The organism is Paenirhizobium cremeum, from assembly GCF_047553425.1.
Classification (GTDB): Bacteria; Pseudomonadota; Alphaproteobacteria; order Rhizobiales; family Rhizobiaceae; genus Allorhizobium; species Allorhizobium cremeum.
Genome location: NZ_CP180218.1, coordinates 227,272 through 283,419, shown reverse-complemented (window position 1 = coordinate 283,419; position 56,148 = coordinate 227,272). Strand labels below are relative to the sequence as shown.

Annotated in this window: 41 protein-coding genes (1 of these 41 only partly in view); 9 read left to right on the top strand and 32 right to left on the bottom strand. The window is 64.8% G+C overall.

Annotated features, from left to right (window positions below; translation table 11 throughout):
* Positions 1-162 precede the first annotated feature (162 nt).
* From ACLBKR_RS21525 to repA, 6 genes are all read right to left on the bottom strand, one after another.
* Positions 163-696 (bottom strand): invasion associated locus B family protein, encoded by a 534-nt coding sequence (locus ACLBKR_RS21525; RefSeq protein WP_113439221.1) that lies wholly within the window; start codon positions 694-696, stop codon positions 163-165.
* Positions 697-738: 42 nt separating this feature from the next.
* On the bottom strand, positions 739-2,523 hold the full coding sequence (locus ACLBKR_RS21520) for a ShlB/FhaC/HecB family hemolysin secretion/activation protein (protein ID WP_414901961.1): 1,785 nt from the start codon (positions 2,521-2,523) through the stop codon (positions 739-741).
* A complete protein-coding gene (locus tag ACLBKR_RS21515) occupies positions 2,523-9,305 on the bottom strand; it encodes a GLUG motif-containing protein (RefSeq protein ID WP_113487672.1) in 6,783 nt (2,260 codons plus the stop codon). The genes ACLBKR_RS21520 and ACLBKR_RS21515 overlap by 1 nt, the downstream gene beginning before the upstream one ends.
* A gap of 241 nt (positions 9,306-9,546) precedes the next feature.
* Positions 9,547-10,761, bottom strand: coding sequence for a plasmid replication protein RepC (gene repC / locus ACLBKR_RS21510; protein WP_113487671.1), 1,215 nt, complete (start codon positions 10,759-10,761; stop codon positions 9,547-9,549).
* Between the two features lie 261 nt (positions 10,762-11,022).
* On the bottom strand, positions 11,023-12,147 hold the full coding sequence (gene repB, locus ACLBKR_RS21505; RefSeq protein ID WP_113339778.1) for a plasmid partitioning protein RepB: 1,125 nt from the start codon (positions 12,145-12,147) through the stop codon (positions 11,023-11,025).
* Between the two features lie 2 nt (positions 12,148-12,149).
* Positions 12,150-13,400, bottom strand: coding sequence for a plasmid partitioning protein RepA (gene repA, locus ACLBKR_RS21500; protein WP_113339777.1), 1,251 nt, complete (start codon positions 13,398-13,400; stop codon positions 12,150-12,152).
* 454 nt (positions 13,401-13,854) lie between these two features.
* Between repA and ACLBKR_RS21495 the strand changes: the two genes are divergently transcribed.
* Entirely contained in the window at positions 13,855-14,142 is a 288-nt protein-coding gene (locus ACLBKR_RS21495; RefSeq protein WP_414901958.1) for a WGR domain-containing protein, read from the top strand.
* Positions 14,143-14,957: 815 nt separating this feature from the next.
* Here the strand turns inward: ACLBKR_RS21495 and ACLBKR_RS21490 are convergent.
* The 5 genes from ACLBKR_RS21490 to bcsN are packed head-to-tail and all read right to left on the bottom strand — an operon-like array spanning position 14,958 to position 23,802.
* Entirely contained in the window at positions 14,958-17,207 is a 2,250-nt protein-coding gene (locus tag ACLBKR_RS21490; RefSeq protein ID WP_414902077.1) for a cellulose synthase, read from the bottom strand.
* On the bottom strand, positions 17,204-18,244 hold the full coding sequence (locus ACLBKR_RS21485) for a glycosyl hydrolase family 8 (protein WP_113439151.1): 1,041 nt from the start codon (positions 18,242-18,244) through the stop codon (positions 17,204-17,206). Before ACLBKR_RS21485 ends, ACLBKR_RS21490 begins: the two co-directional genes overlap by 4 nt.
* On the bottom strand, positions 18,241-20,610 hold the full coding sequence (locus ACLBKR_RS21480) for a cellulose biosynthesis cyclic di-GMP-binding regulatory protein BcsB (RefSeq protein ID WP_113448106.1): 2,370 nt from the start codon (positions 20,608-20,610) through the stop codon (positions 18,241-18,243). Before ACLBKR_RS21480 ends, ACLBKR_RS21485 begins: the two co-directional genes overlap by 4 nt.
* Entirely contained in the window at positions 20,607-22,766 is a 2,160-nt protein-coding gene (bcsA, locus tag ACLBKR_RS21475) for a UDP-forming cellulose synthase catalytic subunit (protein ID WP_113448122.1), read from the bottom strand. Before bcsA ends, ACLBKR_RS21480 begins: the two co-directional genes overlap by 4 nt.
* Positions 22,767-22,806: 40 nt before the next feature.
* Positions 22,807-23,802, bottom strand: a complete 996-nt coding sequence (gene bcsN / locus ACLBKR_RS21470) for a cellulose biosynthesis protein BcsN (RefSeq protein ID WP_414901954.1) — start codon at positions 23,800-23,802, stop codon at positions 22,807-22,809.
* A 263-nt stretch (positions 23,803-24,065) separates the two neighbouring features.
* Here bcsN and ACLBKR_RS21465 point away from each other — a divergent pair, with 263 nt between their 5' ends.
* On the top strand, positions 24,066-24,770 hold the full coding sequence (locus ACLBKR_RS21465) for a L,D-transpeptidase (RefSeq protein WP_113426399.1): 705 nt from the start codon (positions 24,066-24,068) through the stop codon (positions 24,768-24,770).
* 38 nt (positions 24,771-24,808) lie between these two features.
* On the opposite strand, the gene ACLBKR_RS21460 is transcribed toward ACLBKR_RS21465, so the two are convergent.
* The 9 genes from ACLBKR_RS21460 to ACLBKR_RS21420 form a co-directional block, all read right to left on the bottom strand.
* On the bottom strand, positions 24,809-25,996 hold the full coding sequence (locus ACLBKR_RS21460) for a saccharopine dehydrogenase NADP-binding domain-containing protein (protein ID WP_113448105.1): 1,188 nt from the start codon (positions 25,994-25,996) through the stop codon (positions 24,809-24,811).
* A 24-nt stretch (positions 25,997-26,020) separates the two neighbouring features.
* Positions 26,021-27,535 (bottom strand): aldehyde dehydrogenase family protein, encoded by a 1,515-nt coding sequence (locus ACLBKR_RS21455; protein WP_113448104.1) that lies wholly within the window; start codon positions 27,533-27,535, stop codon positions 26,021-26,023.
* 97 nt (positions 27,536-27,632) lie between these two features.
* Positions 27,633-27,980, bottom strand: coding sequence for a cupin domain-containing protein (locus tag ACLBKR_RS21450; protein WP_112829622.1), 348 nt, complete (start codon positions 27,978-27,980; stop codon positions 27,633-27,635).
* A 29-nt stretch (positions 27,981-28,009) separates the two neighbouring features.
* Positions 28,010-28,372: a cupin domain-containing protein gene (locus ACLBKR_RS21445; RefSeq protein WP_112829621.1), complete on the bottom strand. Its 363-nt coding sequence runs from the start codon at positions 28,370-28,372 to the stop codon at positions 28,010-28,012.
* Entirely contained in the window at positions 28,365-29,657 is a 1,293-nt protein-coding gene (locus tag ACLBKR_RS21440) for a glycosyltransferase (protein ID WP_113448103.1), read from the bottom strand. Before ACLBKR_RS21440 ends, ACLBKR_RS21445 begins: the two co-directional genes overlap by 8 nt.
* A 19-nt stretch (positions 29,658-29,676) precedes the next feature.
* A complete protein-coding gene (locus tag ACLBKR_RS21435) occupies positions 29,677-30,747 on the bottom strand; it encodes an ABC transporter ATP-binding protein (protein WP_414901950.1) in 1,071 nt (356 codons plus the stop codon).
* A complete protein-coding gene (locus ACLBKR_RS21430) occupies positions 30,717-31,508 on the bottom strand; it encodes an ABC transporter permease (protein ID WP_113448101.1) in 792 nt (263 codons plus the stop codon). The genes ACLBKR_RS21435 and ACLBKR_RS21430 overlap by 31 nt, the downstream gene beginning before the upstream one ends.
* Positions 31,505-32,377 (bottom strand): ABC transporter permease, encoded by an 873-nt coding sequence (locus tag ACLBKR_RS21425; protein WP_113448120.1) that lies wholly within the window; start codon positions 32,375-32,377, stop codon positions 31,505-31,507. Before ACLBKR_RS21425 ends, ACLBKR_RS21430 begins: the two co-directional genes overlap by 4 nt.
* Positions 32,378-32,480: 103 nt before the next feature.
* Complete coding sequence (locus ACLBKR_RS21420; RefSeq protein ID WP_414901947.1) at positions 32,481-33,539, bottom strand: spermidine/putrescine ABC transporter substrate-binding protein; 1,059 nt, start codon at positions 33,537-33,539, stop codon at positions 32,481-32,483.
* 214 nt (positions 33,540-33,753) lie between these two features.
* Here ACLBKR_RS21420 and ACLBKR_RS21415 point away from each other — a divergent pair, with 214 nt between their 5' ends.
* Genes ACLBKR_RS21415 through ACLBKR_RS21405 form a run of 3 tightly spaced genes read left to right on the top strand, consistent with a single transcriptional unit; the run spans position 33,754 to position 37,492 of the window.
* Complete coding sequence (locus ACLBKR_RS21415; protein WP_414901945.1) at positions 33,754-34,686, top strand: GntR family transcriptional regulator; 933 nt, start codon at positions 33,754-33,756, stop codon at positions 34,684-34,686.
* Between the two features lie 6 nt (positions 34,687-34,692).
* Positions 34,693-35,997, top strand: coding sequence for a glycosyltransferase (locus tag ACLBKR_RS21410; RefSeq protein WP_414901943.1), 1,305 nt, complete (start codon positions 34,693-34,695; stop codon positions 35,995-35,997).
* A gap of 13 nt (positions 35,998-36,010) precedes the next feature.
* A complete protein-coding gene (locus ACLBKR_RS21405) occupies positions 36,011-37,492 on the top strand; it encodes an aldehyde dehydrogenase family protein (RefSeq protein WP_414901941.1) in 1,482 nt (493 codons plus the stop codon).
* A 43-nt stretch (positions 37,493-37,535) separates the two neighbouring features.
* Here ACLBKR_RS21405 and ACLBKR_RS21400 read toward each other — a convergent pair whose 3' ends face one another.
* The 6 genes from ACLBKR_RS21400 to ACLBKR_RS21375 form a co-directional block, all read right to left on the bottom strand.
* On the bottom strand, positions 37,536-38,603 hold the full coding sequence (locus ACLBKR_RS21400; protein ID WP_113426391.1) for an ABC transporter ATP-binding protein: 1,068 nt from the start codon (positions 38,601-38,603) through the stop codon (positions 37,536-37,538).
* Positions 38,600-39,427, bottom strand: a complete 828-nt coding sequence (locus ACLBKR_RS21395) for a carbohydrate ABC transporter permease (RefSeq protein WP_112829613.1) — start codon at positions 39,425-39,427, stop codon at positions 38,600-38,602. The genes ACLBKR_RS21400 and ACLBKR_RS21395 overlap by 4 nt, the downstream gene beginning before the upstream one ends.
* The gene (locus ACLBKR_RS21390; RefSeq protein WP_113426390.1) at positions 39,424-40,326 is read right to left on the bottom strand and encodes a carbohydrate ABC transporter permease; all 903 of its coding nucleotides are present in this window, start codon (positions 40,324-40,326) and stop codon (positions 39,424-39,426) included. The genes ACLBKR_RS21395 and ACLBKR_RS21390 overlap by 4 nt, the downstream gene beginning before the upstream one ends.
* A 177-nt stretch (positions 40,327-40,503) precedes the next feature.
* Positions 40,504-41,736, bottom strand: a complete 1,233-nt coding sequence (locus ACLBKR_RS21385) for an ABC transporter substrate-binding protein (protein WP_414901938.1) — start codon at positions 41,734-41,736, stop codon at positions 40,504-40,506.
* Between the two features lie 69 nt (positions 41,737-41,805).
* Positions 41,806-42,708 (bottom strand): sugar phosphate isomerase/epimerase family protein, encoded by a 903-nt coding sequence (locus tag ACLBKR_RS21380; RefSeq protein ID WP_414901936.1) that lies wholly within the window; start codon positions 42,706-42,708, stop codon positions 41,806-41,808.
* Between the two features lie 10 nt (positions 42,709-42,718).
* Positions 42,719-43,753 carry a Gfo/Idh/MocA family protein gene (locus tag ACLBKR_RS21375; protein WP_414901934.1) on the bottom strand — a complete coding sequence of 345 codons (1,035 nt, stop codon included), beginning with the start codon at positions 43,751-43,753 and terminating at the stop codon, positions 42,719-42,721.
* Between the two features lie 137 nt (positions 43,754-43,890).
* Here ACLBKR_RS21375 and ACLBKR_RS21370 point away from each other — a divergent pair, with 137 nt between their 5' ends.
* Positions 43,891-44,925: a LacI family DNA-binding transcriptional regulator gene (locus ACLBKR_RS21370; RefSeq protein WP_113466253.1), complete on the top strand. Its 1,035-nt coding sequence runs from the start codon at positions 43,891-43,893 to the stop codon at positions 44,923-44,925.
* A gap of 177 nt (positions 44,926-45,102) precedes the next feature.
* A complete protein-coding gene (locus ACLBKR_RS21365; RefSeq protein ID WP_113426388.1) occupies positions 45,103-46,203 on the top strand; it encodes a Fic family protein in 1,101 nt (366 codons plus the stop codon).
* A gap of 24 nt (positions 46,204-46,227) precedes the next feature.
* Here ACLBKR_RS21365 and cydX read toward each other — a convergent pair whose 3' ends face one another.
* The 6 genes from cydX to cydD form a co-directional block, all read right to left on the bottom strand.
* Positions 46,228-46,347, bottom strand: a complete 120-nt coding sequence (gene cydX / locus ACLBKR_RS21360; RefSeq protein WP_112829606.1) for a cytochrome bd-I oxidase subunit CydX — start codon at positions 46,345-46,347, stop codon at positions 46,228-46,230.
* Between the two features lie 15 nt (positions 46,348-46,362).
* Entirely contained in the window at positions 46,363-47,517 is a 1,155-nt protein-coding gene (gene cydB / locus ACLBKR_RS21355) for a cytochrome d ubiquinol oxidase subunit II (protein ID WP_113448097.1), read from the bottom strand.
* Positions 47,518-47,521: 4 nt separating this feature from the next.
* A complete protein-coding gene (locus ACLBKR_RS21350) occupies positions 47,522-49,111 on the bottom strand; it encodes a cytochrome ubiquinol oxidase subunit I (RefSeq protein ID WP_113438729.1) in 1,590 nt (529 codons plus the stop codon).
* Positions 49,112-49,188: 77 nt separating this feature from the next.
* Positions 49,189-49,566 carry a hypothetical protein gene (locus ACLBKR_RS21345; protein WP_112829603.1) on the bottom strand — a complete coding sequence of 126 codons (378 nt, stop codon included), beginning with the start codon at positions 49,564-49,566 and terminating at the stop codon, positions 49,189-49,191.
* Between the two features lie 84 nt (positions 49,567-49,650).
* Positions 49,651-51,330: a thiol reductant ABC exporter subunit CydC gene (gene cydC, locus ACLBKR_RS21340; RefSeq protein WP_414901929.1), complete on the bottom strand. Its 1,680-nt coding sequence runs from the start codon at positions 51,328-51,330 to the stop codon at positions 49,651-49,653.
* Entirely contained in the window at positions 51,327-52,997 is a 1,671-nt protein-coding gene (gene cydD, locus ACLBKR_RS21335) for a thiol reductant ABC exporter subunit CydD (RefSeq protein ID WP_113439164.1), read from the bottom strand. The genes cydC and cydD overlap by 4 nt, the downstream gene beginning before the upstream one ends.
* Before the next feature lie 220 nt (positions 52,998-53,217).
* Here cydD and ACLBKR_RS21330 point away from each other — a divergent pair, with 220 nt between their 5' ends.
* Both ACLBKR_RS21330 and ACLBKR_RS21325 read left to right on the top strand, forming a co-directional pair.
* The gene (locus tag ACLBKR_RS21330) at positions 53,218-54,666 is read left to right on the top strand and encodes an aldehyde dehydrogenase family protein (protein WP_414902074.1); all 1,449 of its coding nucleotides are present in this window, start codon (positions 53,218-53,220) and stop codon (positions 54,664-54,666) included.
* Between the two features lie 323 nt (positions 54,667-54,989).
* A protein-coding gene (locus tag ACLBKR_RS21325) for an ABC transporter substrate-binding protein (RefSeq protein WP_414901926.1) crosses the window boundary here: on the top strand, positions 54,990-56,148 show its 5' portion. Its footprint extends 101 nt past the window's final position; 1,159 of the gene's 1,260 nt are visible here — the first part of the coding sequence; it begins with the start codon at positions 54,990-54,992; its stop codon lies beyond the right edge, outside the window.

Here is a 56,148-nt window from a genome sequence, read left to right as displayed (position 1 = left end):
TTCCTTGTTCTCTTTTATGGAAAACACGCGCGCAGGCGCGGCAAAACGGCCGCTGTCGTGGCGGAGACAGCCGTCAGCGATGCGGCGATGCTGCCGCCGAAAGATGGAAAGACGTTATTCGAATGCGATGCCGCGGAGTTTCCGCAGGCCGGAACCGGACACTCAGCCCTTCTGGAGCTCTGCCAGGCGGTCGAGGGCGGCGGCGAAGCCTTTCAGCGAGATGGAAAGGGCAAGAGGCTGCGAGTTGTCGATCGGGGTGGCGGAAACCTTGATCGCCGTGCCGCTCTTCAGCGCCGCCAGGTTTTCGGACGAGAACGTCAACGGCACGAGGCATCCGACAGGCAGGCAGGTAGAGAAGCGCAGTTGCGGAAGAGCCGGCTTGTCGTCGATCTGCAGGCCGGCGCCCGCCTCGAGCTTGAGGCCGAACGGTAGAGCGACGACACCGTTGACGCTGCTGCCCTTGGCAAGCTGCAGCTCGATCGCCATCACCCTCTGGCCGTTCTGCTGGGTCTGCAACTGGGACATCGAACAGATCTTGCCGCCCTGGACGACGTTACAGGCGACGCGCCAGTCCTGATAGGTCTCCTGCAGGGCGTTCGCGCCGCCGGGAAGCGTCGCGGCGGCGTCCTGCGCCTTCGCCGGAACGACGGCGGCAAGTGGCAGGAAAAGGGCGGCGGCCTTGGCGAGTGTCTTCATGTCGATCGTGCTCTTTGTTCTGGAACCGGAAGGGAGACCGCGTCAGTAGCGCGCGGTGATCCTGATCTTGAAATCGAAGTCGCCCGCCTCCCGCTCTCCCTGGTCCGCGAGGGCGAAGGCGGCCGTCATGTTGAGACTGAAATTGTCGGCAATGCCGTAGTCGAGGCCGGCGCCGGCGCTGGCGAGTGAAATGCCATCGTCCGAAACCTTGTTACGGCCAAAGCCGAGATCGACGAAGGCGAAGGGCGAAAGCCGGTCGTTCCCCATCGGCGACAGCACCGGCGCGCGCAGTTCGTTGCGCAGGATGACGCCCGTATCGGCCACCCCGTCGTCCAGGTCGTAACCGCGCACGCCGTCCAGCCCGCCGAGGGAGAGCCGCTCGGTATCGGGAAGCGCCTGGCCGGCCAGCTGGAACTGGATGTCGTTGCCGAGTTCGAAACCGCCGCCGAGTTCGGTGCGCCGGCCGAGGCGACCGGCGAGATAGGCATAGCTGACATCGGTGATCGCGCCGTTCGAAAAGCTGTTCCAGGCGCTGTCGCTGTTGTCGGAAACGATCCCGCCCGGATTGGCCTTGACGTGGATATCGAGATCCGTCGCGCCGTGGGTATCGTCGAATGTCTGGCTCCAGCCGAGGCCGAACTGGAAAAGCGCGGCTTCCGCGCCGCCGATCCCGATGTCCGAGAAGAAGGCATCGCGCGAAAGATGCTTGTATTCCACGCCGGCATAAACCTCGCCACCATAGACGCCGGGCAATATGTTGGACAGCGCGCTGCGATAGTAGAGCGGAAGCTCGACGATGGTGTCGTAGAAAGTGAAGAGATCGCTTTCCTGTCGCGTGGCGATAAAGGCCGGGCTGAATTCGATCGCCTGCCGGCCGGCAAGCGGCACGACGAAACGGCCGGAATGGCTGAGATATCTGGCCCGGCTGCCGTCGTGATCGGGAAAGACGCCCTGAAGATCCTCGAGGAGATCGGGAGATCCCGTCAGCTGATAGGAGCCGAAGGCACCGTCGATGCCGGGAATGGCAAAACCCGCGCCGAGGAAGAAACGGTTGCGATCCGTGCCTTCCGCGCCGGTATTGGCATAGCCGGCATAGACCTGCCAGGGCTTGGCCTTCGTGACGTCCAGCACGAGATCGGAACGGCCGAGTTCGGTGCCTGGAGAAAAAAGGCCCTGCACCCGGCGGAAGGGAGAGCGGTTGAGCCAGGCCAGATCCTCGTTGACGCCGGCAGACGAAATGCGGCTCCCCTCGCCTGCCCGGACCTGCGCGACAAGCCGGCGGGCGCGCTCGCCTTCCACACCCCGCGCGGAAACCGTGCCGAAGCCGAATTCCATCACCCTCAGATTGAGAACGCCGCCGGTGATTTCCTGCGGCGGTATGGTCACCGAAACGAAGGGGTAGCCGGCCTTGCGATAGACGCCGGCGACGGCGGCCTGGCTGTCGGCGATCAGCGATATGGAAAGCGGCTTGCCGAGGAAGGGTTGCAGCGCCCGGTCGAGTTCGGGGCGGAGATCCCGGCCCGCCCCGATATCGCCGACGGCCACGCCGCTGCCCCTGCCGATAGCCGGCTCCTCCCGCGGTCCGATCAGCCGGATACCGGCAAGCGTCGCGCCAAGCGGCCGGTCATCCGCTGCGACGCCTGCCTCCTCGGGCAGCCGGATGGCCGGGGCCGGTCCCGTCGCGTCGGGGGGAAGGTTGCGCTCGACCGCGGACTGCGCAGCCGCAGGGCCGGCGACGGCGAGCGCCACGACCGCCGCGATGCAGCCGAGCCCGCCGCAGGAGACCGGCCGCAGCCGGCCGGAGGTATCGTGTCGATCGATAGGCATTACAGCGATCCGATAATGATGAAGGGACCCACCGACCGGTTGGCGGGATGGGGAACCGGAGCGCAGGCCGCGCCCATGACCGCGCCGGCCCCGCAGGGACCCGACGTATCGACGGTCTGCTCGGCGGGAATACCCCTCAGGCCCAAGCTGAACGGCGCTTCGAAGGCCGCCTGCGGCAACACCGCGTCGGGTTCCGGCTCCGGCTCGGCCGCAGCGACCACCGTCAGCACGCCGCCCACATAGGTGAGCACATAATTGGACGAGGCCGTGAGCGTGCCCTGGCTGATCGCGTAAGTCCCGGCCGGCGAGCCGGAGGTCGCGAGCGTCGCCAGTGCACCCGAAAGCGTATCGCCGCCCGCAAGGCCCATGCCGCCAACCGTATAGCTCAGGGTCGGCACGGCCCCGCCCGCGGCCATGGACTGATTGTCCGCCGTCACCGTCAGGGAACGCGGCGTGACCGTCAGCGCGCCGGCAAGCAAGGAAATGTCATAGCCGAACTGGCCGGAATAGAGCCCATGAAGGGCAAGCGCCCCGCCCGAATAGCTGCCGACATCAGCGCCGGCGGCCGTATAGGCGGCCGTTCCGAAGACCTGCGCCGTATCGTAACCCGGCAGGCTATAGGTCAGCGTGCCGACATTCGTGGTGGTCGTCGTGCCGTCATAGACCTTGGCGCCGCCGCCGCCCGTTATCGTCAGGCTCGTCATGAAGCCGCGCAGCAGCGGCGCCGTATAGCCGTCATAGATGCGCCAGACGGAGCCGGTTCCGCCGGCATCGTCGATATCCCAGCCGGCGGCGGCGAAGGTGGAAAGCGAGGTGAGTTGGGCCGTGGTCAAGCCGGTCACGCCACCTGCCGAGCCTATCCCGACGCCGAGGCTCGTGCCGGAGGTCGTCGTGTTCCAGAAGCCTGCCGTGACAGTGCCGGAATTGTTGCCGATCAGTCCGCCGTAAGGTGCCGCAGCGGATGGCAGCGCGCCGGTGGCGTAGCTGTTCGTCACGCTGCCGCTGTTCACCCCGACGAGACCGCCGGCAACATTGCCGCCGCTGACATTGCCGGTTGCGTAAGCGTTGGCGATACCGCCGGCATTGCTACCGACGAGCCCGCCCGCCGTTGCGGTGGCGCCGCTGCCTGCGGTCACCGTGCCGGTGGCGAACGACGTGGCGACGGAGCCGGTGGTGCCCGCCGCACCATCCACCGTGTTGATGCCTACGAGGCCGCCCACATGGCTATCGGTGCCGCCAGTCACCGCGCCCGTGGCATAGCTTGCCGAAATGCCGGTGGCATTCGCGCCGGCAAGGCCGCCTGCGGCGCTGTTCGCGCCGACGTCGACGGTGCCGCTGGCCCAGCTACCGGTGATCGTGCCGGTGCTGATGACGACCCCGCCGGATGTGGCGGCGGCGTTGTACGCCACAAGGCCGCCCGCATAGGCATAGTCGCCGGCCGTGACCGTCACGGCCGCATGGCTGTTGGTTATGGTGCCGGCGTTCATGCCGATCAGGCCGCCGACATAATGACTGTTGCCGGCCGAGGCCGTGCCCGATACCGAGACATTGCTGACCGTGCCGAAGTTGTAGCTCCCCAGCAGGCCGGCTACGGAGCCCGTGACGGAGCCCGACAGGGCAAGATCGGAGACGGTGCCGTCGATTCTGCCGAACAGCCCGCCAAGGCCTGCCGACTGATTGACGAGGAGGCCGCTTATCGTGTGGCCGGCGCCATCGAGGCTGCCGGTAAAACCGGTCGCGAAGTCACCGATCGACGCAAAACCCGCGCCCGAGTTCCAGCCGGAGGTCCCGCTTGCGTCGATATCCGCCGCCAGCACGAAGTCGTCCGAAAGCAGGTTTGCGGAGGCCATGCCCTGCAGGCCGTAGACGTCGACGATCTGGTAGGGTGTCGCCGCCGAGCCATCGCCGCCCGTGGCGCGCAGGAAGGTGGTGCCGCCGCCGAGGCGGAAGTCGGTGGCGTTGAACGAGGCGAGCGTACCGGCGATCTGGCTCCATGTGCCTGACGTCAGCGAGAAGAGGCCCACATCGATGGCGCTCGACGTGGTGGCCGTACCGGCCGCGGAGATGACGAGCGTGCCGTTGGCGGCGGTAACGGCGCCGCCCAGCGTGATGTCACCGCTGGTGACCGTGGTCAGCGTCAGGCTGGACGTATCCGACCAGGAAATGGCGTCCGCGACGGTGAGATTGCCCCAGGCCGTCAGCCCGACGGTGCCGCTGACGCCGAATGTGCCGCCGCTGTCGAGCGACAGCAGGCCTGCCGAACCGAGATTGGTGTCGAGCGTGTAGTTGCCGGAGGCGTTGAGGTAGACGCCATAACCGCCCGACGTGGTGAGCGACGCGAAGGAGGACGGGGAGAGAAAACCGAGATCGGTGTCGCTGTAGCTGCCAAGCGTTGCAAAATAGCCTGTCTGCGTTGCCGAAAGCGACGTCTCGCCGGTAATCAGATGCGCCGCCGTGCCGTAGATCGAAACGTTCTGCGCGCCGTTGGTGCCGCCGATATCGGAGAAGGCGATCCCCTTTGTCGCTCCGTTGTCGAGATAGGTCAGCACCCCGGTCGAAGCGAGAGAGGAGCCAGGGGCGAGCACGATGTAATAATAGCCGTTGGCGCCGGTGACGGCGCTGCCCATGCCGCTGCCGCCGGAAATGGCGGTCACATTCGCGCCCGCCAGCGCCGTCGTGCCGGCATCGCTATAGGCGGTGCCCGAAACGGCGACCGGTGTCGTTGAATATTGCCATTTGAAATAGGGATAGAGGTTCGTTCCGGTTCCCCAGATGGACGAGGAGAAGCCGGCAGGCAGGCTGCCCTGGAGCTGGGCGGTGGTGCGGGCGGTAGCGCTGCCGGCTCCGCCATAGATGCCGATCGACTGTCCGCTGGTCTGGGTGTCCCAGTAGGCGTTGGTGATTGCCGAGGCGCTATTGTTGTTATAGCCGGCGAAGCCGCCGACCTGGGCGCTACCGGTCACGTAGCCGGTCGAATAGGCATTGGTGATGGTGCCGTGGACGAAATTCACGCCGACGAAACCGCCGATGTTTGCCGCCGATCCCAGGCCGATCACACGGCCGGTTGCGTAGGAATCGGTGATCGTCCCCTCGTTATGCCCGACGAAGCCGCCGATCGGTCCCGCGCTGCCGGTAACCGTGCCGGTGGCATAAGACTGGGAAATCGTTCCACCATCGCCGGTATAGCCGTTGCCGCCGACAAGACCGCCGATATAGCCGTCGCTGCCCCCGGTGCCGGTGACATTGCCCGTGGCGTAGGATTGCGTGATCGTGCCGCCGTTGAAGAGGTAGCCGACAAGGCCGCCGACCTGATAGCCGGCGCCGGTGACGCTGCCGCTTGCCGAGGAACCGCTCACAACACCGCCGTCGACCGCCCCGATGAGGCCGCCGGTATTGGCCTCCCCGGTGCTCACACCCGAGATGGTCGCACTCGCCGATGCACCCGATACCGAGCCGCCGACCATGTAGCCGATGAGCGCGCCGACGTCGTCATTGCCGGTGATGCTGCCGCCGGAGAGCGTCACGTTGCTGATCGTGGCGCCGTTCGTATAGCCGAACAGGCCGACATAATTGGTGCCGGCGCGGTTGATCGTCAGGCCAGTGAGGGTGTGGCCCTGGCCGTCGAAGCTGCCGGTGAAGTTCGAAGTGTCGCTGCCGATGGAAACGAAGCCCGACGAACCCCACAGGCCGCTGTAATACCCGCCGACGGCGGTGAACGCGCCGGTCAGATCGATATCGGCTCCCAGCGTGTAGCTGGCGGTGAGATCGAGCGACATCAGTTGCAGCGCCGCCGCGGTATAGATAACGGTCGAATATTCGCTGCGCAGCATGGGCCGCGTCTCGCCGGCGATCATCACCCAGGTATTGGTGAAATCGAAGCCGGCATAGGTCGCCTGCGTGTAGGCCGAGGCGTTGGAGATGCCGGTGCCGGCGAAGCTGGTGGCCTGCCCGGTGGAATTTATGTCCCAATAGGCGTTGGTCAATGTGAGCGTGCCCGCCACCATTTCCCCGCCGATCAGACCACCAGTATTGGACGGGCCCGTCACCCTGCCGCTGGCATAGACATTGGTGAGAGTGCCGCCCTGGTAGACACTGCCCGCAAATCCGCCGGCGTAGTCGCCGGTTGCGGTGACCGAACCCGTCGCATAGGAATCGGAAACCGAGCCGGCGCGCAGACGGCCGATCAGGCCGCCGACCTCATCTCCGCCGCTGACTGTCGCAGTCGAGGAGGAGCCGGAGATCGTCCCCTGGTCGAACCAGCCGACCAGTCCGCCGATCTGGCCAGCCGTGCCCGTCACGCTGCCGGTCGCGTGCACGTTGACGACCGATCCCAAGGAGACATTGCCGGCGACCGTGCCAACTCTTCCGGCGCCGATGACCGACATGTTCGACAGGGTCAGATCCCTGACGGTTCCCCACAAGACGCCGATCAGTCCGACGGTCGATTGCCCGGGACGGTTGATCGTCAAGCCGTCCACCGTGTGCCCAAGGCCGGTCAGCGTCGTGGTAAAGGATGAAATCGGGTTGAAACCCGCACCGCTGTTCCAGCTTGCCGTGGCCGAGGCGTCGATATCGTTGCCCAGCGCGTAATTCGTGCCGTCGACCATGGCCTGCAGGCCGGCCACATCGTGGATCAGGGTGTAGGCCGTGCCGTTGACGGAAAGCGATGCGCCGCTGCCGGGCAGAGACACGCGGGCGCCGTTGAGCAGCGAATAAGCCGTGCCATAGCCGAGGCTCAGCGCCGCATTCGTGCCGCTCAGCGTCAGATCCTTGGCGATCTTCAGCGTACCGGCGGCAGACAGGCTGACGTTTGCATTCACATGGCTGTCGGCGAGCGCCGCATTGATCGTCAGGTCGCCCGACGTCGTGGTCAGACTGAGCGTTCCGTTCGCCGTGATCGGCCCGGAAACGGTCAGCGCCTGGCTGTTGGTGAAGGCAAAAGACCCCGCAGCGCTTGATGCACCGAGCGTGGAGACGGCATTCCCGGTATTGGTAAGAGCCACCGAGCCGCCGTTGGCGGCGGTCGCTGTGACAGTGCCGGCCGTGATGGCCGCCGTCTGGCTGATGCCGCCGGCGCCGGCGCTGAGGACGAGTGCGCTGCCGGCATTCGATCCCGTGATGGCGGCATTGATGAAGACGCCGCCCGTGCTCGCATCCGCTAGCAGCGACAATGTCGTGGCGGCTGACCATGATACCGCAGCGTCCACGGTGATGTTGCCGGCTTCCGAGCCTCCGCCGTTTGTGGTGATCGCGACGTTGCTGCTCGAAAGGTAGGAGCTCAGGGTCGTGTTGTTGATGTTCGCGCCGCTGGTGGTGGGCTGCACGTTCCACGGGTCCGACGACATGGTCACCGAGACGTTGCTGGAGCCGGACGACGAAATGGTGATGTTGTAGGGATCGATGAGCCAGGTGCCCATGGCCCCCTGTTCGGAGAGTGTGGAAATGGAGACATTATCGCCGAGCAGCAGGTTGTGCCCCGAGGTTTCCACGAGGCCGCCAGCCGCGGTACCGGCGCCGGTCGCCGAGATCGTGCCGTCGAAGACCGTGGTGTCGTCCGACCATACGACAGCCCGCCCCCCCGCGCCGGCGGTGCCGTCAACGCGGATCACCGCACCCGCGGCAACCGCCACCTTGTCGGCCGTCGCCACGTCTTCGTCGAGGAATTTCGTCGCGGCATTGTACCCGCCCTGGTAATCGCCGCCGATCAGCACGGTACCGCCGGTTGCGCCGGAGGCATCCACCGTCGCTGCCGAGCCAAGCGCGATCCTGTCGCCGGTCACGACGACCGTGCCGCCTGCGCCGGTGGTGCCGGTTGCCTCGACCGTGCCGTTGATGATGACATCGCCGCCGGAAATACGGATATCGCCGCCGCTGTCCGGCCGCGCCTGCGGAACCGGCACCCGCGTCGGCAGGCTGGCGGACGCCGTTTGCTGGCGGGTCGCGCTGAGCTTGCCGGTGACCTCGACCTTGCCCCCCTCCCCCGCCGTCAGGAAGATGCGGCCGTCCTTGCTGGTGACGCCGGTCGCCTTGACGACACCGCCGGTATTGCCGGCGAGCGCATAGACATTGCCGCCATTGGCGCGCAATTCCGCATTGGCGGCCGCAATCGTGCCTGAGTTCGTCGCCTCGGTGTCCGAACCGCCAACCACCACGGCAAAGAGGCCGTTTTCGTCAGCCTCGTCCTTCGCCAGGATCTCGTAGCCAGCGAGAAGCCCGACCGTGCCGTTCTCGGCGGTGATCGTGCCGGAATTATCAACGGCCCGAGCGATCAGCGCCACGTCGCCGGAAGCCGAACTGATGGTGCCGAGATTGACGACGCTTGCCTTCGACTGGCCGGCAAAGGTCATGGCCCCGCCGGCGAGGAAATCCGCGTCGGAGACATCATGGCTGGAGCCGTAAAAGCTGCCGCCCGTCGAAATCGTCCCCTGCCGCCCGACCACAATGCCGGCGGGATTGATAAGGTAGAGCGAGCCCGTCGCGGTCAGGGAACCGTCGATCTGCGAGGCGATATTGCCGTTGACCCGGTTCAGCGTCGCGCCCGCGCCGTTGTCGAAATGGACGGAAGCTCCCGATCCGATCGAGAACCCGCCCCATTCGATGATGCCGGTCAGACTCGTCTGGTTAATCAGGAGGCCCGAGGGAAGGCTCTCGATCGAACCGGAACCCTGGGTGAAGTCACCGCCCGAGGGCAGGACCTGCTGCGACAGCGCATAGCCCGGCATGGCCACTGTCGCAAGGAGAGCCGCAAGATGGCGTCGAAAAGACCGTGTCCTTGTCCCCATCCCGAAGCAACCTCCCCCTGAAAGCTTTGAATGAAAAAGAAAAATATAGTTCCGCCATAACACGACGAAGCGGCAGTAATTACCGTTGCAACGACGGTTAGGAACGGACTTGCTTCCTGTCAAGAACTACATTTGGGCCCAACAGCCGCGCGTGATCTTTTCCTTATACTTGTGCAGGACGAACACACCGATCGCTGCGGCAGCAACGAAGAGGCCGGCGAGCGGACACTCCCGCTAGCCGTCACTCCCGCGTCCTTTCCAGCGCCTGCAGCATCGGATAGACGCTGAACGCCGACTTTTCGGCCTTTGTCGTGAGATCCCGCAGATAGCCGCCCGGCGAGCGGATGGTTTCCGCCCGTTCCAGCATGACGGCGATCACCACCGCCGCCGCCTGCTCGCCCATGGCCGCCTTCGCCTTGCGCCAGGCATCCGGCGAAACGCCGAGCATGGAGCGCACCAGATCCGCGGTTTTCACGAGATCCGACCAGTTGCGGATGCCGTCTCGGGCATAATCGGCGATCTGCGGGCACAATCGCCGCAGCCGGTCGAGGCTGACCGCCATTTTCCGCTCGGGTGCGGCCTCCATCGTCGACCGGGCTCCCGCCGTATTATGTTCATCGCCGCTTATTTCAAATGATTGGTCGGTGTTTGAATTCTGAATATGGCGCTCAGTTTGAAGATCATTGGCGCTCATTTCTTCTTCCGAGAGGCTTGAAAGATAAGCGTTTTCCACTTCAGCCCTGAGCCGCAGGAGTTCCGTGCGGCGCGCCTCCAGCGCATCGAGCCGGGCATTGCGTCCAAGACGCCCCGAGATTGCCGCAAGGCGCTCCGCCATGGAGAGCCAGTCGCCTGCCCTTGCCTCTTCCAGCGCACAGGCGACGATCCTCGAAATATCCCGCTGGTGCAGCGTCACTTCGCTGCGCAATGTCCTTGCGGCCCGCTCTTCCTGACGGGCAGCTTCCGCCGCCGCATGGATTTCGCCGGCGCGCAGCGCCAGCGGCGCGAGGTCGAAGCCGAAGGCCTCCTCCACCAGCCCGCGTTCGTCCCGCAGGCAGTAGCGCTTGCCGTTGGCGCTGTCGCGGCGAATGACAAGGCCGGCCTCCACCAGAACCGCCAGATGCCTGCGGATCGTCGCCGGCGCCATGCCGCGGGCACGGACCGAAAGTTCGCGATTGGACGGAAAGACGATGATCGGCGCACTGCCGTCGAGTTCCCGATCGTTGTTGAAGGAGACCAGGGCTTCCAGCACGCAGATCGTGCGGTCGCCAAGGCCAAGCGTGCGGCGCGCTTCGGTTACCGCGCGCAGCAATTGCCATTTGTCGGCGCGGCCGCTGTCGTTGCCGCCCTCGCCCGCCCTGAGCTTTTCCTGGCGCTTCGCCGTCTTTGCCTGGTTGGCAAAAATGCGCGCACTTACCCTGCCGCCGCCGAAAGGCGTCGTCACTATCCGTTCCATCATCGTCAGGTCCCTTGTCTGGAGACAAGCCGGACCCGTCGACGTCGCCATTCAGACGGACGCAGTTCCACATTTCGCAGGACGGTTCGTCCGCGACTCTTGACTTTGACCTTCGGAAGTGATTCTCTCGAATTGCTACATAGAAGAGGGCTTCCGGAATGGTGACGTTTTGGGGGCCTTTTTTCTTGTCTCTGCGCTTCCTTTCCTGGTCTTGCAATCGTCGTCGGCCGGGCTATCCGCCGGCCGAATCGCTGTTATCCGGGTTCACGTCCCGCCATTTCCCTCGGCGGAGTGCTCCTCGATGAATGCCGCGTAGTCTTCGTTCAGCCGCGCGCTCAGCCGGTCGATGAAGGCCGGGGCGACATCCGCCGCGAAATCGATCTTCACCGCCCTGCCCCGCCGTTCGATGCGTGCGAAGAGCCGGCCGTCGGGCGTCTTCAGCTCCAGCGGCGCTTCTTTTGCCTTGGGACGCAGATGCACGGGCAGCGCCCGGTCGAACAGCATCTGGAAACGGGCGTCGCTGTCTGCCGCGCGGAAGCGTTCCGAGGCGATCTCGTCGTCCGCCTTTTCGATCTCCGCGCCATTGCCGGTGAGAAAGATCTCGCCAAGCGCCATCCAGCGTTCGCGCCCCGCCTTCGGCGCGGGGCCGATGGCGCGGATGAACCGCACGGGAACCGCATCGGCCACCTGCAGCAACCGCGAAAGCTCGCTCTTCTGCACTGCCAGCGCATCGCAGATCAGCTTGCGGTCGAAGCCCCGCTCTTCCAGCGAACGGGCAAAGACCGCCCGCTCGATGAAGCTCAGATTGCGCCGCTCGGCATTTTCCTTGCCCTGGGCCAGAACCAGTTCGTCGTCGCTCAGCGTCCGGACGATCGCCCTGACGGGCTGTCCGAGCCTGCGCGCCGCCTTCAGGCGCCGGTGCCCGTAGGCCACCTGGTAGCGGTCCGGCGTCTCGCCATGGGGACGAACCAGGATCGGCACCTGCTGGCCGGTCTCGCGCATGCTTTCCACCAGCAGCAGGAAATCCGGATCGTCCCGGTCCTCGTCGCTCAGCCGGTCACTGATGAAGGATGCCTCGATCTTGTCGGGGTCGAGAGCGAGGATCCGCTCGCCGTTTTCCAGCGCCTCGCGAAGCGCCCGCGCCTCTTCCATTTCCCGGCTGATCGAGGTCAGCGTCAGTCCCATCGTGCGAACCGCGCCGGACGAGGCCCGGCCGGGCGCTGCCGGCGCCGCCGAAGGTCCGGCAGGCTCCGCCTCGGGCGGCGGCTGAACGGATTTCGTCTCGGGCGCCCGCACGGCCGGCGCTCCACCGGCCTCAGGCGCGGCCGTGGCCGGCAGTTCGCCGCCGAAAAGGGCCTTCAAAGAATTCTTGCGATCCCGTCCCGCCATGCTCATCGCCTCCATGCCGCCTGAACGAGCTGCTCGATCTCGCTGTTCACCGCGTCGAGCGATTCCATCGCCCTGTCATAGGTGCCGCGCGAGAAATTCTCGCGGCCGACCTCGTAGAGCGTCTGCTTGGTGAGGCCCGCATCGGAAATGGCGGTGGATTTCAGCATCGTCGCGGTCAGCACGCGATTGCCGAAAAGCGAGCGCAGGAAGCCGACGATCTGCGCCTGCGGCGCATCGTGCGGCTCGAAGCGGGTGACGAGATAACGCAGGAAGTCGAAGTTCAGCTGGCCGCCGGCTTCGCGCACGACGCCGAGCAGGTCGGAGGTCATGAACAGGAACTGGCTCATTGAGGCGACATCGAGCATCTGCGGGTGCACGGTGACGATAACAGAGGTCGAGGCGCACAGCGCCGACAGCGTGAGATAACCGAGCTGCGGCGGGCAGTCGATCACCACGACGTCGTAATCCTCCGCCACCTCCTCGAGGGCCGCCTGGACGCGGGTGAAGAAAAGCGACGTCGCATCGCCCGGACGGCGGGCGGCGAGCACCCGCGGCGTGGCATGCTCGAATTCCTGCAGTTCGAGATTGCCGGGCACCAGGTCCAGATTGTGAAAATAGGTCTTGCGGACAATGCCCTTCAGCGAGCGCCGCTCGTCGTCATAGCGGATCGCGCCGTAGATCGTATCGTTGCCGGCAAGGTCGAGTTCCGGCTGATAGCCGAAGAGCGCAGAGAGCGAAGCCTGCGGATCGAGATCGATGGCAAGCACGCGGTATCCCGCCATGGCGAGATGCTGGGCAAGATGCACCGACGAGGTGGTCTTGCCGGAACCGCCCTTGAAGTTGGTGACCGAAATCACCTGCAGGTGTTCGCCGCGGGCGGGATCGCGCCATTTGACATAGGAACGGGCCTTGGCCGTGTTGCCCTTGGAAAGGGCCTGCTCGGCGAGATAGTGGCGCAGCGCGTCGATATCGGCGAGCGAATAGGAGCGGCGGCCGCCGGCGCCCACCTCGGGCTGAGGTCCCTCTCCCGCCAGCGACAATTGCCGCAGGTAGCCGTCCGAAACGCCGACCAGCCGCGCGGCTTCCCCGGAGGAAAAGCTGCGCAGCGTCTTCTGCGACGTCGGTGCGAACAGCCGGTCGCGCATCGCCTGGAGCTGAAGCGAAAGCGCATGCGCGTCCTCGGCGATCGTTTCATCGGCCGGACGCAGGCTGGACGCCTTTTCTTCAACTGCGGGGTCTGACGGCGTGGCCATCAACTGTCTCCATCCTTTTCTTCGTCAACGGAGCCGCCTCTGGGACACGACTGCCGCTCACGTGTATTCTTGTTCCATTCTGCGCGATTCTCTGTTTCGCGCATATACGCAGGAGCTGAAACCTACAGGCCTCTTGCAGATTTACGGAAATTCTCTTCATCTGCGTCCTTTCCCGTAAAAGGGTTGGATGACGCTCCGAGTCGCGTCAAGCCCTTTTTGGTTAACGAAAACTTGCCGCCGGGAGGCTCTCCCGACGCCCTGGATGATGATCCCGTTCCGGCCGACGGGGATGAAACGGCATTGCCGGCCCTGTTTTCACAGCACTCTTTTCTGCGGCCATCCCCGTTTTCGCACCGTTGACAGCTGTCAACAGCGGGCCGGCCTGCCCGCAGGCCGGCAACGATAGGGCATCAACAACATGAATCTATGACGCCGGATCGATTCGGAAAAATCATTGGACCCGAAAATCGCCCCGTCCGACAATGGCGGCATGACGAACACCTCGCTCTTCCATCTCGAACGGCGCGATCCGGCCCGCAACATGAAGCGCTTCTACCGGCTGGCGGTAGAGCGCGATCTGTTCGGCGAGATCCTGCTGGTGCGCGAATGGGGCAGGATCGGCAGGCAGGGGCGCCGCAGGATCGAGCCGCAACCCGACACGGAAGCCGCCCTGATGCGCGCCTCGACGCTCGCCCGGGCCAAGCGACGGCGCGGCTATGTGGAAATTCCCTCCCCGGCATAAGGCCCTCCCCGCGCCATGCCCGGCGCTGTTGCGTCTCACACCACGGCGGCCGGTTCGTTCCGGGGCGCCGTGGAGAGGCCCGCCGGGAGAAGGGGGCGCTGTTGACAGCTGTCAACAGTGCCCAGCGCGGATGTGAAGGCAGGGCCTGGAGCCGCAAAGGCGTCTGCCATTCTCCCTTGTCGCCGGCGACCGCGCTATTTCCCGCCGCAGGCCCCGGCGGCTTCCTCAGCGCCCCGGAGCGGAGTATCCCAAGCGAACTCCCCAGGGCCCGAACAGCAGCCGTTGACAGCTGTCAACAACACCGTCGCAGGCGATGATCCGTTTCCCGCCGGCAAAGGGATCGCCGATACGTGGCCCAGTCCGCCGGTCGCCTCGGCCCATGCGGGAGGGAAGGGGAGGCCGCGCCATCTCTCCGGCGGCGCGTGGGCTTAGACGATGCCCGCCGCCGGACATGTCCCAAACCGGGTCAATCCATGAATTCCGGGTAAACGATGCCTCCCGGCAGGGGTGCTTTAACCGATTGATAACCGGTATCTTTTCTATTTCCGCCGGACCATTTACATTGGATTTTAGAAATATAAAGCTGGTCCTGCCATTCAAACAGGAGGACAGCATGAAGGCTGCGCCGGATTACGGACTGATTGGCGTGACGGGACTGGCACTGATGATCTTTGCCATTCTCGCCCTGTCGGGGATCACGCCCTAGTCGACGGCCATGACGGCGTCGACGTCAGAAAAAGAAGCCCCGCTCCGGCGGGGTTTTTCATGGCCGCGATAAACGGAAAAGGACCGGACGACACCGCGCCTCGAAGCCCTCAATGCTGCGAGGAGCCGGCCATGTCGGCAAGGCCGCGCATGGCGTCGCGGTTGCCGGTCTCGGCCAGCGCCTCGAAGATACGGCGGGCATCGCCAGGCCGGCCGAGGTTCATCAGGCTGTAGGCCCGCAGGATCATCAGGTCCGTCGGTTCGGGCTTCAGCATGCTGCGCTGGTCCAGATAGACAAGGGCCTCGCGATAGCGTCCGGAATCGAAGGCGGAAATCGCCCTGTTCGAGAGAATGGCGATCTGCAGTTCCACCGATCGCTCCGGCCTCTGCGGCGCTTTGCTCGCCGCCACCGCCGCGCTCCCGGTGAGACCGAGCCGCAGATAGGCGAGGCTCTGGCCGTAGGCGGCGTCTTCGCGGATGGCGGTCGAATTGCTCGCCAGCGCGATCTCGAAAGCCTCGGCGGCCTCCAGCGGCCGGTTCATGTCCATCAGGCACCAGCCGCGCGCCACCGCCTGGGCGGGCGCCAATCCGGCAGCGCTGCCGGTCACCGAGCACCCCGCCCGCCGGCCGGCCTTTGCCGGTTGCCGCACGGAAGTGCCTTCTGCCGGACCGGCGGGGGACGTTGCGATCTCCCCGGCCATGGCCTCACGCCTCGGGGCCTCTCCGGCCGGAGCTGCCGTCGCGGGATCGGTCGCCTTTGCCGCGGTGCGGCCCGTGAGCATTCCAAGATGTGCTATGCGCTCGGATCGGCCGGCCCAGGCGGCCTGGATCTCCCGCACGCCGGCGCGGTCGTTCAGCTGCTGCCGGGTAATCGCGAGACCATAGGCGGACGGCTCGTCGTCCGGCTTCCATTGCAGGGCCGTCTCGAACCAGCGGGCGGCCGTCTGCCACTGATTGAAGGCACGGGCATACCAGCCGAGCTGTTGCGCCGTCGGCACGTAATGTTTCTCCAGCACCGTCGTCGCCACGCGCTGCAGCACCTCGGCGGAAACGGAGGGGGGCGGGTCCCCGGCCAGAAGGTTTGCCGTGGTGGCGAGATAGGTCGCCGCCGCCTCCTCCGATGCGTCGCGCCAGCGATACATGGCGTCCTCCGCCTCGGCGGGCGCGTCGCGGGCGATCAGCACCAACGCCAGCCCCTGCGAGGCCGACGCCGTATCCTGCTTCTGGCGGGACGCGCGGAACCATTTCTCCGCCTCGGCCATGTCGTTGCGGCGCAGATAGTACCAGCCGAGAAGAAGGCTGTCCGAAGCAAGACCCTCGCGTTCCGCCAGGCCGCGCAGCCTGTCGAGATAATCCGCCGCGATCGTCAGCTCGGGCTTGTCGTTGGCATCGGCCACGAAGCGGCGGGCGAGATCGTCGCGCAGCGGATCGAACTCGCGCGCGCCGCCGGCGCCGGTCTTTTCGAAGGCCATCAGCGTCTGCACCTCGCCATAGGGCAACAGAGCCGCCGCCTTCTGGACGGTCGCGATCCGCTGCTGCGGATCGGTGCAGTTTTTGAGGATATAGCCATAGGCGTCGACGCCGCGCTGCGCCCGGTCGGTCAGGACGAAGGCCTCGGCCACCCGCCAGAGCACGTCGACATCGCTGCAGTTGAGCAGGCTGGGATTGGCAGCGCCGATGGCAATGACCGTCGCATACTGTTTCAGGTCGGAGGCATTCACCAGCCGGGTGCGCGCCTCGGCGACGGCGAGCCGTTCGATCAGGTCGGCGGGAGGCTGCCAGCCCTTCTCCGCCGTTTGCCGCTCGGCAATCGCCCGGCGGACCTCCGCATAGCGGCCCTGCGAATAGAGCTGCCACATGGCTTCGAGCTGCCTGTCGCCGCCGACGGGAATGGACAGGGGATCGGAAGGGGGCGTCCAGTTCGGATAGAGCGCCCTCAAGCGGGCGATTTCCGCCTGCAGGCGCGCGGTGTCCCCCCGGCTGGCGAAATAACGCAGCGCGCTGAGGTCGGGGGCAGGAGCGGGGGCGGGGGCGGGGGGCGTGCCGGTCTCTGCGGGAGCGTTTGCTGCCGGCGCATCCGCCGCGGGCGCCTGGGCCGAAAGCAGCGGCTCGCCTCCTCCCTCGACGGTGAAAGGCTCGACGGGTGCGGCATCCCGGTTGCGCGCCTGCTTGGTCGCACGGATCTGTTCGGCGATAGCCTCCGGGTCGATCTGGGCGGTCATGCCCGGCAGCCGCGCCTGCCGCTCGCCGGCTGCGCCGTTCGCCGAGAGCAGCGGTTGCGGAGTACTGCCGTCCGTCACCACGGTGACAAGGCTACCTGCCACCGCGGCTGCCGAGAGTATCGACAATGACAGTTTCAGAGACACTCCGCGTGGTTCTCCCTGACGAATGCCAACCCCAGCAGTTGCAAGGTGGACGGATAATAATATTCCGGCTCGAAACGGAGAGCCGCCGCCGGCAGTTTCGTTCCATCCATTACACACGCCACAATATGGTTAACGATCTGATAACCATCGTCATCCAGCACGGTCTTGGGCCTGCCGCTCGGCAGATCGACGATAGCCGGCACGCCCGTACCCGCCGTCATGCCCGCCTGCAGCCGCCGCAGCAACGCGGCGTCATCGATGCCGGCGCGCAGCAGATAGAGCGGTATCCGGATGGAGTTATAGGAAAACTCCGGATCGAAGCCGGCGGCGGGTTGCGGCTGCCGCTTCAGGCTCACCCAATCGGCCGGCAGCCTGGCAGGGCCGAACTGCAGCGAGGAGAGAAGGGCGACCCCGTCCTGCGACAGACGGGTCCACTTCTCCGATGGGGCGAGGAGATTGAGCACCGGCAGGGCCTCGAACACCCAGTAGGACGGATTGACCACCGGCCCGTCCTCCCGCTCGCCGGCTGAGAATCCGGATACGCCGGGCAGCAGCAGCGTCCGCCCGCCCGAAACGACGACGGTCTCGTCGAGAATGCCCTTGGCGATGCGCGCGGCCGCGGCGATGTAATCGGGCTGTTTCCAGCTGGCGCCGGCCATGGCCAGCGCATAGGCGATCAGTATGTCGCCATCGGTGGCGTTGTTCGGGTCCCTCACATGCGGGGTGGAGGCGGGGTCCCATTTCCACATGGCAAGCCCGTCGTCCCGCAGGAGCAGCTCGGTCTCGGTGAAGTACCAGATCTGCTCGAAATCCGTGGGGCTGGCGGCGAGATAGGCCAGCAGCAGGCCGTAGCCCTGTCCCTCGCTGTGGCTGACATTGCCGTTGGCGTTATCGACAATCCGGCCGCTCGCATCGAGGAAGCGGGATTTGTAGAGCGCCCACTCGTCGGCGCGGACGCGCGGTTCGGCGGCATTCGCCGGCAATGCGAGGGCGAGGGCGAGGGCAGCGGAGGCAAGGACACGGCGTCTCATCGCCTGCGTCCCGTGCTGGAAAGCAACGACGCCGTTACGATGCCGAGCAGCAGCGACAGGGCGATGAAGGCAACCGCATAGGACAGGATATTGGTCGAGAGCCAGTTCGCGGCGATCAGCCGGTAATTGCCGAGCGACGGCGGAACCGTCTGGACGAAGCCGAAGCGGTTGGCGGGAAGGGAAGACACCGCGCCGGTGCGGTCGAGCAGGGTCAGGCGACCGGCGATGCGGCCCCAGTTGACTTCGCGCGCGATCGCGGTGGCGCCGTCCCGAAGGTCGGTGGAGGTGGGGGCGGCAATCACCGTCCAGGCTGCGAGCCCCTGCGGGCTTTCGGATTGCGCGACCAGAAAGCTCTGGCGCGCGGTTGGCGCGAATTCCTGTTCCGACTGCGGCAAGAACTGCAGCGAGGCGAAGGAGAGGTCGAAATTCCGGCTCACCCATTCCTGCAGCGCGCTGATCTGGCCGCGCCAGGCGCCGCCGCTGACGCGCGAGCGCCACTGGTCGAAGGTGGTCGCGGTATCCGATACCTGCGTTTCCACCCGGCCGTCGGTGCGCCACGCCATTGCGCTCGTTGCGGAAATGCCGAGCTGCGTCAGTACCTTAGGCGCCATTTGCGACATCGTGCCGAGAAAGATGGCATTGCGCTCGCCGACCGCGCTCGCATTCGCGGCGACGTCCACCGGGACCAACCGGCCGGAGACCAGGGCCAGACGTCCGAGCACCGTCGCGGCGGCGCTCATCGCATCCGCGTCGAACCGGTCGACCGACAGCACGATCGGATCGGCAGACTGATTATAAGGAAAACCGACGCCCGATAGCGCGGAAAGGTTCGGGTTGCTGCCGATGCGCGCAAACCGCGGCATCTGCCATTCCGACGTATCGAACAGGGCGAAGCGGGGTTCCTTTGAGGCGGTGGCGCCGGGCATGCATTCCTCGTCTTCGCGAGCGAGGAGCACCGTCTCGATGGCAATCGCGTTCACCCCCGGCCTGATGTGCCTGAGCGGCACCTTGATCGGAAGATGCCGGAGAATGCCCCCATGCGACGAGGTGATCGGAACGGTGGAAGCGATATTGCCGTTGATATAGACGTCTATATGGCTACCGGGCTTAACGTTGCTGGCAAAGGCGGCATCCAGCAGCAGCACCGCCTCGCCATAGGCGTTGGCGTAGAAATCGGCCGGCACGGCGATGTTGAAGCGGACCCGCAGTCTTCGCCCGGGAAAATCCACCGTCTCGACACCGAGTTGCGATAGCGCGACCTTCTCGCCGCCGAAAAAGAGCGGCGCATCGGGAACGGCCCAGCGCTGTGTCGAGATAACGTCCCGGCGGACATCGGCAGGCTGCCCGGTCGCCTGAACGAGCGTGTCTATGGCGCCACGGATCGCCTCCCACGAAGGACCGGAGAGGACGAGCTGATCTGCCCCTTGCGCATCGGGAACCACCGTCGCGATGGCCGAGACGCCGGCCGCCGCCGGAAGGTTCGGAAAGACCGGCTGCAGCTCGGCGGCGGTGCCTATGACGATCCCCATCCTTCCGGGGCCTGCCTTGGGCATTTCCGAGGCAGAAAAGGCGAAACTCTGGTTGGGCATGCCGGACATCAGCGCGAGCCCCTGCACGAGACGCATGACCGGGGAGGTCACCCCCGGCTGTCCGAGCGCCGGCATCAGGATCTGGAACGTCGTGCCGCCGGCCTCGTCGAAGCCGATGGCGCGCACAGTCTCGCCGATCGAGGTCGCCTCCGCCGGCGGTCCCCCGAATTCGAGATAGGTCTGCTTCGGGTCCAGCGTCGCCCACAGATCATAGGTCGAACGGACGTCGCAATCGGTGCGGTGACGCTGCGATGCGCGGATGTCGATCTGGTTGGCGCCCGCATGCAGGATGGCGCGCGGGATGTCGAAGACCACGCTGCGGACGGCGTCCGGCGAGGAAATATTCTCGGCGGCGAGGCGATGACCGTTGATGGCGACCGTCAGTTCCGAAGCTTCCGGCGCAACCACGACCGCATTCTGATAGGCAAACCGCAGCTTTGCCGGGCCGCTCGCCTCCGCTTCCGTCAGGTAGACCGACCACGTTCTCCGGTCGTATTCGCCGGCGAGGGTAAATTCCGGTCCCGGCAGGACATATTTGCGCCGGACGGTTTCCGCGGGAACTTCGTCCGGCGGCTGCGGAAGAGGGGAGGGGGGCGACGCCGGGCCCGCCTCGTCGGCGGGCGGCGGAAAGACGAGTTGCGGAACGGGCGGAAGCGTGCTCTCCGGCGGACGCTCCGGCGTCATATCGAAGGGCGCCGTTTCCTGTGCGTCGGCAATCGTCGACAGCAGCGACAGGATCACGCAGGCGCTTGCGAGGCGGGAAAGCTTGACGGTCATGCCTGAGCCCTCCGCATGCCGCGCAGGAAATAGACCAGGCCGCGGCTGGTCTGGTACATCGAAAGGCCGAGGAACCAGATGGTGCCCTGGAGAAGCCCCGGATTGCGCCGTCGTCCCTGTTGGAACTCCTTCCATTGGGCGGAATTGGCGAAAATGAGGTCGGCGATCCAGCGGTGGTCGCCTGCGCTGGCCGGTGCGTACTGGCAACCGACCATCACCGCATCGCCGCTCACCGTGGCATGGCGGACGGTCACGGGAAGGAGGGCCTGTTCCTCGCCGCGATGCGGCTTGAAGCGGACCATGGCCGGGCCGCCCTCGCGCATGCCCGGAATATCCCGGCTCAGGACCTGAACGCGCACGCCGCCGGCGGAAACGTCTTCGATCGAGGCCAGGAACCATTCGTCTCCGACGCCGAACTCGCAGCGGCGTCCGACCCTGAAACGCCTGGACGACGCCCGGTCCTTGCGTTCAGACACCACGCCCAGCGCGCAGCCGGCCATGATGAGGTTGAAGAGGTTCCAACCGCCGACCACCAGCGTCACGTCGGCATTGTAGGGCTCGGTATAGATCCGGTAGGCCGCAACGATGAGAGCGACGAAGAGCGCGGCGAAGATCACGAAGAAGGGCCGGCCGATTTCCGACAGGCGGCTGACCGAAACAGACTCGTCCTTGGCCGTGACCTTGAAGGTCGGCTTGCTCGGATTGAGCATGACCGAAATAACGGCCGGCAGCAGGTGGACCGTCTGGATATATTCGTAGAGCTCTGAAATCCACGGCCAGCGGAACGAGCCGTAGAGATAGTTCTGCATCATCAGGTTCACGATCATGTAGGCGAGCGTGTAGGCGAGGAATTCGCCGCCGGAGGCGGTGAAGATCTCGAGATCGAAGAGCAGATAGAACAGCGGCGCAAACAGGAAGATCGTCCGCGGAAAGGGGAAGAGCCAGAACAGCGTGGACGACATGTAGCAGAGCCGCTGCGGCAGCGTCAGGCCGCGCTTGAACAGCGGGAAGCGGTAGCGCAGGATCTGCATCATGCCCTGGGCCCAGCGGCTGCGCTGTCCGATGAAGCTTGCGAATGTCGCCGGCTGGAGGCCGGCGATCAGCGGCTTATCGACGTAGATGCTGTTCCAGCCCTGGCTGTGCAGCGCAAGCGCCGTCTCGCAATCCTCGGTGATGCTGATGCCGCTGAAGCCGTCGGTGGTTTCCAGCGCCTTGCGGCTGAGCACGGCCGCCGAGCCGCAGAAAAAGGCGGCGTTCCACTTGTCGAGACCGCGCTGGATGATGCCGTAGAACATCTCGTTCTCGCTCGGCATCGATTCAAAGGTCTGCAGGTTTCTTTCCAGCGGGTCCGGATTGATGAAGAAATGCGGCGTCTGGACGAGAAACAGTTTCGGGTCGTCCTCGAAATAACCGACGGTTTCCATGAGGAAATCATGGGCCGGCGCGTGGTCGGCGTCGAACACGGCGACAAGTTCGCCCTGCGAATGCTTCAGGCCGTTATTGAGATTGCCGGCCTTGGCATGCTCGTTGCGCTCGCGGGTCAGGTAATTGACGCCGAGTTCGGCGCAAAGCGCCCGAAGCTGCCGGCTGCGCGCCACGGCGGCTTCCGCCTCGCGCATGTTGGCGGAGTTCTGCTTCTGCTGCGTGCCGCCGTCATCGAGCAGCCATATCGTGAGCTTGTCGTCCGGATAATCCATCGACTTGGCCGCAGCCAGCGTATTGGCGAGCAGCACCGTGTCCTCGTTATAGGACGGCACGAAGACGTCGACCGTCGGCAGCCGCGTTCTGTCGAGCGCATGTGCCGAACGGGAGGGCAGGGGCATGGCGACGATGAAAAGGCTGAGCGCCAGCATCATGACGCTGTACATTTCCGCGAGATAGAGCAGGAGGCCGGGGATGAAGTTTTCGAGCTGGTTGACCGGCGGCAGCGTCTCGGTCGTCCGCCAGTAGACATAGCGCAGCACGATCGAGGTGCCGAGGGCGAGCGCGATCAGGCGCCATTTGCCGCCGGCTTTCAGAACCTTGATGACGGCCATCAGCGTGACCACGGCCAGGCTGCAGATCAGTTGTGCCTGAAGGCTGACCGGAAGGGTAATCACCCCGATCATGCACACTGAAATGACGGCCCATAAAATCATCTTCCGGGCTACGAGCATTGACATCCCTTCGGCAAAAAGGCCGACCCATGGGCCGGTTTCAATAGCCTTTATTGGTGCACGCAGCCTTCATGACTGTCGCGCCTATGCAATCGGGCGAAGGAACGATGACCGCCGCTGCGCCCGCAACCTTGCCGGCCTCGGCCGCCGGGGCCGGAGACGGAACCGCCTGCGCCGCAACCGCTCCCGGTTCCGGAAGCGGCACGCGCGGACCTTCGATGCGGGTAACCGCTGCGGGAGCGCTTTCCCCGCCGGCATCCGCCATGCGTTCCGGTACGGCCGGCCGAAATGTCCGGGCAGGCGGGGAATAGCCGAAGGTCATGGCCTGCGGCGGCGCATCGGCCGCAGGATAGATGGGCTTTCCCGTCTGCCCGATGCGGCTGTCGACCTCGCCGGGACGGCCATAGGGGTTCCATATCTCGCCGGCGAAACTGCCCGTGACCGTATAGCCATACATGACATTCAAAAGTTGACGTTCGGTTGCATGGCTGTCGCAGAGCCGCACCCGGATCTGGATCATTCCGAAATCCCGGCCGATGCCGCCGGAGGTGCTGCGCGAGCGGATCTGCTGCCAGCCATAGAGGCAGGCATCGCCGCTGGCGCCCCGGCCCGCCGCGTAACCGAAAGGGCCGTAGGCATTCTGCAGGAACTCGGAGGAGCGTACGAGCCTCGCCGAAGGGATCGCCGCGGCCATCTCGCGACGCAGGCTTGCCTCGCTCAGCGTGCGATAGGCGAGGGCAGGGGCGTCCGCAGCGCCCGACCCGCCATGGAACTCGATCCGGAAATAATTCTGTCCGGGAACGGAGGAAGAGGTCGCGAGGTGGACCGTCTGCTGTTCGCCATTGCCGCGCGCGCGTCCGACCACCCCGACGATGGCCGGCCCGCCGGGCGGCGGCATGACCAGGGCTTCTTCCTTCTGCATGAGTTCGGGCCCGTTCGTCTGGCGCACGCTCCCGCTGCTGGAGCAGCCGGCAAGCGCCGCGACCACCGACAGGGTCGAGACGAGCCTCGACAGTGAGCAGAAGTCTGCGAGCAAGACGAAATCCCTGGAACATACAAGAAGAAGGGAAGCGCTTTGCGAAACATGCAACACCTGCGCCCAATTCCTGGTCCAGTAGAAACCTCTTATGGTTAATAACGGGTTAAAACGGGCGGGCGGAGTGGTGTTCCCGCCGTTTGGCAATTTTACCCTTGCATCCTGGGCTGCGATCGGTGGTAAGCATCGCCGACTTCGATTCCCGCCGCGCGCCTTCCTCCGACAGGGAAGGGGCAGCGGCAATTCAACAAACGAGAGAACGGATGATTTCTGGCCATATCCTCTTGCGGCGCCGAGGCTTTCTGCTCGGGTCGCTCGCGACAACGGCTGCGCTTGCCGGCTGCGCCACGACCCCGGCGCCCAATGTCGCGGTTTCGCCCACACCGGTTCGCCGCCCCGTTGGGCCGCCGAGCGAAGAGGAAATGGCAGCCCGTTACGCCGCGCTCGAGGATGGCGGCCATCAGCTTCCCGAAGTGCCCTTCCGGCAGATCGATCCGCAGTTCTATCGGCAGCGGGTGGAGAACACCACCGGCGAACCGCCAGGCACCGTGGTCGTGGACGTGCCGTCCCGCTTCCTCTACGTCACGGAACCGGGCGGAACCGCTATGCGTTACGGCGTCGGGCTCGGACGGGCGGGATTTGCCTGGTCCGGCGAGGGCGTCATCCACTGGCGGCAGAAATGGCCGCGCTGGAAGCCGCCGGCGGAAATGATCGCCCGCCAGCCGGAACTCGCCAAATACTCGATCGAGAACGGCGGCCAGGAACCCGGTCCGGACAACGCGCTTGGCGCCCGCGCTCTTTATATCTTCCAGAACGGAAAGGACACGCTCTACCGTCTGCACGGCACCAAGGACTGGCGTTCCATCGGCAAGGCGGTGTCGTCCGGCTGCGTGCGCCTCATCAACCAGGACGTTCTCGATCTCTACGAGCGGGTTCCCTACAAGGCGCGCATCGTCGTCAGGCAATAGCCTCCGAACCGCCGGAAGCGAGCCGGGCGGGGCTTCGCTTACGTGACGGACTTCGCGATGCGGAACTTCCGTTTCTCCAGTTCGGGGAAATAGGTCTCCACATCGAAATAGCTTTCCGGCGCATGCACGCCCGGTTTCTTCGGTCCGGCGAGAATGAGCTGCGCGGCGATGGAGGCGTTCATCGACGTGCAGGCGTCGACATAGGGACCATACATGTCATCGGGCGAAACCGTGACGTCGACGCGAACGGTGCGTTCGACGCCATCCTTGCGGCCCCGGCCGATGGCGAAATGGATTTCGTGGCTGTCCTGCGTCGGGATCTTGCCGGCGTTCTTCCGGATATTGCGTTCGATCACCTTGTTGAGAACGTCGAGCGGCTTCACCTTGACGCCGCCGATCTCGACCGGTTCGTCGAAATCGCCGAAGCCCGCCTTGACCAGCCCGACCCAGGCCTCGTGCTCCCGATGCGGCAGATGCAGCTTCCAGGAAAATTCCCGGATGCCTTTTTCCCGGATGCCGTCGGCGAGCGGAACGGTAAGCTGTTCGGAGTGGGGCGAATGCATGAATTCGCAACGTCCCCACGGCTCCGGCAGATCGAGGAATTCGCTGCCGCTCATCGGCGGGCATTCCACATGCTTTCCGTCGTAGAACTGGGTGCTCGGATGGGCGTATTCGGCCAGCACCGTCGAGACGCTGTAGGGCGGCACCAGCACCGGGTTTTCGTCACCGACCAGTTCGGCGGCCCAGTAGAGATTGATCCGGTCGATCTCGTCCAGTTCGTCTGCAACCGCCCGGCAGATGACGTTCGACATGCCGGGATCGGCGCCGCAGCCGATGACGGCGGGCACGCCGGCCGCCTTGAAACGCTCATGTTCGGCAAGCTGCTTGACGGTATAGGTGCCAAGGCCGCCAAGGTCCATGTATGGCACCTTGAGCGCGAGAGCCGCCTCGAAAATCGTCATCTGGAAACCGAGCAGGGTCGGCACGCAGTTGATGCAGAGATCGGCGCCGGCAATCGCCGCTTTCAACGCTTCGGCATCGGTTACGTCGAGATCGACCAGCGCGATGCGCGGGTCGCCGAGATCGTTCGCCAGCGCTTCCATCTTCTCCCGCGAGGCGTCGCAGAGGCGGATGGTCCCGATGTCGATGATGGCGCGGTCCGAAACGAGGTCGCGCACGATGCCCGCGCCCATGAAGCCTGCGCCGCCGAGAAGGGTGATAATCATTGATCTTTCCTTTGCATGCATGTTTCAGACGTGCTTGCGCCCGCCCTCTTCGTAGAACCAGTCGTCCGGATAGGGATACCACCAGCCCTGCACCGCCGGCTTGTGGTCGATGATGACCATCTTGGAGCGCCTGAATGCATCGAGGCCGAGCTTCGACAGCTCCCGCCCGAGGCCGGATTTCTTCCAGCCGCCGAAAGGCAGGGCGTCGTTGTCGATCAACGGATTGTTGACCCAGACCATGCCCGCCTCCAGCCGGTCGGCAGCCTCCATGGCCTCCTCCAGCGAGGTGGTGAAGACGGAAGCCCCAAGGCCGAACTCGCTGTCGTTGGCGCGTTCGATCGCCTCGTCGAAATCCCTGACCCGCATGACGGCGGCAACGGGACCGAAGCACTCCTCCCGCATGATCGCCATGTCGGGCGTGCACCCGGTGAGAATGGTCGGTTCATAGAACCAGCCGGTCGGTTCGCTCTCGGGAATCTTCCCGCCGATCGCAACCTTAGCCCCTTTGGCCTTCGCATCTTCCACCAGCCGGATGACCTTGGCCCTTGCTGTTTCGCTGACCAGCGGGCCGATCTCGGCACGGGTGAGCCCGTTGCCGATCCGCAGCCGCTTCGTCTCGGCGACGAATTTCCCGACGAACTCGTCATGCACGGCATCCACGACGAAGAACCGTTCGGCCGACGTGCAGACCTGTCCGGACATGTGGAAGGCGGCGGTGACGGCGCCGGGGGCCGCGACGTCGAGCGGCGCGTTCGCGGTGATAATCATCGGGTCGGAACCGCCCGCCTCGATCACGGCCGGCTTCATCTGCGCCGCGGCGGCCATGGCCACCGCCTTGCCGGCGGCAACCGAACCGGTGAAGGCGACGGCATGGGTTTTCGGCGAAGCGATCAGCGCGCCGGCAAGCTCGGCGCCTCCCGGAAGGCAGGCGATCAGCCCTTCCGGCAGAGCTTCGAACACGGTCATGAATTCGAGCGTGGAAAGCGTCGTTGCGGGCGCAGGCTTGACGATGCAGGCGTTACCCGAGGCAAGCGAGGCCGCAACCGTCCAGCACATCAGCAGGATCGGGAAATTGAACGGCATGATATGCACGCTGACGCCGAGCGCCTCGTAGCGCGCATGCTGGAACGATCCGGCTTGGGTGGTGCCCGCAACCTTGCCCGCTTCGTCGCGCGCCATCTCGGCGAAATAACGGAAGGCGCCGGCGCAGTTCGCCACCTCGCCGATCGCCTCGGGATAGGGCTTGCCCATCTCGCGCGACATCAGTTCCGCGCAGCGCCGCATGTCGGTCGCCTCGATGCGGTTGGCGATACGGTGCAGGACGGTGGCGCGCGTCTTCGCATCGAGCCGCTTCCAGCCGCGCTGCGCCGCGGTTGCGGCGTCCAGCACCGCCTCCATCTCGGCGGCCGTCGTATCGGCAAAGCGGCCGACGGTCGCAAGCGTCGCGGGATCGATCACCGCATGGCGCTCGCCCCCGCCCGGAATATAGGCGGGATGCCGGTAGAAAACGGGTTGGGCTGGATTGAACATAACGGTCATTTCCCTGGCACTTTGCGGGTCGGAAAGTTTGCTCGCCCTTTCTCCTCTTCGGAGAGAAGGTGCCTGCAGGCAGATGAAGGGACGAGCGCTGAACCTGTCAGCGGATCATGTAGACCTTCTTCACCGTCTCATGGACGGTGCATTCGCCCTTCCAGTCCTTCGGGAAGAAGGCCGCGGTATCCGGCGTGATCTCGATCACCTCGCCGCTCTCATGCACATAGGTGCAGCGCCCCTCGAGAAAGTGGCAGAACTCGTCGCTGGTGACGTGGCAGAACCACTTTCCGGGCGTGCAGACCCAAAGGCCGCTTTCGGATTCTCCGTTCGGTCCCTTGTAGATGACCTTGCCGGAGGTGCGGCTTTCGCCTTCGATCATGGTGGGGATCACGCCCCAGTCCTTGAGGTCGGTTTCCTCGAGCGGCTTGCGCATCAGGGGTGTCGCGGTCATGGGATGTTTCCTTTCGTTTTATCGGTCGGTCAGACCAGCATGTAGATGTTGCGCATGGTCTCGATCACGGTGCATTCGCCCGTCCAGCCGCCGGGGAACATGACGACGGTGCCCGGCTCCACCTCGATCACCTCGCCGGCATCCGAGCGGTAGACCGCGCGGCCCGCGACGAAATGGCAGAACTCATCACGCGGAATGGAAAGCCGCCAGCGGCCCGGCGTGCAGACCCAGATGCCGGATTCCGGCTGGTTGTTCGGCCCCTTGAATACCAGCCGGCCGGAGGAATGAGACCGACCCTCCAGGCTGTCCGGCTGGTCACCCCAGTCCACGAGATCGGAAAAGGTCGTCGCGTTATGGATATGCGGCGCCGAGGATTGGGTGGTATCAACCATTATAGGCACCGGTCTTCACGAGTTCATCGAGGATGCCGGCCGCCTTCTGCGGGCCGTTCCGTGCCTGCATGTGGGCGCTGGTCGCCGCAAGCTTCGCCTTCATCGCAGGGCTGTTGATGCAGGCATCGAGCTTTTCCGCGAGATCCGCATCCGTCCAGTCGTAACGCGGCATCTTGAAACCGTGGCCGGTCTCGTCGACGCGCGTGGCATTGTCGTGGCCGTCCCAGACATAGGGCATGATGATCGCCGGCTTGCCGAAATAAAGGCACTCGGTGAAGGAGTTGTTGCCGCCGTGATGGATGACGGCGTCGACCTGCGGAATGACGGAGGGCTGCGGAAACCAGCTGTCGACGACGACATTGCCCGGCAGGTTCTCGTACTGATCCTTGTAATCGCCGACATTGACGAGCGCCCGGTAGGGCAGCTTGCCGATGGTCGCGATCAGGCGTTTCAGGAGGTCCGTATCGCCGGCGCCGAGCGAACCGAAGGAAATATAGAGGAGCGGCTTGTCGTTGTTTTCGGCAAAGTTCGGCACCTCATAGGATTTTTCCTTGCGCACGCAGCCCTCGAGATACTGGAACCGGTTCGGATCGAGCGGATGTTCGCGGTCGAATTTCACCGGCTCGGGGTAGAGCAGGAGGTTCATGAAGGGCGAGGCCTCGAAGAACTGGCCGATCGGATAGGCCGCCTCTCCATTCTCCGCAAGAAAGCCGTTGAAGTCGTCGTGGATCGGCTTGATGACCGCGTTGAAACGATCGCGATAGGCCGCATGGCAGGCAAAGTCCTTCTCGCCGCAGCCGGAAAGATGGGGCGGGATCTTCGGGTCCTCGATCTCGTTTTCCGAGCAGGAGATGATGCGCACCCAGGGCTTGCCGAACTGCTTGATCGCCGGGAAGAGGATGACGTTGTCGACGCAGATGAGGTCCGGCTTGATCTTCGCCAGCACGCCCGGCAGGTCCTTCTGCGCCCATTTGGCGCTGTCGACGATCGCCGTCCAGCAGTCCTTCACGTAGTTGTCGATCTGGTCGTAGGGCGATTTGCGGAAATTCGGGATGTGGCCGTTGATGAAGTCCTCCCAGAACTTCGCCATCTGCTCGGGCGGCATCGGCTCCGAAAGGTTCACCGGATGGGCCTCGAAGCCATATCCTTCATAGACCGAGACGAAACCGGGATCGGAAAGGAAGACGGCCTTGTGGCCGAGCGCCTCGACGGCCTGGGCAATGCCGACCGAGTTCAGCGCCGGGCCGAAGGCCGCCTCCGGGAAGAATGCAATTGTCTTGGACATGGTGTTCCCCTGTTCTCGTTTATTGGAAGAGCCGGCATTTCGCCGGGTCGATGCCGAGGCTCAGCGTGTCGCCGATCCGCCAGGCACCCGCGCCGCTGGCCGCCACGCGAACCTGAAGCGGCGTCTCGGCGGCAGCGGTCTTGACGTGCAGCACGCGGTCGAGGCCGTGATAGGCGATCTCCGCGATCACGCCGGCGACCGGCAGGCCGCCGGAGGCCGCAACCGCGACATTCTCGGGCCGGACGGCAAGCGTCGCCGCGCCCGGCCTCGCATCCGCCATCGCAAGCCGCAGGCCACCGGCCTCGAAGAGGCCATCCGTGCCGACTGTGCCGTCGATGAAATTCATCACGCCGATGAAGTTTGCGACGAAGCGGTCGGCCGGCCGCTCGTAGACTTCTTCGGGCGCCCCGACCTGCAGAAGGCGGCCATCCCTCAGGATCGCCATGCGGTCGGCCATGACCAGCGCCTCTTCCTGATCGTGGGTCACGATGATGAAGGTGATGCCGGCCTCATGCTGCATGCGCTTCAGTTCGAGCTGCATCTTTTCCCGCAGCTTCTTGTCGAGCGCGCCGAGCGGCTCGTCGAGAAGCAGCACCTTGGGGCGCTTCACCAGGGCGCGGGCGAGCGCCACGCGCTGCTTCTGGCCGCCGGAAAGCTGTTCCGGCTTGCGCTCGGCAAACTGCGTCAGGTCCGTCATCGCCAGCGTCTCGTCGACACGCCGGCGGATCTCGGCCTTGTCCAGGCGCTCCATTTCGAGCCCGTAGGAAAGGTTCTGCCGCACCGTCATATGGGGGAAGAGCGCATAGGACTGGAACATCAGGTTGAGCGGCCGCTTTTCCGGCGGCAGCGGCGAGATGTCCTTGCCATCGAGCAGGATGCGGCCCGCACTCGGCGTCTCGAAGCCGGCGAGCATGCGCAGGAGCGTGGTCTTGCCGCAGCCCGAGGGACCGAGCAGCGCGAAGAATTCGTTCTCGCGGATATCGAGCGAAATGCTGTCGACGGCGGTGATCGGCCCGAAGGTCTTGGCGACGCTCTCGATGCGCAGGATCGGTGAATTGCTCATGGGGCCTGCTGTTCTCTGTTCAGCCATTGCGAGATCAGGAGCACCGTCGCGCTGACCGCCATGACGATGGTGGCGAGCGCGTTGACCTCCGGCGTGATGCCGAAACGGATCATCGAATAGATCTGCATGGGGAGGGTGATGGACGAGCGGCCGGCGCCCGCCGTGAAGAAGGCGATGATGAACTCGTCGACCGAAAGCGTGAAGGCAAGCAGCGCGCCGGCGACGATCGAGGGCAGCAGGACCGGGAAGGTCACGCGCCAGAAGGTCGTCCAGCCGGAGGCGCCGAGATCGCGCGATGCCTCGACGATGGAAAAATCGAAATGCTTGAGCCGGGCGCGCACGACCGAGCAGACGAAGGCAAGGTCGAAGATGACATGGCTGATGACGATGGTGTGCAAGCCCATCGTCAGGCCAAGCCGGGAGAAGAAGGTGAGAAGGGCCACGGCCAGCACGATATCGGGGATGACCATCGGCGCGAAGGCGAGCGCCTCCAGCCCGTTGCTCCTGCGCCGCCGTGTCTCCATGCCGAGCGCCAGAAGGGTGCCGAGCACCGTCGAGACCACGGTGGCGAAGACGGCGACGATCAACGTATTCCAGGCCGCGCGCAGGATATCGGTGTTGGAAAGAAGCGCCCCGTACCAGCGGGTCGAAAAACCGGACCAGGACGTCGGCAGGCCGCTGTCGTTGAAGGAGAGCAGCACCAGGACGGCAATCGGCAGGTAGAGGAAGCCGAAAACCAGCAGCAGGACGATGCGGCCCGGCAGCTTACCGGAAAATGTGGCGTTCATTGCGCCACCTCCGCTTTCCGCTCGCCGGAAGCATGGGCGGTGGCGCGCGCCTGAACCAAAAGCAGCACGATCATCGTGGCGATCAGGGCAGCACCGAGAGCCGCGCCGAAAGGCCAGTCATTGGCGGTCAGGAACTGGTCGTAGACGAGATTGCCGACCATCTGGAAACGGCCGCCGCCAAGGAGTGCCGGCGTGACGAAATTGCCGATCGACAGCACGAAGACGAAGACACCGCCCGCCGCGACACCGGACATGGTCAAAGGCAGGGTCACGCGCAGGAAGGTGCGTACCGGCCCGGCCCCGAGATCGCGCGAGGCCTCCATCAGCTCCGGGTTCAGCCGCGACAGCGTCGAATAGATCGCGAGGATGACGAAGGGCAGGTAGTTGTAGACGAGACCGGTGATGACGGCGGCTTCCGTGTAGAGCATCGATAGCGGCTCGCCGGTATAGCCGAGCGAGCGCAGCAGATTGTTGATGAGGCCCTCGCGGTTGAGCAGCACGATCCAGGCATAGGTGCGGATCAGGTAATTGCTCCAGAAGGGCAGCACCGCGAAGAACAGCAGGATCGGCTGGGTCAAGCGCGGCGCGCGGCTGATCGCATAGGCGGCCGGATAGGCGATGAGGATCGCGATCACCGTCGCCGTCAGGGCGATGCGGGCGGAGTTGAGAAAGATCTTCGCATAGAGCGGATCGGCGACGCGGGCGAAATTCTCCAGCGTGAACGTATATTCGACGCCGCCCCAGACGCCGCGTTCGAAGAAGGCGTAGCTCAGGACGAGCACGCATGGCACCACCATGAAGGCGACGAGCCAGGCGACGCCGGGCGCGGCGAGCAGGTTCGGTCTGGCGGCGTTGAAAGACAAAGGCATACTCCGGCGAAGCCAGGCCCGGCTTTCGCTCATCGATGGTTCATGAATGAATGACGGCCCATGGCGGCCGGAAACCATCCGCCGCCATGGAAGGATCAACCGGTCAGTTCGCGGCCTTGATCTCGCTCACGATGCGGGAATAGTCCTTCTGCGCGGAACCGAGATCGCGAAGAAGCTCGTATTTGACGAGATCGGCGGGCGCCATGGCCATGTTCGGATATTGCTCGGCAAGCGCCTTGTCGAGGCTTTCCATGGCAGCCTTGTTCGGCACCTTGTAGAGAATGTTCTGGGCGGCCCAGGCGTGGTTTTTGGCGTCGAGGATGAAGTTGATGAACTTCATCGCGGCATCCTTGTGCTCGGAGCTTTTCATCACGACGATGGTGTCGATCCAGAGGTCGGAGCCTTCCTTCGGCACGACGAACTTGATGTCCTTGTTTTCGCCGATGCCGTAGTTGCACCAGCCGTCCCAGGCATGCACCAGCGAGGCCTCGCCGGACACGAGTTTCGAATAGAAGGTCGTGTCGTCATAGGCGAGCAGCGTCTTCTTCGCCTCGATCAGGAGGTTCTTCACCTCCTCCAGCTTGGCCGGGTCCTTTTCGTTGACGGAATAGCCCTTGGCGAGTTCGCCCGCCGCCATCAGCCAGCGGTCGGTCGCGAGCATGGTGGTCTTGCCCTTCAGCGCGTCGGTCGGCTGGAGCAGGTTCAGCCAGCTGTCCGGCGTGCTCTGCACGAGGTCGGAACGGTAGCAGAGACCGGTCGTGCCCCAGGTGTAAGGAACCGAGAACGTGTTGCCCGGGTCATAGGCGAGCGTAGTCGCTTCCGGATAGAGATTGGCAAGATTCGGCACGGCCGCCTTGTCGATCGGCTCCGCAAGCCCCTGCCCGTTCAGGATTTCCGCAAACGGCGAGGAGACGAAGACGATATCGTAGCCCTTGCCGCCGCTCGCCATCAGCTTGCCCATGATCTCTTCATTGGTGGCGTGGTTGACCACCTCGATCTCCAGCCCGGTCGCGGCCTTGAAGGCATCGGCGATATCCGGGGCCATGTAGCCATCCCAGTTCGAGATGACGAGATCGGCGGCGGATGCCGCGCCAGCCGCAAGGCTTGCAGCAAGAAGCACCGCGGCCGCAGAGGTCGCAGTCAGTCCGTTCTTCGCTTTCACGGAAGACTCCCTTGTTTCGATTGTTCCAGCCTCTTTGATGGGCGCGCCGGTTCTCCGGTCTCATTCCCAGTCGCATGGCAGTATTATTTATAAAAAAAATACGTCAATAGGGATCGTGCATTTTTGTGTGCGGAAATGAAAAGCGGCGCGGACGGACTTGCTAAACTGCGGCGTAAAGGGCAGCATGCACGGCTATGGAGAGCCGTTGCCGCCGATGAGCCAGGAACCGAAACGCACCAATTTTCGCCATGTCGAACTGGCGCAAAAAATACTGGATGTCGCCAGCGAGCGCGGCATGCATCCCGGCGAGCGGCTTGCGGAACAGGCCCTAGCCTCCCTTTGTAATGTGTCCAGAACCCCGATACGCAAGGCTTTGCAGATACTTGCCGAGCGCGAACTGGTAACGGCCGACGCCGATGGCGGCTATCTTCTGGCGGTCGATCCCGTCGCCACGGCGCGTCTTGAGGACACGTCGGAAGGCGAAGGCGAAAACGAAATCTATGCCGCGATCCTGCGCGATCTCTCGGCCGGGCGCATCAGCGAAAGCCAGACGGTCGCCGCCCTGCAGCGCCGCTACGACGTCTCGCGGCAGACGGTACAAAATGCGCTGATGAAACTGGCGGAGGAAAGTCTCGCGGAACGCGGCTCCGGCCAGCAATGGGTGCTGAAGCAGTTCGCCATCAGCGGCGACGCGACCGCCAAGAGCTACGAGTTCCGCCTGGCGACCGAACCGCTGGCGCTGACGCTGCCCGATTTCAAACGGGATATCCCGGCCATGACGGCGCTGCGCCAGTCCATGCTGATCCTGCGCGGCATGAACGAGACGACATTCGACCGGAAACTCTTCGACCGCACGGATTTCGATTTCCACCTGCTGATCGCCCGCTCCTGCGGCAATCCCTTCATGGCGGAGGCGCTCACCAACCATCACCGGCGCCGGCGCGCGATGCCTCCGGCCGTGCATATCAACGCCTTTCGCCTCATGCAGTCCAACCTCGAACACATCCAGATCCTCGAACAGATCGAGCGCGGCCAGATGGAGCTTGCCGCCGATCTCATGCGTGTGCATATACAGCTTTCCCAGACCCAGCGCCCCCGGCTTGCCGGTCGCGGCGTCCCTCCCGCCTTCAAGCTCGTCGCGCGTTAGTCCTCCATGGCGCCAGCAAAGACCATCGCCCTCTTTCCCGAAGCGAGCTACGGCGCGGCGCTGAACTGCGTCGGCATTGCCCAGGAACTGCGGCGCATGGGCCATCGCCCGGTCTTTCTCTGTCATCCCGGTTTCAGCGGCGTTTTCGCGGAATACGGCTTCCCGGAATATCAGCTCGCCGAGGCCGAAGCCGGCGCACCGACGGACTGGAACGACTTTATCGAGCGCCATAAGGATGCCTTCCGGCAGACGCCGCTCGAACAGGTCGAAAGCTATGTCGGCCCGACCTGGGACGCGATCGTCGATACCGCCATGCGCGTCGAGGAACCGCTGCGCCAGCTTCTCGGGCGGCTGAAACCGGATGCGATCGTGCTCGACAACGTCGTCATGTTTCCGGCAATCGCGAACGCCGGCGTGCCCTGGGTCCGCGTCGTCTCCTGCGCGGAGACCGAAATCCCGGACAGGGATGTGCCGCCCCATCTTTCCGGCTGCGGGGAGGACGACCGTGCCGCATGGACGATCTTTTCCGCGCGTTACGAAAGAGCGGTCTCCCCCGCGCACAGGCGTTTTTCCGCCTTCCTCGCCGATTGCGGCCTGAAGGCCCCGGCGGCGCCGATCTTCCTCGATCCCTCGCCCTGGCTGAACCTGCTGCTTGCTCCCGAGATCATCCGGCATCGGCGTCGCGAACCTCTCGATCCCGCGCGGTTCGTCTTCCTCGATGGCTGCGTACGCCATGAGGCGCCCTATACCCCGCCGCGTTTTGCAAGCCACAACGAGGCCCCGCTGGTGCTGACGAGCTTCGGCTCGCTCGGCGCCATGGACGTGGACATGACGAAGCGCATGATTTCCGTCTTTGCCACCCTGCCCTTCCGTTTCCTCGTCAATGCCGGCAACTGGCGGGAGGAATATCGCGAGGTGCCCGACAACGTCTTCATCGACAGCTGGTTCCCGCAGCCCTCCGTGGTCGAGCAGGCAAGCCTGTTCATCCATCACGGCGGCAACAATTCCTTCTGCGAGGCGCTCTATTACGGCGTACCCTCGCTTGTGATGCCCTATTGCTGGGATGGCCATGACAATGCGACGCGCGCCGCCGAAACCGGCGTCGGCCGAAAACTCGACCGCTACGGCTGGAGCGAGGCAGAGCTCGCCGGAGCGATCCAGGGGCTGCTCGGCGACAGGGACATGCATGCACGGCTGAAGGCCAATGCGGCGGGCATGCGCAAGGCGGCAGGCGTGACGCGGGCAGCGGAAGAAATCGTCAAGGTCGCGACGGGCGCCAAGAGCGCCGCGCGGGCTTCCATCCGAACCTAGCGGGAGACATCGAATGCGTGACAGGCTCTTCATCGACGGCAAGTGGCAGGCCCCGGCGAAGGGCGGCACCTTCCCGGTCATCGATCCGGCAACCGAAGAGCTGGTGCATCGGGCGCCCGCGGGCACGAAGGAAGACATCGATGCTGCCGTGAAAGCAGCACGCCTTGCCTTCGACCAGGGACCGTGGCCGAGACTTTCCGGCAGGGAACGGGCGAAGGTCCTTCGCCGCATCTCCGAAATCATCCTCGCCCGCAAGCATGACCTTGCCCGGCTCGAAGTCATCGACAACGGCAAGCCCCTGCCGGAAGCCATCTGGGACATGGAGGATACGGCAGGCTGCTTCGCCTTTTATGCCGGCCTTGCCGAAGAGCTGGACGACAATCCGGAAGAAGCGATCGCGCTCGCCGAGCCCCGCTTTTCCTCTAAGGTCGTGCGGGAGCCGATCGGCGTCGCCGGCGCGATCATCCCGTGGAACTATCCGCTGCTGATGGCCTCGTGGAAGGTGGCTCCCGCCCTTGCCGCCGGCTGCACCATGGTGCTGAAGCCTTCCGAACTGACGCCGCTCACCGCGCTGGAACTGGGCGCAATCGTCGAGGAAGCGGGTCTTCCGGCCGGCGTGCTGAACATTGTGACGGGGCTAGGCGCGGAGGCCGGCCAGCCGCTTTCTGAACATCCCGGCGTCGACAAGCTCGCCTTCACCGGCTCCGTGCCGACGGGCGCGAAGATCATGGCGGCGGCGGCACGCGACATCAAGAATGTCAGCCTGGAACTGGGCGGCAAGTCGCCTTTCGTCGTCTTCGCCGACAGCGACATCGAGAAGGCCGTCGAATGGATCATGTTCGGCATCTTCTGGAACCAGGGGCAGGTCTGCTCGGCGACCTCGCGGGTTCTGGTGGAGGACAGCCTTTATCCGGCTCTCATGGAACGGCTTGTCGCCGAATCCGCGAAAATCCGCATCGGCAACGGGCTTGAGGATGGAACGCTGCTCGGCCCGCTCGTCTCGAAGGGCCAGTATGACAAGGTTCTGGCCGCCATCGAACGCGGCAAGACGGAAGGTGCTGTCGTCGCCGGCGGCGGCAAGCGGCCCGCCGGTCTCGACAAGGGCTATTTCCTCGAGCCGACCATCCTCACCGACATGGCAGAGGATAGCTTCGTCTGGACCGAGGAGATCTTCGGCCCCGTCGTCTGCGTCAGACCGTTCAGGGACGAAGCGGATGCGATCCGCATGGCGAACGACAGCCGCTTCGGCCTCGCCGCAGCCGTCATGTCGAAGGACAAGGCCCGCTGCGAACGGGTCGCCAGGGCCTTCCGCGCCGGGATCGTATGGATCAACTGCTCGCAGCCCACCTTCACCGAAGCGCCGTGGGGCGGCTACAAGCAGTCGGGCATCGGCCGCGAACTCGGCCGTTGGGGCCTTTCCAACTATCTCGAGACCAAGCAGATCACCGCGTTCAACAGCGAGGAGCCCTGGGGCTGGTACATCAAGCCGGCCTGAACGGCATCGGGCCAACCCGTCCCTTCCCCCTCGCCCTGAAAGCTCAGAGCCGCTGCTCCGTCACGGCATCGAAGAGGTGCAGGTGGCCGGGAGCGAAATCGAGGCCGAGCACCTCGCCGGCCGACAGCTCCGCCCGGCCGTTGACGACGATTGCCAGTTCCGGTGTCGTCGCCGTGGTGACATAGGTGGCCGACCCCGTGGATTCCACGACCGCGACGGGCGCCTTCAGCATGCCTGCGCCCTGCGGCGCAATGGCGATGTGTTCCGGCCGCAGGCCCGCGATCAGCTTGCGTCCGGGCGGAACGGGATAGTCGAGGCCGACGCTTTGCCGCTCGCCGAGATCGAGCACGACCGAGCGGCCGTCCTCGCCGCCGGTCGCGGGAATGAAATTCATGGCGGGCGAGCCGATGAAGCCGGCGACGAACCTGTTGACCGGCCTGTCGTAGAGATCGAGCGGCCGGCCCTGCTGTTCGATGACCCCGGCCCGCATCACCACGACATGGTCGGCCATGGTCATCGCCTCGATCTGGTCGTGGGTCACATAGACCGAGGTTGCGCCGAGCCGGTCGTGCAGGGCGCGGATTTCCTTGCGCATATGGACTCGCAACGCGGCGTCGAGGTTGGAGAGCGGTTCGTCGAACAGGAAGGCCTTGGGGTTGCGGATGATCGCGCGGCTCATCGCGACGCGCTGGCGCTGGCCGCCGGAAAGCTCGCGCGGATAGCGGCCGAGCAGATGGGAAAGCCCGGTGGTCGCGGCGACCTCCTCCGCGGCCTTCTTCGCCTGCGCCTTCGGCGTGCCGCGAATGCGCAGGCTGTAGGTCAGGTTCTCCTCGACCGTCATGTGCGGATAGAGCGCATAGGACTGGAACACCATGGCGACGTCGCGCTTGCGCGGCGGCGTCCTGTTCATCACCTCGCCGGCGATCTTCAGCGTGCCCGTCGAGATCTTCTCCAGCCCCGCCAGCGAGCGCAACAGCGTGGACTTGCCGCAGCCGGACGGGCCGACAAGCGCGGTGAAGCTGCCCTTGCGGATGGAAAGCTCGATGTCCTTCAGCGCGTGATAGGCCCCGTAATATTTGTTGACGGCAGTCAACTCGATCTGGTTCGTCATTTGAGGGCTCCCGAGGTAAGGCCGGAAACGATGCGGCGTTGAAGCAGGACGAAGATGGCAAGGATAGGCGTCACATAGATGGTCGCGTAGGCCATGATCTTGTTCCATTCGTTGGTGTTGGGCCCCATGAAGGTATTGAGGCCGACACTTGCGGGCTGAAGCTCGACGGCCTGGATGATCGACTTCGAATAGACGAACTCGCCGAAGGCCTGCATGAAGATCAGGATGGCGCTGACCAATATGCCGTTTCGGGCGAGCGGCAGCACGATGCTGAAGAAGGCGCCGACGCGCGAGTTTCCATCCACCAGCGCCGCCTCCTCCAGTTCCTGCGGTACGCTCATGAAGGTGGCCCGCACCAGGACGATGAAGAAGGGCATGCTTTTCGCGGCAATCGCCAGGATGACAGCAAGCCGCGGATAGGCGAGAAGCCCGAGCTGCGAAAAACCGACGAAGATCGGCGTAATCATCAGCGAGGCCGGCAGGACCTGCAGCATGAGGACGAGGAAGAGGCCGATATCGATCCAGACATTGCGGTAGCGGGCCAGCACATAGGCGCAGCCCGTGCCGAATATGGCGATGACCGACACCGCACCACAGGCGATCACCAGCGAATTCCAGATATAGCGGCCCATGTTGCGGCTTTCCCAGACCTGGCCGTAGATCTGCCATTGCGGATCGCGCGGCCAGAAGTCGGGCGGGTTGGCAAACATCGCCGAGCCGGATTTGAGCGCCGTGATGCACATCCAGTAGAGCGGGAAGAGATAGATGGCGGCAAGCACGACCGCCACGCCGAGCATCAGCCTGTCGCGGGTCGTGTCGCTCATCCCCTCACCTCGTGGCGCGTCGAACGGACATAGACGATGGAAGCGATCATGACGAAGACGATCATGATGACCGAGATCGTGGCGCCCTTGGCGAAGTCGTATTGTCGGAAGGACATGTCCCAGGCCCAGTATTGCGTGACGTTGGACGAGTTGTTCGGCCCCCCCGAGGTGATCGCGGCGAAGAGGTCGAACTGCTGCAGCGTGAAGATGAGGCCGAGCGCGACGATGGCGCCGATCGACGAACGCATCATCGGCAGGGTGATCGTCCGGAAGCGTTGCCAGGCATTCGCGCCGTCGAGTTCCGCCGCCTCGTAGAGATCGCCGGGAATGGCCGACAGGCCGACTGAGAGCAGGATCATGTTGAAGGACGTGCCGAGCCAGATATTGGCGATGACGACCGCCCAGAGCGAATAATCCGGATCGGAGCGCCAGAATATGTTGCCCGAGATGAGCCCGCTTTCCCGCAGGATGAAATTGAGGACACCGAAATCTCCCGACAAAATCCAGTTCCAGATCGCGCCGGCGACGAGGCCGGGCATGACCCAGGAGACGAGAAACAGGCCCCGCAGCCAGGAGGCGCCGGGGAAGCTGGTCCAGAAGAACAAAGCAAGCCCGAAACCGATGACGAACTGGCCGGCGATGGAAGCGACGACGAAGATCGCGGTATTGGCAAGGATCGGCAGCGTCTCGGGCTGGGCGAAGAGATCGCGGTAGTTCTTGAAGCCGACGAAGGGCCGCCAGAGCGTACCGAGGCTGAACATGTCGACCTCCTGGAAACTCATCACCACGTTGTAGACAAGAGCGAGGCCGGAAATGGAAAGCAGAAAGGCAAGCGGCAGCGCCACGAGCGCGACGTCGAACCCTCTGCCGTCGATGATGCTGGAGAAAAGTCGCTTCATGGGCTCCTCCGCCTCCCTGGAGACCGTCCCGCATTCGCGCGGAACGGCCCCGCCGGGAGGAATGGTTGCAGCGGCCGCGTGGCGGCCATCGAGCCCTCCCCCTCCGGGGAGGGCCGGCGTCAGAGTAACCGACCGCCGGGCCATCGGCCCAGCGGACCGGCCGTGCGGCCTCGCAGGTCAGCCGAGGACGGCCTTGATCTTGCGCGCCGCCTCGTCAAGCGCCTCCCTGGAGGACATCTGCCCGGTGAGCGACGCCTGGATGGCATCCTGGATCGCCTTCGAGATCTTCGGCCATTCGGGATGAGGCCCGCGCGGCTTGGCGTATTTCAGCTGCTCGACGAAGACTTTCAGGGCCGCGTCCTTCTTTGCCTCTCCCGTTTCGGGAATGGCGATATCGGAGCGGGCCGGAAGCTGGCCGAAATCCTTGAACATGCGGTTGTCCTGCGAGACGAAATATTCGAGCACCTTGAAGGCTTCTTTCGGATGCTTGGTGTTGGCGAAGATCGCCCAGTTGAAATCGCCCATCGCCGAGGAACGTTCGGCCCCTGCCTCCGGCACCGGCAGCAACGCCACGCCCCAGTCGAATTTCGCCTCCTCCACCATGCGGTCGAGCTCCCAAGGACCGGAAATCGCCATGGCGGCATTGCCGGAATTGAAGGTACCGGTCGAATCCCATTGGCTGCGCGTCAGCGTATCCGGCGAGGCAAGCTTTTCGTCGATGATCGTTTTCCAGGTGTCGAGCGCCTTGACCGCACCCTCGGCATTGATGTTGTCGTAGCTCGCGCCCGCCATCTGCACCCAGGGCAGGAACTGGAACGTGCCCTCCTCGTTGGCTTTCGCCGAGAAGGTCAGTCCGTAGACGTTTGCGGAGGGATCGGTGAGCTTGCGGGCGGCCTCGAGCAGTTCGTCCCAGGTCTGCGGCGGCTTGTCCGGATCGAGGCCCTTCGCCTTGAACATATCCTTGTTGTAATAGAGCGCGATCGTGTTCGTCGCCTTGGGAATGCCGTAGTTCTTGCCTTCCCACATGGTCGAGGCGAGAGGGCCGGGGAAGTAGTTCGCCGGCTTGACCACCTCGGACGCGGCGATCATGTCGGTGAGATCGAGAAAGGCGCCGCGCGAGGCGAAAAGCGCGTGTTCCGGATTGTCGATCGCGATGATGTCAGGCGCCTGGCCCGTCGAATAGGCGCGCATGGCCTCGCTGACGACATCATCGAACTGGATCTGCCGGTATTCCACCTTGATGCCGGTGTTGAGCGCATTGAAATCCTTGACGAGGTTCGGCGCCGGCTGGATGTCGCGGTCGAGCGACCAGACGCTGATCGTCACGTCCTCGGCCCTGGCCGAAAGGCCCGGCAGGGAGACGGACGCGATGGCGATAGCGCCAAGCATTGCATATTTGCGGATACCCATGATCTCCTCCTTTGGTTATCCTTCAACGCCCGGCATCCTCCATACCGGGCGGCATGCCCTATGCCCGCCTCATGCGGGATCGTTGACGAAATCGCCGCCCCGGCAGCTCTTCAGATAGTTGAGGGCGTGCACCTGGCCGGTCATTTCGAGCCCGTCGCGATAGACCGGATCGTGCCAGCCCTCGATATCGATGGAGCCCGACCAGCCGGCGAGCCTGAGTTCCGAGACGACGTCCGTCCAGTTGGTATCGCCGAAGCCCGGCGTGCGCATGAAGACGAACTTCTCCCGGCCGAAGATGCCGTGCTCCCGGATGACGTCCCAGCGGATGGTCGCATCCTTGCCGTGGACATGGAAAATCTTCGTAGCCCATTTGCGGATCTGCGGGATCGGCTCGATGAGATAGACCATCTGGTGGCACGGCTCCCATTCGAGCCCGATGTGTTCGTCGGGCGTTTCGTTGAAGATCAGCTCCCAGGCGTCGGGATTATGGGCGATATTCCAGTCGCCGCTCTGCCAGTTGCCGTCCATGGCGCAGTTCTCGAAGGCGATCTTCACGCCCCTGTCGGCCGCGCGCCTTGCAAGCTCGCTCCAGATCTCCCTGTAGCGCGGCAGGCTTTCCGGCAGGGGCCGTCCGCGAAGGCGCCCGGTAAACCCGGCGACACAGGTCGCGCCGAAGTGATGCGCATTGTCGATGCAGTCCTTCCAGCCCTGCAAGGTCTGGAGGTCGATGTCGGTTTCCTCCAGCGGATTGCCGAACATGCCGAGGGTCGACATGGTGATATCCCGGTCGCCGATCGCCTCGCGGCAGCGCTTGCCGAGCTCGGCGAGATCCTGGCCGTTGGTCGTCTGCCAGAAGAAGGGCTCGAAACTCTCGAAACCCAGATCGGCGATCTGGCCGATGCGCCTTGCCGCGTCGCCCTTGGTGGCGCTGACCATGGTGCCGATACGGATGGATTTTGCCGGGTTCGTCATGGAAATATCCCTATGCTGCAATCGTGACACGCCTGCGGTCGCGGGCGCTGTCGATCGCGCCGAAAACCATGGCAAGGCTCTTGATGTTGTCGCGGCCGTCCGTTTCAGGACGGCTGCCGGCGCGGATCGCGGCGATGAAGCTTTCGATCACGCTTTGATGGCCGTGGGTGTCCGCCTCGCTTTCCGGCAGCGGCACGGTCACGGGCGTCGTCGGACGGAAAAACCCGTCCGTTCCGGCGATGACGTTCGCCTCGAACCTGTCGGCGCCGTCCCAGAGGAGCGTGCCCGAGGTGCCGGTGATGCGCCATGCGCTCTCCCAGCTCGTCGGCCCGCCCTCGGCGCACCAGGAGCCGCGATAGGTGAAGACGACATCGTCGGAGAATTCGAAGATGGCATTGGCGGCCGCGCCATGCCGATACCAGGAGCCGGGCGGATTGTGCTCATGGCAATAGACCGCCAGGGGGTCCTTGCCCGACATGAAGCGTGCCGCATCGAAGGTATGGATGGCCATGTCGAGCAGCAGCACGTTGTCCATCGCCTCCCGGAAGCCGCCGAAATGCGGCCCGAGAAAGAAATCGCAATGCAGCCCGGTGAGGCGGCCGAGCGTCCCCTCCTCGATCATGCGGCGGATGCGGCGCACGCCGGCGATGTAGCGGCGGTTCTGAACGACGGCATGCAGGCGGCCGGCCTGATCGGCGAGCCGTCGCAGGTCGCGCGCCTCGTCGAGAGAGGCCGCCATCGGCTTTTCGCTGAGCACGTGGCAACCATGCGCCAGACCCACCGCCACCACGGAACGGCGGGCAGCGGGAATGACGATATCGAAGAGAATGTCGGGGCGCGTCGTGGCGAGAACCTCTTCCAGATCGGTGCCGACGACCGCATCCGACAGGCCGAACTCCGCTGCAAGCGCCGCAGCCGTCGCCCGGTCGAGATCGACGAGCCCGACCACCGTCACGCTTTCGACGAGAGCGGGGACCGTCGTCAGCGCCTTGAGCCAGCCTTTGGCCATGGCTCCGCACCCGCACAGAACTGCCTTGTATGTCACCGATGTCCTCCCGGAAACGGATGCCGCAAACTCCTCGATTGGCGTCCGTAAACGTTTACGATACTATCTATGAAACGAAAATCGTGTCAAGAGGGCGAGGAAGTCTTCGTCCGGACATCAGAGGGGGCCTCCGGAAAATGAAGGGAATCCGCGAGCTTGCGAAACATCTCGACATCTCGATCGGGACGGTGTCCCGCGCCTTGAACGGCAAGCCCGACGTGAACCCGCAGACGCGGCAGCGGGTGCTGGAGGCTGCGGCCTCGCTCGGTTACGTCGCCAACCAGTCGGGCCGGTCTCTGCGCAAGGGCGCGACCGGCGTCATCGGCTTCATGATGCAGACCGGCAGCGAAATCACCGGACAAGGCGATACCTTCTTCATGAGCGTCTTCGACGGCGTGCAGACCGTGCTTGCCCGTCACAAGCTCGACCTTGTCGCCCTTCTCTGTTCCTCGGAGGAAGATCCGGACGACTACCTGAAGCGCATCGTCGCCCGAGGCTTCGCCGACGGCCTGATCCTGTCCGCCACCCGGCGGCACGATCCGCGCATAGACCTTCTCGCCCGACGCAAGATCCCCTTCATCACGCTCGGCAGAAGCCTCACCGACGGCGGCCAGCCCTGGATCGACCTCGATTTCGAGGGCATGGCGCAGGCGTCCGTCGACCGGTTCGTTGCCCGCGGGCACCGGCGCATCGCGATCACCCGGCCGCATGACGACATCAACCTCGGTTATGTCTTCGTCGATGCATGCCGGCAGGCGCTGCGGCGCCACGGGCTCGACCTCGCCGACGAGCACGTGTTCCGCTCGACGCCGAACGAGGCCGGCGGCTACCAGATCGCCCGGCAGCTGATCGCCTGCACGCCCAGGCCGAGCGCGATCCTGCTGGTCAACGAGGCGATCGCCACCGGCCTTTACCGCGGGCTTCAGGAAGCCCGGCTCCTGCCGGGCCGCGACATTGCCGTGATCGGCCAGCAGAGCCCCCATTCCCACTTCCTCTCGCCCCGGCTGACGAGTTTCACCCTGTCGCTACGTGACCTCGGCATCGCGCTTGCCGAGACCCTGCTCGGCACCATGCCGGCCTATCGGGACATGTATCCGGAACAGCCGCACCGCCTGCTCTGGCCCATGACCCTGGTCGATGGGGAAAGCGACGGGGAGGCTCCGGCGGACTGAGCGGAACGGCCGGTCAGGGCAGGCGGCAACAAACACGGACATGGCCTCAGGTCCCCTGGCCGGACTGGTTTTCCATGCCGGCGGACGTCAGTCATTGCGGGCCGTGAGTTATAGACCCGTTTGCTATTGCTCACCGAAATAGGCTACTGTGAGTTATAGAAACGGACCCTATAACTCATGGCATGGAACTGGACCCAGGAATTCTGGCCATCCTTCACGTATGACGCGGCGGTGCTGGAACCGCTGGAGCGCCGCTTTCTGCTGTCGTCGGGCGAGGTGATCGGGGCTGTCCGCCATGTCGGCGAGGAGGAACGCACGCTGCTGCGCGTCGAGCTTCTGAGCGACGAGGCGGTGAAGACCTCCGAGATCGAGGGAGAAATGCTCGACAGGCTGAGCGTCCAGTCCTCCCTGCGCCGGCAGTTCGGCCTTGCAAGCGACGACCGGCCGGTCCGGCCGCAGGAGCGCGGCATCGCGGAAATGATGGTCGACGTCTATGACGGCTGGGCCGCGCCCCTCGATCATGAAACCCTGTTTCGCTGGCACGGCATGCTGATGACCGGCAACCGCCATATCGGCACGATCGGCGGATATCGCACCCATGAGGACGCGATGCAGATCGTCTCCGGCCGTCACGACAAGCCGACCGTCCATTTCGAAGCGCCGCCATCGGAACGGGTGCCGACCGAAATGCAGGCTTATGTCGACTGGTTCAACAGATCGGCGCCGGGGGGCGAAAGCCCCCTGCCCGCGCTGACCCGGGCGGGGATCGGCCACCTCTATTTCGAGAGCATCCACCCCTTCGAGGACGGAAACGGCCGGCTTGGCCGGGCGCTTGCCGAAAAATCGCTTTCGCAGAACATCGGCCAGCCCAGCCTGATTGCGCTTGCCTATACGATCGAGCGCAGCCGCAAGACCTATTACGACCAGCTCGAGCGGCACCAGCGCACGCTCGATATCACCGGATGGCTCGTCTATTTCGCCGAGACCATATTGGAATCGCAGCAGACGACCCTGAAGCGCGTCGCGTTCCATATCGGCAAGGCCCGCTTCTACGACCGCTTCCGGCAGCAGTTGAACGAACGGCAGGAGAAAGTCGTCGAGCGCATGTTCCGCGAGGGGCCGGCGGGTTTCAGGGGCGGGCTCAGCGCCGAAAACTATATCGCGATCACGCGAACCTCGCGCGCAACGGCGACGCGCGATCTCCACGACCTCGTGGAGAAAGGCATTTTGACGCGGACCGGCGAGCGCCGGCACACCCGCTATGCGCTCAACCTTTGAGCAAGCGGGCTGCCGGCGACAGGCCTACTTCGATTTTTTGGCGTCTTCCTTCTTTTGCGCGTCAATCAGCTCGTACCACATGGCGTTGAGCACGGCGAAGGCAGCGGCAAGCGGCAGGCCGAGTAGCCAGGAAAAATACCACATGACGGTTTCCTTTCCTCAATAGGCGTGGTTGGCGGGATCGTTGATGTCCTTCGCGTCGACCTTGCCCCACAGCACCCGGTAGACGAAGGAGGTGTAGGCGATGATGATCGGAACGAAGATGACGGCGCAGACCAGCATGATGAACAGCGTCATGTGGCTGGAGGAGGCGTCCCAGACCGTGAGGCTGGACCGCGGATCGACGCTCGACGGCAGGATGAAGGGGAACATCGACAGCCCGACCGTCGAGACGATGCCGAGGATCGACACCGAACTCATCAGCCACGGCGCCCCGTCCTTCTTCGCAGCGAAGGCGAGAAGCGAACCGAGCGCGCCGAGGAAGCCGAGCGCCGGCGCGGCCGTCATCCAGGGATGGGCGGCATAATTCTGGAACCAGACGCCGGACGCGACCTCGACCGTCTTGTAGAGCGGGTTCGAGGGGCCTGCCGGATCGATTGCCGACGTGAACCGATAGCCGTCGATCGCCGTCAGCCAGACACCGCCGACGGCGAAGAGCACGACAGTCAGGATGGCCGCGACCATGCCGATCCGACGGGCGCGGGCGTTGACGGCGCCGGAGGTCTTCAGCGTCAGCCAACCGGCGCCGTGCATGACGAGCATGGAAACCGACAGGATGCCGGCGAGCAGGCCATAGGGGTTGAGGAGCTCGAACAGCGTCGTGCCGTCATAAAAGATGCGCAGGTCGTCGGTGAGGTGGAACGGCACGCCCTGCAGGACATTGCCGACCGCGACCCCCATGACCAGCGCCGGCACGAGGCCGCCGACGAAGAGCGCCCAGTCCCAGGCGCTGCGCCATGTGGTGCTTTCGCGCTTCGAGCGGTACTTGAAGCCGACCGGGCGCAGGATGAGCGCAAAGAGGATCGCGAACATCGCCAGATAGAAGCCCGAGAAGGATACCGCATAGAGCGGCGGCCATGCGGCGAAGATCGCCCCGCCGCCGAGGATCAGCCAGACCTGGTTGCCTTCCCAGACCGGGCCGATGGTGTTGATGACGACGCGCCGTTCGGTGTCCTCCCGACCCACGAAGGGCAGGAGCGTGGCCACTCCGAGGTCGAAGCCGTCCATCACGGCAAAGCCGATGAGCAGGACGCCGAGAAGCAGCCACCAGATGACGCGGAGGATTTCGTAATCGATAAGCGTGTGCAGGATCATGGTCTTACTCCGCCGGTACGATGGTCTTCGAAATGAGTTCGGGTTCCGGATGTCCGGGGCGTTCGTCGTCCGGCTCCGGTCCCTTGCGGATCGCCTTCAGCATCAGCCCCATCTCGACGATAAAGAGGACGGTGTAGATCGCGGTAAAACCGGCGATGGTGAAGAGCAGCGTCGTCGCTCCGAGATTGGAGACGGCGGCGGCAGTCGGCAGCACGCCTTCGATGATCCACGGCTGGCGCCCCACCTCCGCGACGATCCAGCCCAGTTCCGCGGCGATCCACGGCAGCGGGATGGAGAAGACCGCGACCCTCAGCAACCACGGACGCTTCGTGTGGGTGTGACGGCTGCAGATGACGAAGAACACGGCCGTCAGCGCGATGAAATAGAAGCCGAGGGCGACCATGAAGCGGAAGGCCCAGAACAGGGTCGGCACGTTGGGGATGGTGTCGGTCGCCGCCCTGGCGATCTGCTCGTCGGTTGCCTGACGCGGATCGGCGACGTAACGCTTCAGGAGAAGCGCATAGCCGAGATCGAGGCCGTTATCCTCGAACCTTGCCTTGACGGCCGGGTCGATGGCCGTGGTGGTGCCGGCGGCGCGGATGGTCTGCAGCGCGTCATAGGCGACGATGCCCCGGCGGATGCGGGTTTCGGCGCTCCTGACGAGGCTGTCGATACCCGGGATTTCGGTGGTCAGCGAACGGGTGCCGATCAGGCCCATGACCCAGGGTATCTCCACCTTGTAATGGGTCTCGCGGGTCTCCTGGTCGGGAAAGCCGAAGGCGGTGAAGGCGGCCGGCGCAGGTTCCGTTTCCCACATCGCCTCGATGGCGGCGAGCTTCATCTTCTGGTGTTCGGAGGCTTCATAGCCGCTCTCGTCGCCGAGGACGACGACCGAAAGCGAGGCGGCGAGACCGAAGGAGGCCGCCACCGTCATCGAGCGTTTGGCAAGCTCGATCTCGCGGCCCTTCAGCAGGTACCAGGCCGAAACGCCGAGAACGAAGATGGAGGCCGTGACATAACCCGCCGAGACGGTGTGCACGAACTTCGCCTGGGCGACCGGATTAAACAGCACAAGGAAGAAGTCATTGACCTCCATGCGCATGGTTTGCGGATTGAAGGCCGAGCCGACCGGGTTCTGCATCCAGCCATTGGCGATCAGGATCCACAGCGCCGAGAAGTTGGAGCCGAGCGCCACGCACCAGGTCGCCGCGAGATGGCCGACCTTGGACATGCGATCCCAGCCGAAGAAGAACAGGCCGACGAAGGTCGCCTCCAGGAAGAAGGCCATGAGGCCCTCGATGGCAAGCGGCGCACCGAAGATGTCGCCGACATAGTGGCTGTAATAGCTCCAGTTCATGCCGAACTGGAATTCCATGACGATGCCGGTCGAAACGCCGAGCACGAAATTGATGCCGAACAGCGTGCCCCAGAACTTGGTCATCTGCCGCCAGACCGTTTTGCCGGTCATGACATAGACCGTTTCCATGATGGCCAGCAGGATCGACAACCCGAGGGTGAGAGGGACGAAGAGAAAGTGGTAGAGCGCCGTAAGGGCAAATTGCAGGCGCGAAAGCGCCACGATATCGAGTTCCATATCTCGATCTCCAGAAAAGAAAAACCGGGGTGTTTGCCCAAGGCCGCAGGCGGAGCGGCGTCGGGCGCTTTGGGACTTCAGGCCACCGGCGGCGCTCTCGGCGCGGCCTTCGAAATCAGCACGGGCGGCGCGTCGAAACGCGCCCGATCCGGTCGCAGGACCGTTTCATGCGGCATGGGCCGGTCGCCCGCTTCCTCCGCCGGCAGCGGCAGGACCATCGCCGCTGAAATGAGGCAGGCCTCGCAGGACCGGTTCAGAGAGTACCCGTCCTTGCCGATACCGCCCCTTGAGCCGGCGAGGCAGAGATCGGGAACAGTGCCGTCCGGAAGCGCAATGGCCGCCGCGACGATTTCCGTTGCCTGCACATCCGGAACCCGGTGAGCAAAGCCCACCGAGAAGAGCGCAATCGCGCACAGGATGCGCAGGAATTGCGATATGGAGCCGGAAGAACGCATGAGGTCTCTGAACCGCTGAAAGCAACGTCTGACAATTGCTTATTGTTATCTTGCGGCGCAGGCAATGCGACAAAATAACGTCGCTCAACGTTTGCGCAGTCTCGAAGCAACCTCGGCGAAAGCCGTCTCCCTACATTTGAAATTGCCACATAATTGACCTTTGTCAACAACAAGGATTCGGTCGGCAATTTCGACGTCCTGCGCGCTGTGGGTCGCGATCAGGACGGTGCGCCCTCCCCTTGCGGCGGCAAGGCGCGCCACGATGTCGCGGGCGGTTTCGGTATCCAGCGCCTCGGTCGGCTCATCGAGCAGAAGAAGGGGTACATCCGCCAGGAGAAGCCGGGCGAGCGACAGGCGCCGGCTCTCGCCGCCGGAAAGGCCCGAGCCTCCTTCGCCGAGCCAGGTTTCAAGCCCCTGCGGCAGGTTGCGGGCCGTCTCCGCCAGCCCTGCCGCATCGAGCGCCGCCCAGAGTTCCGCCTCCGTGGCGTCAGGCCTTGCCAGCCTGAGATTGCCGGCGAGCGTATCGGCGAAGAGTTCGACCCGCTGCGTGAGGAGAGTGGCAGGCAGCGCCGCGACACGGCCGGCCTCGGCGGTGATTTCACCCGCGATCAGGGCCATCAGGGTCGACTTTCCAGCCCCGCTCGGACCGGTCAGCGCCACGATCTCGCCGGCCGGGATTTCGAGCGACAGGCCCGAGAGCGCCGGCCGCCCTGCGCCGGGATGCCGCAGGACGAGGTTTTCGGCCAGAAGAGCGAACCCCGGCGGCGGCGGCGCGACGGCGATCTCCTGCGGGGTCTCTCCGAGGCGGGGCGCGATACGACGGGCGGCGGCAAGAATGCGTCCCGCCTCCAGCGCCCCGCGCTTCAGGGCAGTGAAGGGCTCGACGGCGGCAAGAGCCAGAAGCAGGGCGAAGGCGGCGACCGGCACGCCGATGACGCCCGCCTCGACCAGACAGGCGAGCGCCACGAGAAGACAGCCGCCAACAACGGGCGCCAGCGCCGCAAGGCCGAAGCCGGCAAGCGTCTCGATGCGGTTCAGCCGGTCGTCGGTCTCGGCCAGCCGGCTTTCCGCCGTCTCGACATTCTGCCTGGATGCCTCAAGGCGACCGGCCATCAGCAGATCCGTGGCGCCGGCGATCATGTCGATGACGCGGCCGCGCACGGCTTCCAGCGCGACGGCGCGATGACGGGCCGGCTTTTCAGCCTTCAACGCAGCGATGACCGCGATGCCGAAGCCCGCCACCGCAGGAAGCAGGCCAACCGCAAGCGCGATGCGGCCATCGACAAAGGCGAGCGAGAGGGCGGCAAACAGCGCCGAGGCAAGCGCCACGCCTGACGGTACGAGAAGCCGCAGGTAAAGCCCGTCGAGGGCATCGACATCCAGCGTCAGGCGGAAGAGGAGGCGTGCGGGGCGAAGCGCCAGTGCGCGTGCCGAGCGCGCCGTGGCAAAGGTCCGAAACAGCGTCTCGCGCATGCCGGCGAGCACCGAAAGCGTCGCGTCATGGGTGACGATGCGCTCGCCATACCGCGCCGCGGTGCGGAACAGCGCGAGAAAGCGGATGCCGGCCGAGGGCGCGAAGACATCGAAGGCGAGCGCGCTGGCGGCCGAAAGCCCCGCCAGGGCCGTCGCCGTGATGAACCAGCCCGACAAGGACAAAAGCGCGACACCGGCAATCGCCGTCAGGGCGGCAAGCAGAAGGCCGAGGGCAAGCGCCAGCCGCTTTTCCGCGAGGAACAGGCGAAGGACGAGCAGAACCGCCCTCATGTCCCGCCCTCCGCGACAAGCGTCACCGTCCGGTCCATGCGTGCGGCAAGCGCCGCATCATGGGTCACGACGATCAGTGTGCGTCCCTTCGCCAGATCGAGCAGGCTTTCCGTCACGAGGTCCGCCGTGGCGGCGTCGAGATGGGCCGTCGGCTCGTCGGCGAGGATCAGCCGCGCCTTTCGGTTTGCGGCGGCGCGGGCAATCGCAAGCCGCACGATCTCGCCACCGGAAAGACCCGTTCCGCCCTCGCCGAGCGGAGCGCGGCCGTGGCTTTCGGCGACATGGGACAGACGCCCGACCGCAAGCGCCCCGGCGACCGCATCGGCATCGACGTCAGGCCGTCCGAGCGACACGTTGGCGGCGATGGAACCCGAAAAGACATGGGCGGACTGCCCGATCCAGGCGATATCGCCCGCCTCGCGCGCCGCCGCCGGCAAGCGCCCGAAAACGGCGAGCTTTCCCGCCTGCGGAGCGGCAAGCCCCGCCAGCAGCGATAAAAGCGTGGATTTGCCGCTGCCGCTCGGCGCCATGATCGCGATCTTCTCGCCGGGCGCGATGGAGAGCGAGAAAGCCTGAAGCGTCGGGGCCTCGCGGCCCGGATGGGTATAGCGCAGACCTTCCGCCAGGAGCGCCGCCTCGCTGCCGTTTGCCGATCCTTCGGAGGGCGGCAGGGGCATGCCCTTGCCGGAAAGCGCGCCAAGCGCTTTTTGCGCCGCCTCGCCCGCCGCGCGGTCATGCCAGACGGAGGACAGTTCACGCAGCGGCTCGAAGAAGGCGGGCGCGATCATCAGCACGAACAGGCCTTCGGCCAGCGTCATTTTCGTCCCCCAGGTTCCGATCCCGATAAATCCCAGAAGATGAAAGCCGATATAGACGGCCGTCAGCGCCACGCCGAGGGCGGAAAAAAGCTCCAGCGTCGCAGACGTAAGGAAGGCGATCTTCAGGACCGCCATGGTGCGTCGCTTCAGGTCTTCCGCCTCGATGCGCAGCCGCTTGGCCGTCTCCGGGACGGCGCCGAGCGTGCGGATGGTGGCAAGGCCGCGCAGCCGGTCAATGAGGAAGGCGTTGATGTCGCCCATGCGGACAAGCTGCTGTTCGCTGGCCTTGCGGGCACGCATTCCGACGAGCGCCATGAAAAGTGGAATGACCGGTGCGGTGACAAGCAGCGCCAGCGCCGCGATCCATGAAAACGGGAGAACCGCGGCGGCGATGACGAAAGGCACGATCATCGCCTTCGTCCGGGCGGGCTGGTAACGGGAAAGCCATGGCGTCAACATTTCCGCCTGCTCGGCGATCACGCTTGCAGCCTGTCCGGACGAGGGGCGGCCGGTATCGACCGGCGAGCGCGCCGCAAGGGCTGCAAGCGCGCTCACGCGGCTGGCGGTGAGTTCGCGCCGGGCAGACTTGAAGGCAAGACGGCCGGACAAAGCCTCAAGCGCGGCGCGCAGCAACCCGAACAGGGCGAAGCAGACGGCGTTTTCCAGGATATCGCCCGCGCCCGCGCCATCGGCCAGACGCCCGATGGCCTGGGCCGCGAACCAGGCCTGCGGCAGCCAGCAGAGAGGCGCTGCAACGGCGAGCAGAACGGCCGCACGTCCCGGACCGGGGATCGCGCGTCCGCGACCCGAGCGCCCGCGGCGGCCAGGTTCCTGAGAGACATTCGGCAAAGTGGCGGTTTCCGTTGATCTTAATGATCGTTGTCAAGTGATATACGGAGAGGGCCCGCCGGTCGCAAGCGGCGAAATGTCGCCGACGGAGGCCGGGTCCCGGCCGGGCGGGCACGGGCCTCTCCGGTGACTTCACCCCGCAGGAAGGGCTGGCCGGGGCCGTTGCGGGACTGTAAGGATGTCCACCGACCTTTCCAACCCCACCAGTCAGGATGCCCCCATGCTGCAGAACAAGACACTGATCGAAAAGCTCAACTTCTATATCGACGGCGCGTGGGTCGCTCCGGCTGGCGGAACGCGGATCGAAGTCATCAACCCGGCGAACGAGGAAGCCTATGCCGTGATTTCCGGCGGCACCGCCGGCGACATCGACCGCGCCGTGGCCGCCGCCCGCCGCGCCTTCGAAGGCTGGAGCAGCACGAGCCGCGACGAACGGCTTGCCCATCTGGAAAAGCTAGTCACGATATACGAGCGCCGGATGGAGGAAATGGCCGAGGCGATTACCGCCGAAATGGGCGCGCCGATCAGGCTTTCGCGCGAATCCCAGGCGGTCTCCGGCGTCTCCCACCTGAAGGCGTTCATCCGTGCCTTCAAGGCCTATGAATGGGAATACCTGCCGGACGAAACCCGCCCCAACCAGCGGATCGTGCACGAGCCGATCGGCGTTTGCGGCCTCATCACGCCGTGGAACTGGCCGATGAACCAGATCGCGCTGAAGGTCATACCCGCGGTCGCCGTCGGCTGCACCGTCGTGCTCAAGCCTTCGGAAATCGCCCCGATGTCGGCGATGCTGTTTGCCGAGTTCATGGACGAGGCGGGCTTCCCCGCAGGCGTCTTCAACCTCGTCAACGGCGAGGGTCCCGTCGTCGGCGAGGCGCTTTCCAGCCATCCGGACGTCGACATGATGTCGTTCACCGGCTCGACCCGCGCAGGTGCCGCCGTCTCGCGCGCTTCTGCCGCCACGGTCAAGCACGTATCGCTCGAACTCGGCGGCAAGTCGCCGAACATCGTCTTCGCCGATGCCGACCTGCCGGCCGCCATCGAACGCGGCGTCAGGCATTGCTTCGAGAACACCGGGCAGTCCTGTAATGCGCCGACCCGCATGCTGGTCGAGCGTTCCGTCTATGACGCAGCCGTCGATCTTGCCGCCAGGGCCGGCGCACAGGTCGCCGTCGACGACCCGGCCAGGGACGGCGATCATATCGGCCCGCTGTCCTCCGGAGCCCAGTTCGAGAAGGTCCAGGGCATGATCGAAAAGGGCATCGCCGAAGGAGCGAAGCCGGTGCTTGGCGGGCTCGGCAGGCCGGAAGGCTTCAATCGCGGCTATTTCGTCCGCCCGACCATCTTCGCCGGCGTCGACAACGACATGGCGATCGCGCGCGAGGAGGTTTTCGGGCCGGTGCTGGTGATGATCCCCTTCGACACCGAGGAAGACGCGATCCGCATCGCCAACGACACGGTCTACGGCCTTGCCGCCTATATCCAGACGGGATCGCCGGAACGGGCGCAGCGCGTCGCCCGCAGGCTGCGCGCCGGCATGGTACAGATCAATGGCACCTCCCGCGCGCCGGGCATGCCCTTTGGCGGCTACAAGCAGTCCGGCATCGGCCGCGAAGGCGGCAAGTGGGGCCTGGAAGACTTCATGGAAGTCAAGCTGATCGCCGGCTGAAGGTTCGGCCCGAAGAAATAGACCCGAAGAACCCGCCCGAAGGCCGGTTCCTTCGCCACCGGCGGCCGCGCCGGTGGCTCGATGCAATTTACACCCGGGCTCTTCGCCTGCGGCAAAACCCCTCCCGCCCACCGGCCACCTCCCCCAGAGGGGATCAAGAACACCGCGCCGCAGCACCTTCCTTATGCGATTGCCGCGTCCCCAAGGCATCCTTCCTTCCTCTCCACGTCACGAAAACCTGGCTCCGGCTTCACGAAACTGTCGTGCAACGGGTCTAGAGGATGACGAGCGGGATGCAATTTCTTTTGCAAAGGAAAAGATTCATGTCACACAAATTGCACAAACTGGCCGGCGCCAGCCTGATCGCCCTTCTTGCCACGGTCGCCTCGGCTGAGGCCGCAACGGTGGTGAAGTTCTGGCACAGCTTCAACAAGGGCAATGGCGAAGCGCTGGACAAGATCATCGCCGGTTTCGAGGCGGCCAATCCGGACATCGACATTCAGGCCGAGTTCATCGGCAACTACAACGACATCGTCGCCAAGCTGCAGGCCGCCATTCCGGCCAAGCGCGCGCCCGATGCGGTCATTCTCGAGGTGACCCGCTACGGCCTTTTCGCCGACCGTGGCGTGCTGACCGACCTCACCCCCTATTTCGACGCCGATCCGCTGAAGGACGACCTTTACGACTACGCGCGCGAAGTCGGCGTCTACAAGGGCAAGAACTACATCGTGCCCTTCAACTCATCGACCCCGGTCCTTTACTACAACAGCGATATCTTCAAGCGCGCCGGCATCGAGGGCGAGCCTGCGCTGAAGACCTTCGACGACATCATGGCCGCGTCGAAGACGATCACCGAAAAGCTCGGTTCGGAAGGCGTCAGCGGCATCGCCGCGCCCGGCCAGTTCGCCCGCTGGGGCCTCGTCATGGCCAATGACAGCGAGCTGATGGACCCGAAGACCAACGAGGTGCTGCTGGACAGCCCGAACACCATCGAAGCCTATCAATGGATGGCCTCGCTGGTGCACAAGGAAAAGGTCTCCTCGCCGGATGGCGTGACCGAGGAAGACAACGGTCGCGACGCATTCCTCGCCGGCAAGGTGGGCATCATGCTGAATTCGACCGGCAATTACGGCGGCGCCAGGAAGGCGCTCGGCGACAAACTCGAAACGCGTCCGATGCCCTGCAACAAGACCTGTTCGGTGCCGATCGGCGGCGCCGGCATCGGCATTCTCTCGACCTCCGAGAAGGCGGTTCAGGACGCGGCCTACAAGTTCGTGAGCTACGCCGCATCGCCTGAGGCCAACGCCATCTGGTTTGCCGAAACCGGCTATCTGCCGATCAACAAGAAGAGCGCGGCCCTGCCGGTTGCCGTGGAAGCGCTCGCCACCCAGCCGGGCATCGACGTCGCCATCAAGCAGCTCGACTTCGCCCATGGCCGTTCGCGCGCGCCGGTCGTCACCTGGATGCGCACCACCGAATACA

Bases quoted from the DNA above. Each gene is read 5' to 3' on its own strand.
- ACLBKR_RS21435 (WP_414901950.1), bottom strand. From the start codon at position 30,747: ATGGCTGAACAGAGAACAGCAGGCCCCATGAGCAATTCACCGATCCTG.
- ACLBKR_RS21480 (WP_113448106.1), bottom strand. From the start codon at position 20,610: ATGACCGTCAAGCTTTCCCGCCTCGCAAGCGCCTGCGTGATCCTGTCG.
- ACLBKR_RS21400 (WP_113426391.1), bottom strand. From the start codon at position 38,603: ATGACGAACCAGATCGAGTTGACTGCCGTCAACAAATATTACGGGGCC.
- ACLBKR_RS21455 (WP_113448104.1), bottom strand. From the start codon at position 27,535: ATGACCGTTATGTTCAATCCAGCCCAACCCGTTTTCTACCGGCATCCC.
- cydC (WP_414901929.1), bottom strand. From the start codon at position 51,330: ATGAGGGCGGTTCTGCTCGTCCTTCGCCTGTTCCTCGCGGAAAAGCGG.
- repB (WP_113339778.1), bottom strand. From the start codon at position 12,147: ATGGCGGGACGGGATCGCAAGAATTCTTTGAAGGCCCTTTTCGGCGGC.
- repA (WP_113339777.1), bottom strand. From the start codon at position 13,400: ATGGCCACGCCGTCAGACCCCGCAGTTGAAGAAAAGGCGTCCAGCCTG.
- ACLBKR_RS21390 (WP_113426390.1), bottom strand. From the start codon at position 40,326: ATGAAGCGACTTTTCTCCAGCATCATCGACGGCAGAGGGTTCGACGTC.
- ACLBKR_RS21410 (WP_414901943.1), top strand. From the start codon at position 34,693: ATGGCGCCAGCAAAGACCATCGCCCTCTTTCCCGAAGCGAGCTACGGC.
- ACLBKR_RS21520 (WP_414901961.1), bottom strand. From the start codon at position 2,523: ATGCCTATCGATCGACACGATACCTCCGGCCGGCTGCGGCCGGTCTCC.
- ACLBKR_RS21450 (WP_112829622.1), bottom strand. From the start codon at position 27,980: ATGACCGCGACACCCCTGATGCGCAAGCCGCTCGAGGAAACCGACCTC.
- cydB (WP_113448097.1), bottom strand. From the start codon at position 47,517: ATGATCCTGCACACGCTTATCGATTACGAAATCCTCCGCGTCATCTGG.
- ACLBKR_RS21350 (WP_113438729.1), bottom strand. From the start codon at position 49,111: ATGGAACTCGATATCGTGGCGCTTTCGCGCCTGCAATTTGCCCTTACG.
- ACLBKR_RS21485 (WP_113439151.1), bottom strand. From the start codon at position 18,244: ATGAGACGCCGTGTCCTTGCCTCCGCTGCCCTCGCCCTCGCCCTCGCA.
- ACLBKR_RS21465 (WP_113426399.1), top strand. From the start codon at position 24,066: ATGATTTCTGGCCATATCCTCTTGCGGCGCCGAGGCTTTCTGCTCGGG.
- ACLBKR_RS21365 (WP_113426388.1), top strand. From the start codon at position 45,103: ATGGCATGGAACTGGACCCAGGAATTCTGGCCATCCTTCACGTATGAC.
- ACLBKR_RS21370 (WP_113466253.1), top strand. From the start codon at position 43,891: ATGAAGGGAATCCGCGAGCTTGCGAAACATCTCGACATCTCGATCGGG.
- ACLBKR_RS21380 (WP_414901936.1), bottom strand. From the start codon at position 42,708: ATGACGAACCCGGCAAAATCCATCCGTATCGGCACCATGGTCAGCGCC.
- ACLBKR_RS21395 (WP_112829613.1), bottom strand. From the start codon at position 39,427: ATGAGCGACACGACCCGCGACAGGCTGATGCTCGGCGTGGCGGTCGTG.
- ACLBKR_RS21415 (WP_414901945.1), top strand. From the start codon at position 33,754: ATGAGCCAGGAACCGAAACGCACCAATTTTCGCCATGTCGAACTGGCG.
- ACLBKR_RS21445 (WP_112829621.1), bottom strand. From the start codon at position 28,372: ATGGTTGATACCACCCAATCCTCGGCGCCGCATATCCATAACGCGACG.
- repC (WP_113487671.1), bottom strand. From the start codon at position 10,761: ATGATGGAACGGATAGTGACGACGCCTTTCGGCGGCGGCAGGGTAAGT.
- cydX (WP_112829606.1), bottom strand. From the start codon at position 46,347: ATGTGGTATTTTTCCTGGCTACTCGGCCTGCCGCTTGCCGCTGCCTTC.
- ACLBKR_RS21440 (WP_113448103.1), bottom strand. From the start codon at position 29,657: ATGTCCAAGACAATTGCATTCTTCCCGGAGGCGGCCTTCGGCCCGGCG.
- bcsA (WP_113448122.1), bottom strand. From the start codon at position 22,766: ATGCTCGTAGCCCGGAAGATGATTTTATGGGCCGTCATTTCAGTGTGC.
- ACLBKR_RS21330 (WP_414902074.1), top strand. From the start codon at position 53,218: ATGCTGCAGAACAAGACACTGATCGAAAAGCTCAACTTCTATATCGAC.
- ACLBKR_RS21430 (WP_113448101.1), bottom strand. From the start codon at position 31,508: ATGAACGCCACATTTTCCGGTAAGCTGCCGGGCCGCATCGTCCTGCTG.
- ACLBKR_RS21525 (WP_113439221.1), bottom strand. From the start codon at position 696: ATGAAGACACTCGCCAAGGCCGCCGCCCTTTTCCTGCCACTTGCCGCC.
- ACLBKR_RS21405 (WP_414901941.1), top strand. From the start codon at position 36,011: ATGCGTGACAGGCTCTTCATCGACGGCAAGTGGCAGGCCCCGGCGAAG.
- ACLBKR_RS21515 (WP_113487672.1), bottom strand. From the start codon at position 9,305: ATGGGGACAAGGACACGGTCTTTTCGACGCCATCTTGCGGCTCTCCTT.
- ACLBKR_RS21345 (WP_112829603.1), bottom strand. From the start codon at position 49,566: ATGCGTTCTTCCGGCTCCATATCGCAATTCCTGCGCATCCTGTGCGCG.
- ACLBKR_RS21385 (WP_414901938.1), bottom strand. From the start codon at position 41,736: ATGGGTATCCGCAAATATGCAATGCTTGGCGCTATCGCCATCGCGTCC.
- ACLBKR_RS21425 (WP_113448120.1), bottom strand. From the start codon at position 32,377: ATGCCTTTGTCTTTCAACGCCGCCAGACCGAACCTGCTCGCCGCGCCC.
- ACLBKR_RS21460 (WP_113448105.1), bottom strand. From the start codon at position 25,996: ATGATTATCACCCTTCTCGGCGGCGCAGGCTTCATGGGCGCGGGCATC.